Source organism: Streptomyces sp. NPDC060002 (assembly GCF_042737245.1).
In the GTDB taxonomy this organism is placed as follows: Bacteria; Actinomycetota; Actinomycetes; order Streptomycetales; family Streptomycetaceae; genus Streptomyces.
Window position 1 is genome coordinate 55,764 of record NZ_JBHWUW010000027.1, and the last position, 53,339, is coordinate 109,102.

The 53,339-nt window shown below is 70.9% G+C and carries 42 protein-coding genes, 1 tRNA gene and 1 riboswitch (1 of these 44 only partly in view); of the genes, 17 read left to right on the forward strand and 26 right to left on the reverse strand.

The genetic code is table 11. The annotated features are described in order from the left end of the window. A protein-coding gene (locus ACFWBD_RS23490; RefSeq protein WP_385669954.1) for an ABC transporter permease crosses the window boundary here: on the forward strand, positions 1-265 show its 3' end. Its footprint begins 2,264 nt before the window's first position; the window shows 265 of its 2,529 coding nt (coding positions 2,265-2,529); its start codon lies off the left edge, out of view; the stop codon is at positions 263-265. Positions 266-342: 77 nt separating this feature from the next. Here the strand turns inward: ACFWBD_RS23490 and ACFWBD_RS23495 are convergent, their stop codons facing one another. The 13 genes from ACFWBD_RS23495 to ACFWBD_RS23555 form a co-directional block, all read right to left on the reverse strand. Further along, positions 343-1,632, reverse strand: a complete 1,290-nt coding sequence (locus tag ACFWBD_RS23495; RefSeq protein ID WP_385669957.1) for a class I SAM-dependent methyltransferase — start codon at positions 1,630-1,632, stop codon at positions 343-345. A 239-nt stretch (positions 1,633-1,871) separates the two neighbouring features. Continuing rightward, a complete protein-coding gene (locus ACFWBD_RS23500; RefSeq protein WP_385669962.1) occupies positions 1,872-3,266 on the reverse strand; it encodes an NAD(P)/FAD-dependent oxidoreductase in 1,395 nt (464 codons plus the stop codon). 453 nt (positions 3,267-3,719) lie between these two features. Next, complete coding sequence (locus ACFWBD_RS23505; protein ID WP_385669964.1) at positions 3,720-4,661, reverse strand: exopolyphosphatase; 942 nt, start codon at positions 4,659-4,661, stop codon at positions 3,720-3,722. Next, positions 4,661-5,263, reverse strand: a complete 603-nt coding sequence (locus tag ACFWBD_RS23510; protein ID WP_385669967.1) for a DUF501 domain-containing protein — start codon at positions 5,261-5,263, stop codon at positions 4,661-4,663. The genes ACFWBD_RS23505 and ACFWBD_RS23510 overlap by 1 nt, the downstream gene beginning before the upstream one ends. A 22-nt stretch (positions 5,264-5,285) precedes the next feature. Further along, positions 5,286-5,762 carry a septum formation initiator family protein gene (locus ACFWBD_RS23515; protein ID WP_385669970.1) on the reverse strand — a complete coding sequence of 159 codons (477 nt, stop codon included), beginning with the start codon at positions 5,760-5,762 and terminating at the stop codon, positions 5,286-5,288. 118 nt (positions 5,763-5,880) lie between these two features. Continuing rightward, a complete protein-coding gene (gene eno, locus ACFWBD_RS23520) occupies positions 5,881-7,167 on the reverse strand; it encodes a phosphopyruvate hydratase (protein WP_385669973.1) in 1,287 nt (428 codons plus the stop codon). A gap of 445 nt (positions 7,168-7,612) precedes the next feature. After that, the gene (locus ACFWBD_RS23525) at positions 7,613-8,329 is read right to left on the reverse strand and encodes a transglycosylase family protein (protein WP_385669976.1); all 717 of its coding nucleotides are present in this window, start codon (positions 8,327-8,329) and stop codon (positions 7,613-7,615) included. A 3-nt stretch (positions 8,330-8,332) separates the two neighbouring features. Next, positions 8,333-8,519: riboswitch (cyclic di-AMP (ydaO/yuaA leader) on the reverse strand. A gap of 207 nt (positions 8,520-8,726) precedes the next feature. Next, on the reverse strand, positions 8,727-9,740 hold the full coding sequence (locus ACFWBD_RS23530; protein WP_385669979.1) for a transglycosylase family protein: 1,014 nt from the start codon (positions 9,738-9,740) through the stop codon (positions 8,727-8,729). A 205-nt stretch (positions 9,741-9,945) separates the two neighbouring features. Further along, positions 9,946-11,241: a cytochrome P450 gene (locus ACFWBD_RS23535; RefSeq protein ID WP_385669982.1), complete on the reverse strand. Its 1,296-nt coding sequence runs from the start codon at positions 11,239-11,241 to the stop codon at positions 9,946-9,948. Beyond that, positions 11,238-13,577, reverse strand: a complete 2,340-nt coding sequence (locus ACFWBD_RS23540; RefSeq protein WP_385669985.1) for a hypothetical protein — start codon at positions 13,575-13,577, stop codon at positions 11,238-11,240. The genes ACFWBD_RS23535 and ACFWBD_RS23540 overlap by 4 nt, the downstream gene beginning before the upstream one ends. A gap of 43 nt (positions 13,578-13,620) precedes the next feature. Beyond that, the gene (locus ACFWBD_RS23545) at positions 13,621-14,616 is read right to left on the reverse strand and encodes a nucleoside triphosphate pyrophosphohydrolase (RefSeq protein WP_385669988.1); all 996 of its coding nucleotides are present in this window, start codon (positions 14,614-14,616) and stop codon (positions 13,621-13,623) included. Between the two features lie 79 nt (positions 14,617-14,695). Next, positions 14,696-15,340 (reverse strand): SurA N-terminal domain-containing protein, encoded by a 645-nt coding sequence (locus tag ACFWBD_RS23550; protein WP_385669991.1) that lies wholly within the window; start codon positions 15,338-15,340, stop codon positions 14,696-14,698. A gap of 200 nt (positions 15,341-15,540) precedes the next feature. Further along, positions 15,541-16,371 carry a glycoside hydrolase domain-containing protein gene (locus tag ACFWBD_RS23555; RefSeq protein ID WP_385669994.1) on the reverse strand — a complete coding sequence of 277 codons (831 nt, stop codon included), beginning with the start codon at positions 16,369-16,371 and terminating at the stop codon, positions 15,541-15,543. Positions 16,372-16,636: 265 nt separating this feature from the next. Between ACFWBD_RS23555 and ACFWBD_RS23560 the strand changes: the two genes are divergently transcribed. After that, positions 16,637-17,041: a hypothetical protein gene (locus ACFWBD_RS23560; protein ID WP_385669997.1), complete on the forward strand. Its 405-nt coding sequence runs from the start codon at positions 16,637-16,639 to the stop codon at positions 17,039-17,041. A 76-nt stretch (positions 17,042-17,117) separates the two neighbouring features. On the opposite strand, the gene ACFWBD_RS23565 is transcribed toward ACFWBD_RS23560, so the two are convergent. The 4 genes from ACFWBD_RS23565 to ltrA all read right to left on the reverse strand — a co-directional run bounded on the left by ACFWBD_RS23565 (position 17,118) and on the right by ltrA (position 22,044). After that, on the reverse strand, positions 17,118-17,861 hold the full coding sequence (locus ACFWBD_RS23565; protein ID WP_385670000.1) for an N-acetyltransferase: 744 nt from the start codon (positions 17,859-17,861) through the stop codon (positions 17,118-17,120). A gap of 222 nt (positions 17,862-18,083) precedes the next feature. Beyond that, positions 18,084-18,848 carry an HNH endonuclease family protein gene (locus ACFWBD_RS23570; protein ID WP_385670003.1) on the reverse strand — a complete coding sequence of 255 codons (765 nt, stop codon included), beginning with the start codon at positions 18,846-18,848 and terminating at the stop codon, positions 18,084-18,086. Between the two features lie 133 nt (positions 18,849-18,981). Beyond that, the gene (locus tag ACFWBD_RS23575; RefSeq protein WP_385670006.1) at positions 18,982-20,181 is read right to left on the reverse strand and encodes an RNA-guided endonuclease InsQ/TnpB family protein; all 1,200 of its coding nucleotides are present in this window, start codon (positions 20,179-20,181) and stop codon (positions 18,982-18,984) included. Between the two features lie 102 nt (positions 20,182-20,283). Next, on the reverse strand, positions 20,284-22,044 hold the full coding sequence (ltrA, locus tag ACFWBD_RS23580; RefSeq protein ID WP_385670009.1) for a group II intron reverse transcriptase/maturase: 1,761 nt from the start codon (positions 22,042-22,044) through the stop codon (positions 20,284-20,286). Positions 22,045-22,992: 948 nt separating this feature from the next. Between ltrA and ACFWBD_RS23585 the strand changes: the two genes are divergently transcribed. Further along, the gene (locus tag ACFWBD_RS23585; protein WP_384117002.1) at positions 22,993-23,178 is read left to right on the forward strand and encodes an antitoxin; all 186 of its coding nucleotides are present in this window, start codon (positions 22,993-22,995) and stop codon (positions 23,176-23,178) included. 387 nt (positions 23,179-23,565) lie between these two features. On the opposite strand, the gene ACFWBD_RS23590 is transcribed toward ACFWBD_RS23585, so the two are convergent. Next, positions 23,566-24,516: a hypothetical protein gene (locus ACFWBD_RS23590; protein ID WP_385670012.1), complete on the reverse strand. Its 951-nt coding sequence runs from the start codon at positions 24,514-24,516 to the stop codon at positions 23,566-23,568. A 108-nt stretch (positions 24,517-24,624) separates the two neighbouring features. On the opposite strand from ACFWBD_RS23590, the gene ACFWBD_RS23595 reads away from it, so the two are divergent. Further along, positions 24,625-25,197, forward strand: a complete 573-nt coding sequence (locus ACFWBD_RS23595) for a TetR/AcrR family transcriptional regulator (RefSeq protein WP_385670015.1) — start codon at positions 24,625-24,627, stop codon at positions 25,195-25,197. A gap of 96 nt (positions 25,198-25,293) precedes the next feature. On the opposite strand, the gene mfd is transcribed toward ACFWBD_RS23595, so the two are convergent. The 3 genes from mfd to ACFWBD_RS23610 all read right to left on the reverse strand — a co-directional run bounded on the left by mfd (position 25,294) and on the right by ACFWBD_RS23610 (position 32,580). Continuing rightward, positions 25,294-28,851: a transcription-repair coupling factor gene (mfd, locus tag ACFWBD_RS23600; protein WP_385670018.1), complete on the reverse strand. Its 3,558-nt coding sequence runs from the start codon at positions 28,849-28,851 to the stop codon at positions 25,294-25,296. A 364-nt stretch (positions 28,852-29,215) separates the two neighbouring features. Next, a complete protein-coding gene (locus tag ACFWBD_RS23605; protein ID WP_385670020.1) occupies positions 29,216-31,795 on the reverse strand; it encodes an ABC transporter permease in 2,580 nt (859 codons plus the stop codon). Continuing rightward, the gene (locus ACFWBD_RS23610; RefSeq protein ID WP_142264694.1) at positions 31,792-32,580 is read right to left on the reverse strand and encodes an ABC transporter ATP-binding protein; all 789 of its coding nucleotides are present in this window, start codon (positions 32,578-32,580) and stop codon (positions 31,792-31,794) included. Before ACFWBD_RS23610 ends, ACFWBD_RS23605 begins: the two co-directional genes overlap by 4 nt. 430 nt (positions 32,581-33,010) lie before the next feature. On the opposite strand from ACFWBD_RS23610, the gene ACFWBD_RS23615 reads away from it, so the two are divergent. From ACFWBD_RS23615 to ACFWBD_RS23625, 3 genes are all read left to right on the forward strand, one after another. After that, positions 33,011-34,576 carry an MFS transporter gene (locus ACFWBD_RS23615; RefSeq protein ID WP_385670022.1) on the forward strand — a complete coding sequence of 522 codons (1,566 nt, stop codon included), beginning with the start codon at positions 33,011-33,013 and terminating at the stop codon, positions 34,574-34,576. Positions 34,577-34,976: 400 nt separating this feature from the next. Then, positions 34,977-35,405: a DUF485 domain-containing protein gene (locus tag ACFWBD_RS23620; protein ID WP_385670024.1), complete on the forward strand. Its 429-nt coding sequence runs from the start codon at positions 34,977-34,979 to the stop codon at positions 35,403-35,405. Continuing rightward, positions 35,402-37,012 carry a cation acetate symporter gene (locus ACFWBD_RS23625; protein ID WP_385670026.1) on the forward strand — a complete coding sequence of 537 codons (1,611 nt, stop codon included), beginning with the start codon at positions 35,402-35,404 and terminating at the stop codon, positions 37,010-37,012. The genes ACFWBD_RS23620 and ACFWBD_RS23625 overlap by 4 nt, the downstream gene beginning before the upstream one ends. Positions 37,013-37,045: 33 nt before the next feature. Here ACFWBD_RS23625 and ACFWBD_RS23630 read toward each other — a convergent pair whose 3' ends face one another. Further along, positions 37,046-37,636: a TetR/AcrR family transcriptional regulator gene (locus ACFWBD_RS23630; protein ID WP_385670028.1), complete on the reverse strand. Its 591-nt coding sequence runs from the start codon at positions 37,634-37,636 to the stop codon at positions 37,046-37,048. Positions 37,637-37,889: 253 nt separating this feature from the next. Here ACFWBD_RS23630 and ACFWBD_RS23635 point away from each other — a divergent pair, with 253 nt between their 5' ends. Together ACFWBD_RS23635 and ACFWBD_RS23640 are read left to right on the forward strand one after the other, a co-directional pair. Next, the gene (locus ACFWBD_RS23635; protein WP_385670030.1) at positions 37,890-38,909 is read left to right on the forward strand and encodes an aldo/keto reductase; all 1,020 of its coding nucleotides are present in this window, start codon (positions 37,890-37,892) and stop codon (positions 38,907-38,909) included. Positions 38,910-38,952: 43 nt separating this feature from the next. Next, a complete protein-coding gene (locus ACFWBD_RS23640) occupies positions 38,953-39,828 on the forward strand; it encodes an LLM class flavin-dependent oxidoreductase (protein WP_385670033.1) in 876 nt (291 codons plus the stop codon). A gap of 178 nt (positions 39,829-40,006) precedes the next feature. On the opposite strand, the gene ACFWBD_RS23645 is transcribed toward ACFWBD_RS23640, so the two are convergent. The 3 genes from ACFWBD_RS23645 to ACFWBD_RS23655 all read right to left on the reverse strand — a co-directional run bounded on the left by ACFWBD_RS23645 (position 40,007) and on the right by ACFWBD_RS23655 (position 45,284). Continuing rightward, a complete protein-coding gene (locus ACFWBD_RS23645; RefSeq protein ID WP_385670036.1) occupies positions 40,007-40,891 on the reverse strand; it encodes a cellulose-binding protein in 885 nt (294 codons plus the stop codon). A 287-nt stretch (positions 40,892-41,178) separates the two neighbouring features. Then, entirely contained in the window at positions 41,179-44,280 is a 3,102-nt protein-coding gene (locus tag ACFWBD_RS23650; protein ID WP_385670072.1) for an SUKH-4 family immunity protein, read from the reverse strand. Between the two features lie 8 nt (positions 44,281-44,288). Continuing rightward, positions 44,289-45,284, reverse strand: coding sequence for an SMI1/KNR4 family protein (locus ACFWBD_RS23655; protein WP_385670038.1), 996 nt, complete (start codon positions 45,282-45,284; stop codon positions 44,289-44,291). Positions 45,285-45,591: 307 nt separating this feature from the next. On the opposite strand from ACFWBD_RS23655, the gene ACFWBD_RS23660 reads away from it, so the two are divergent. Then, the gene (locus ACFWBD_RS23660; RefSeq protein WP_385670041.1) at positions 45,592-46,191 is read left to right on the forward strand and encodes a YwqJ-related putative deaminase; all 600 of its coding nucleotides are present in this window, start codon (positions 45,592-45,594) and stop codon (positions 46,189-46,191) included. 85 nt (positions 46,192-46,276) lie between these two features. Continuing rightward, complete coding sequence (locus tag ACFWBD_RS23665) at positions 46,277-46,771, forward strand: SUKH-3 domain-containing protein (protein ID WP_385670044.1); 495 nt, start codon at positions 46,277-46,279, stop codon at positions 46,769-46,771. Positions 46,772-46,801: 30 nt separating this feature from the next. Here ACFWBD_RS23665 and ACFWBD_RS23670 read toward each other — a convergent pair whose 3' ends face one another. Continuing rightward, positions 46,802-48,088: a sensor histidine kinase gene (locus ACFWBD_RS23670; RefSeq protein ID WP_385670047.1), complete on the reverse strand. Its 1,287-nt coding sequence runs from the start codon at positions 48,086-48,088 to the stop codon at positions 46,802-46,804. 331 nt (positions 48,089-48,419) lie between these two features. On the opposite strand from ACFWBD_RS23670, the gene ACFWBD_RS23675 reads away from it, so the two are divergent. The 6 genes from ACFWBD_RS23675 to ACFWBD_RS23700 all read left to right on the forward strand — a co-directional run bounded on the left by ACFWBD_RS23675 (position 48,420) and on the right by ACFWBD_RS23700 (position 53,271). Then, positions 48,420-48,491, forward strand: a tRNA-Gln gene (locus tag ACFWBD_RS23675). A 115-nt stretch (positions 48,492-48,606) separates the two neighbouring features. Next, on the forward strand, positions 48,607-50,055 hold the full coding sequence (gene glmU, locus ACFWBD_RS23680; protein WP_385670050.1) for a bifunctional UDP-N-acetylglucosamine diphosphorylase/glucosamine-1-phosphate N-acetyltransferase GlmU: 1,449 nt from the start codon (positions 48,607-48,609) through the stop codon (positions 50,053-50,055). A gap of 135 nt (positions 50,056-50,190) precedes the next feature. Beyond that, positions 50,191-51,165: a ribose-phosphate diphosphokinase gene (locus ACFWBD_RS23685; protein WP_384116962.1), complete on the forward strand. Its 975-nt coding sequence runs from the start codon at positions 50,191-50,193 to the stop codon at positions 51,163-51,165. Positions 51,166-51,343: 178 nt separating this feature from the next. Continuing rightward, on the forward strand, positions 51,344-51,928 hold the full coding sequence (locus tag ACFWBD_RS23690) for a 50S ribosomal protein L25/general stress protein Ctc (RefSeq protein ID WP_385670053.1): 585 nt from the start codon (positions 51,344-51,346) through the stop codon (positions 51,926-51,928). 71 nt (positions 51,929-51,999) lie between these two features. Beyond that, entirely contained in the window at positions 52,000-52,602 is a 603-nt protein-coding gene (gene pth, locus ACFWBD_RS23695) for an aminoacyl-tRNA hydrolase (RefSeq protein WP_385670055.1), read from the forward strand. A gap of 54 nt (positions 52,603-52,656) precedes the next feature. Next, on the forward strand, positions 52,657-53,271 hold the full coding sequence (locus ACFWBD_RS23700) for a hypothetical protein (RefSeq protein ID WP_385670058.1): 615 nt from the start codon (positions 52,657-52,659) through the stop codon (positions 53,269-53,271). Positions 53,272-53,339: the final 68 nt, after the last annotated feature.

Here is a 53,339-nt window from a genome sequence, read left to right on the forward strand (position 1 = left end):
GCGCTCGGTCAAGCGGATGGTCCGGCTGGAGTCCCTGGTGATCTCGCTCTTCGGCGGGGTGCTCGGCATCGGCCTGGGCGTGTTCTTCGGCTGGGCGGCCGGCGAACTGCTCGGCACCAGCATGCCGACGTACGAACTGGTCGTGCCGTGGGCCCGGATGGCCGTCTTCCTGCTGCTGGCCGCCGGGGTGGGCATCCTGGCCGCGCTGTGGCCGGCCCGGCGGGCGTCGCGCCTGAACATGCTGGCCGCGATCAAGTCCGAGTAGGGCAGGCCCGAGAAGGGCAGGCCCGGTCGGGGCCCCGTCGCGCGATGCGGCGGGGCCCCTCCTGCGTCGAGCGGCCGTCAGTTCCAGGTGCGGGCGCGCAGCGGCATCCCGGAGTCGCCCGACCCGGGGGTCCGGACGGCCAGGACCTGGTTGACGCCGATCTGGTTGCGTTCGAAGGCGACGGCGGAGGCGGCCATGTAGAGCCGCCAGACCCGGGCCCGACCGGGGCTGGTGAGGTGGACGGCCCGCTCCCAGTCGGCCTCCAGGCGGGCGACCCAGCGGCGCAGGGTGAGGGAGTAGTGCTCGCGGATCGACTCGACGTCACGCACCTCGAAGCCCGCGCGTTCGAGCTGGGTGACCGTGGTGCCGACGGGGGCGAGTTCGCCGTCCGGGAAGACATAGGCGTCGATGAACGCGTCCACGCCGTAGGCCGACTCGTCGCGGTGCGGGCGGCGGGCGATCTGGTGGTTGAGCAGCCGGCCGCCGGGCCGCAGCAGCGCGAACAGGACGTGCGCGTACTCCAGGTACTTCTCGGAGCCGACGTGTTCCGCCATGCCGATGGAGGAGACCGCGTCGAACGGGCCGTCGGTGACGTCCCGGTAGTCCTGGACGCGGATCTCGACCTTGTCGGTGAGCCCGGCGTCGGCGACGCGCTTGCGGGCGAACGCCGCCTGCTCCTGGGACAGGGTGATCCCGACGACGGTCGCACCGTGCTCGCGGGCCGCGTGGACGGCGAGGGAGCCCCAGCCGCAGCCGACGTCCAGCAGCCGCGACCCCGGTCTCAGCTCCAGCTTGCGGCAGACGAGTTCGAGCTTGTCGTGCTGGGCGAGTTCGAGGGTGCTGTCCCCGGACTCCCAGTAGGCGCACGAGTAGACCATGGACGGGCCGAGGACGAGCGCGTAGAAGTCGTTGCCGACGTCGTAGTGGTGGCTGATGGCGCGTCGGTCGGTGCCGCGGGTGTGGAGGTGGCCGGTCCGGCGGACCTCTTCACGCGGCGGGGCGGGCGGCAACGGCGGTCCGGCGAGTTTCAGCAGTCCGCGCGCCGCCGAACGGAACGCGGGGTCGCGCAGCGCCTGACCGAGCGTACGGGCGTCCTCGCCACGCTCCCAGACCAGGCCGGAGAGCAGGTCGAGAGCGGTGTACAGGTCCCCCCCGATCCCCAGGTCGCCGGCCACCCAGGCGCGGGCGAGGCCGAGTTCGCCGGGCTTGAAGAGGAGCCGGCGCAGGGCCCGGCGATTGCGTACGACCAGGGTCGGCGCATCGGGCGGGCCCGCCTGCGAACCGTCCCAGGCGCGGACGCGCACCGGGAAGGGGGCTCCCAGCAACTGTTCGACGAGGGCATGGAGCCGCGGCGCGGCGTCAGCCATGATGCACACCTCCGTGACGGGTGATCCCGCATGATCCCGCAATGTCCTGACACCACGTAAACACGGAAGAGCGCGCGGTCCAGTCCCGCGCGGCCGTCACGACCCGGCAAAATACATGCACACGGCATGCGTCTCGGTCGGCGGTGAGGCCGGCCGGCGCGGACCGGGCGGACGCCGAAGGGGCCGCCCGCACCACGGATGGCGGACGGCCCCTTCGGGGGTGTTTCGGTGACCGGAGGTCAGGAGGCCTTGGCCTTCTCGTTCTCGGTCTTCTCGGCGGCCGGCTTCGCGGCGACCGGCGCCGGCTTCGCGGCCTCGTAGAACTCCTCGCGCGGGGACTCCAGCGCACCCAGCGCCACGACCTCGCGCTTGAGGAACATGCCGAGCGTCCAGTCGGCGAAGACGCGGATCTTACGGTTCCACGTCGGCATCGCCAGGCCGTGGTAGCCGCGGTGCATGTACCAGGCGAGACGGCCCTTGACCTTGATCTTCACCTTGCCCATGACGATCATCGCGACGCCCTTGTGGAGGCCGAGGCCCGCCACCGCACCCTTGTTGGCGTGCGCGTACTCCTTCTGCGGGAAGCCCCGCATACCGGAGATCACGTTGTCGCCGAGGACCTTGGCCTGCCGCAGCGCGTGCTGCGCGTTCGGCGGGCACCAGGCGTTCTCGACGCCGGCCTTGCGGGCGGCGACGTCCGGGACCTGAGCGTTGTCGCCGGCGGCCCAGATGTAGTCGGTGCCCTGGACCTGGAGGGTCGGGGCGGTGTCGACGTGACCGCGGGGGCCCAGCGGCAGGCCGTAGCGGGCCAGCACCGGGTTGGGCTTGACGCCCGCCGTCCACACGATGGTGCTGGAGTCGACCTCGAGGCCGTTCTTCAGCACCACGTGGCCGTCGACGCAGGAGTCCATGGAGGTGGAGAGGTAGATCTCCACACCGCGGCCCTCGAGGTGCTCCTTGCCGTACTGGCCCAGCTTGGGGCCGACCTCGGGAAGGATCTTGTCGGCGGCGTCGACGAGGATGAAGCGCATGTCCTCGCGGGACACCGTCTTGTAGTACTTGGCCGCGTCCCGGGCCAGGTCCTCGACCTCACCGATGGTCTCCGCGCCGGCGAAACCGCCGCCGATGAAGACGAAGGTGAGCGCCTTGCGGCGGATCTCCTCGTCGGTCGTGGAGTCGGCCTTGTCGAGCTGCTCGAGGACGTGGTTGCGCAGGCCGATGGCCTCCTCGACACCCTTCATACCGATGCCCTGTTCGGCGAGGCCGGGGATCGGGAAGGTGCGGGAGACCGCGCCGAGCGCGATCACCAGGTAGTCGAAGGGCAGCTCGTACGCCTCGCCGACCAGCGGGGCGATCGTGGCGACCTTGCGGTCCTGGTCGATGGTGGTGACCCGGCCGGTGAGGACCTCCGCCTTGGGCAGCACGCGTCGCAGCGGGACGACGACGTGGCGCGGGGAGATGTTGCCGGCGGCGGTTTCGGGGAGGAAGGGCTGGTAGGTCATGTACGACCGGGGGTCGACGACCGTGACGGTCGCCTCGCCGTAGCGCATCTTCTTCATGATGCGCCGAGCTGCGTACAGGCCTACGTACCCACCGCCTACTACGAGGATCCTGGGACGCTCCGTGGTGCTCATGCCATCGAGTATCCACCCGCTCGAGGGGGGTCGCTCGTGCGCCCCTTCACAAGCTTCCCGGGGGTGTGTGCTATCCTCCGCGGCCCGCGTGATCCACGTCATGGCGCGGAGGGGGAACCAGCGTGTAGGGCATGACGTTGTCAATGCCGCGTGAGCTGCCTCTCCGGGCCCGGAAGGGCTCCGTGAGGACCGCGCGAGGCACCCTCGCGGGACCTCCGCGATACGTCCGCGCGCGCCTCTTTTGAACACGTTCACACGGGTGTTGGGCCCCCGGAAGGGTCAACGGGGACGCCTCTGTCCTCCAACAGGGCCGAATTCCTTGTGAAGAACTTCACGAACTTTCCCGAGGGGGTGCCTCCGGAACGCGTCCGAGGGGCCGCGAAGGGCCCCTCGGGACTGCTCATACGGGCATCCTGCCTGCTCAGCAGAGTGCAGGTAGCGGGCCGGCCAAGATCACGCGATCGACCAGGCGATTCCGTCGAGGATGTCGTGCTCGCTCACGACGACCTCCTCCGCGCCGATCCGCTCCATGATCGCCAGCAGGACGAGCGCGCCCGCCGCGATCACGTCCACCCGGCCCGGGTGCATCGCCGGATGAGCCGCGCGCTGTGCGTGGGTCGCCTCGAGAAGGTCGTCGCTGATGCTCCTGACCCGGTCGACACCGATCCGCGCGTGGTGGATCTTCGTGGAGTCGTACGCCTCCAGTCCCAGGGCGATCGCCGCGACCGTCGTCACCGAACCGGCAAGGCCGACCAGGGTGTGCGCCTCGCGCAGCGGGACCGTCCGCTCGGCGAGGTCGAGAGCGGCCTCGATGTCGGCGCGCATCGCCGCGATCTGCCCGGCGGTGGGCGGGTCGGTGACCTTCCCGTCCACGACCAGGTGCCGCTCCGTCATCCGTACGCAGCCCACGTCGACGGAGCGCGCGGCGCGGACCCGGTCGTCGCCGACCACGAACTCGGTCGAGCCGCCGCCGATGTCCACCACCAGGAAGGGCTTGGCCAGGTCGGCGCGCCCGACGAGTTCCTTCGTGGCGCCGGTGAAGGAGAACTCGGCCTCCTGGTCGCCGGTGATGACCTCGGGCTCTACGCCGAGGATGTCCAGCACCCCGCGCACGAACTCGTCCCGGTTCTCCGCGTCCCGGGAGGCGGAGGTGGCGACGAAGCGCAGCCGCTGCGCGCCGTACTCCTTGATGGCGGCCGCGTACTCCCGGCAGGCCGCGAAGGTCCGCTCCAGCGCCTCGGGGGCGAGCCGTCCGGTGCGGTCGACGCCCTGGCCGAGGCGGACGATCGTCATCCGGCGGTCCAGGTCGACCAGCTCACCGGTCTCCGGGTCGGCGTCGGCGACGAGGAGGCGGATCGAGTTCGTACCGCAGTCGACGGCGGCGACGCGGGTCATCAGGCGTCTCCCTCGACCGGTTTGAAGGCGAAGTGGCCCGACCCGTCCTCGGACGTGTCCACCTGCCGGCCCTCACCGGACGGCGGCTGGACCGGCACCACGCACGTGCCCTTGCGCCACCACTGCGGGAGCATCTCCAGGGCCTCGTCGCCGAGCGGGTTCACGCCCGGGCCGGCGGCCAGGGAGTGCGCGACGAGCACGTGCAGGCACTTCACGCGGTCCGGCATGCCGCCCGCGCTGGGGAAGTTCTTCAGCTCCTCGATCTCGTCCCGGCGCCGGATGTAGTCCTCGTGCGCGGCACGGTAGGAGGCGGCCAGCTCCGGGTCGGCCTGCAGCCGCTCCGTCATCTCCTTCATCACGCCGTTCGCCTCGAGCGTGCCGATGGCCGAGTTGGCCTTCGGGCACGTCAGGTAGTACAGCGTCGGGAAGGGAGTGCCGTCGGGCAGGCGGGGGGCCGTCTCCACGACGTCCGGCTGGCCGCACGGGCAGCGGTGCGCGATCGCGCGCAGACCGCGCGGCGGCCGTCCGAGCTGCTGCTTGAAGGCCTCGACGTCCGCGTCGGTGGGCTCGGTGCGCGGGGTGGTCGGCGGGGGCGATTCCATGCCTGTCTTTCTATCGGTCGGTTCACTGGTCAAAGGCGTCGGACTTGTCGACGCCGTCCCAGACGTTCGAGTACCAGGGGCGGTCGGTCGCCCCGAGGTCGGCGCGGGACTGCCTGGCCGCGTCCGGGTCGATCACGACGAACCCGGTCTCCCCCGGCAGCACGTAGTGCAGCCGCTGCCGGATCTGCTGCTCGGCGTAGGCGTCGTCCTGCCAGCGCGCCTTGAGGTCGCGCAGCTGCTCGACGCGTTCGGCGGCCTGCTGCTTCTCGCGCTCCAGATCGGCGATGTCGGCACGCTGGGAGACGTACTGGCGCATCGGATAGGCCAGGGCCACGATCAGCGTGCACAGGACCAGCGCGAGGAGCGCGGCGCGGCCGGTGAGCCGGGAGCGGCGGGCCTGGCGCTTGGTCTGGGAGCGGTAGACCCGGGCCGCGGTCTGCTCGCCGAGCAGCTTGATCCTGGTCGCGGTGGAGAAACGGTCCCGGTCCTTCACGGCCACTGCTTCCCGCCTCCCGTCTCACACGTGCGTACGTCCCCGCACACGGTACGGGACCGGGTACGGGGACGTACGTACGACTGGCTAGGGCTTGGCCCGGTATGGGTCAACCCACCACGGGTCAGCCCTTGAAGCGGGGGAACGCCGAGCGGCCGGCGTACACCGCGGCGTCGTCGAGGATCTCCTCGATGCGCAGCAGCTGGTTGTACTTGGCGACGCGGTCCGAGCGGGCCGGGGCGCCGGTCTTGATCTGACCGCAGTTCACCGCGACCGCGAGGTCGGCGATGGTGACGTCCTCGGTCTCGCCGGAGCGGTGGGACATCATGCACTTGAAGCCGTTGCGCTGGGCCATCTCGACGGCGTCCAGGGTCTCGGTCAGCGAACCGATCTGGTTGACCTTGACGAGCAGGGCGTTGGCGGAGCCCTCCTCGATGCCGCGGGCCAGACGCTCGGGGTTGGTGACGAAGAGGTCGTCGCCGACGATCTGGACCTTGTCGCCCAGCTTGTCGGTGATGACCTTCCAGCCGGCCCAGTCGTCCTCGTACAGCGGGTCCTCGATGGAGACGAGCGGGTACGCGGAGACGAGCTCCTCGTAGTACTCGGTCATCTCGGCGGCCGAGCGCGACTTGCCCTCGAACTCGTACTTGCCGTCCTTGTAGAACTCGGACGCGGCGACGTCGAGCGCGAGCGCGATCTGCTCGCCGGGCACGTAACCGGCCTGCTTGATGGCCTCGAGGATGAGGTCGAGCGCGGCGCGGTTGGACTCCAGGTTCGGGGCGAAGCCGCCCTCGTCGCCGAGGCCGGTGGACAGGCCCTTGGTCTTCAGCACCTTCTTGAGGGTGTGGTAGACCTCGGCGCCCCAGCGCAGGGCCTCGGAGAAGGTCTCCGCGCCGATCGGGGCGATCATGAACTCCTGGATGTCCACGTTGGAGTCGGCGTGCGAGCCGCCGTTCAGGATGTTCATCATCGGCACCGGCAGCAGGTGCGCGTTGGGGCCGCCCAGGTAGCGGAACAGCGGCAGGTCGCTGGCCTCGGAGGCGGCGTGGGCGACGGCGAGCGAGACGCCGAGGATGGCGTTGGCGCCGAGCGAGCCCTTGTTGTCGGTGGCGTCCAGGTCGAACATGGCCTGGTCGATCAGGCGCTGCTCGGTGGCGTCGTAGCCGACGAGCTCCGGGCCGATCTGCTCGATGACGGCGAGGACGGCCTTCTCGACACCCTTGCCGAGGTAGCGGTTGGGGTCACCGTCGCGGAGCTCGATGGCCTCGAAGGCACCGGTGGAGGCGCCGGACGGAACGGCGGCACGACCCGTGCTGCCGTCGTCGAGGCCGACCTCGACCTCGACCGTGGGGTTGCCTCGGGAGTCCAGGATTTCCCGGGCTACGACGACGTCGATGGACGGCACGAGCATCTCCTTCTTGGGATGTGACGCTGGTTGTGCGGGGCCCAGGGACCGTGACGATCCCTTGCTGAGCCTTGCGACTAGAGCCTAACCGCCCCGGAGCCGTCGGCAGCCGACCGACCGTCCCGTGGACAGGGAGACCGTACCTATTGTTTCCGCCCGGAACAAAGGGGGTGGCCGAGAAAGGCCGACAGGAAGTGACGAACGGGCAAAGAGAAACCCCGCTCCGGTGCGTACGGGGGAACACGCACCGGAGCGGGGAGCCCGTGGGGACGGGGGGTGACCCTCACGAGGTCTTCAGTGTGCCGACCTCGGATGTGAGGGCGCTGTGGCTTCTCTTGGGGCCAGGTGTCACTTCACGTGCCATGACACTTCAGGCCCAGTGTCACGGCATGTGAAGTTGTCACTTCAGGCGCAGTGTCACTTCAGGCGCAGTGTCACTTCAGGCGCAGTGTCACTTCAGGTGCAGCTGCTGGCCCGGGTAGATGAGGTCCGCTTCGACGACGATGTCCTTGTTCAGCTCGAACAGCTTCGCCCAGCCGCCCTTGACCTTGTGCTTCTCGGCGATGGAGCTGAGGGTGTCGCCCTTGACGACCTTGTACTCGCCGTCGCCCTTCTTGACCTTCTCGCCGGTCGGGGTGGTGACCGTCTTGGAGGCGGCCGGGCGGTCGGTCGAGCGGGAGGCGCTCTGCTCCTCGGTCGAGCGGCTGCTGGTGCCGCCGCTGTTCGACGAGCTGGAGGAACCGGAGGAGCCGGCCGAGCCGGAGCTCGAGGAGCCGGCGCTGCCGCCGTTGTAGGCGGCGCCGGACAGGCCGGTGCCGCAGACCGGCCAGGCACCCTTGCCCTGGCCCGCGAGGACCTTCTCGCCGATGGCTATCTGCTGGGACTTGGAGGCCTGGTCGGCGGTGGAGGCGTAGGCGGTGCCGCCGTACGCGGCCCAGGTGGACGCCGAGAACTGGAGGCCGCCGTAGTAGCCGTTGCCGGTGTTGATGGACCAGTTGCCGCCGGCCTCGCACTGGGCGACCGCGTCCCACTCGGAGGCGGTGGCGGCGGAGGCGCTGCCGGCCGCCATCAGCGGGGCGGCGATGGCGACACCGGTGACGCCGGCGAGCGCGGCGACGCGGGTCGCCTTGGACGGGCGGCGGTGCTTGCCCTTGGCGGAAAACAGCATGGTGGATCCCCTCACCGACGCCTGCGAGGTGAGCTGTCGGGTTCGGGCCGTGTGAGTTGCCCGGCCACGTCCTCGTCCGCCGGAGCGCTGCTCCGTGGGAGGTGTGGCTTCACCCCGAGCCGTTCCGGTCGACCGACCGGCGCGGCACTTACCTTGGGTCCCCCGCTCCTGCCTGCGGCGCTTACGCGACGACTGTTCCCGGGTCGTCGCTGGCAGGATTCGGCGTTGCGACGGCCGGGGCTCGGGTTGCCGAGCGGCCTCGACCGTAGACACGCGATCGGCGGAATTTCAAAGACGATCAGGGCTTCTGAGACTCATCCCACACTTTCACCAAAACGGACATTCGGCGCGAAGCGTGACGTGAACTCCCGCTGTTTTTCTTGGGCTTTGCGCCCTATTACACCCCTGTGTCGAGGGTCTGACCGGCGGCGATGTTGCTCGGGTCGACGCCGATGAGGTCCCTGTTCTCGGCGTAGAGGGCGCGCCATCCGCCGTCGAGGCCAAGGGAGTCGGCGATGGACGCGAGGGAGTCGCCCTCCTGGACGACATAGGTGGCCGCGGCATGCCGGCCGGCGGAGGCGGTGGTGGTGCCGTCCACGCCGGTGTCGGTCGCGCTCTTGGTCGCCGCCTCGTCGGCGGTGGCGCCACGGTGGCGGCCGGAGCCGAGGGAGCTGGTGTCGACGAGGCTCCAAGAGCCCTCATCCTGGCCGGAATTGTCCGAGTCGCCCGTTTCCGGGGTCGCCGTGGGGGAACCGTCGCCCGTCGACCCGTCACCCCGGCCGCCGGAACCGCCGGACGTGCCGGAGTCATCCGTGGCGGCGGAGGAAGAGGACGAAGGGGAGGAAGTGGACGCCGAGGGCGAACCGGAGGAATCGGCGGACGAGTCGGACGATCCCGTCGAGGAGTCACCGCTCGTCGAGGAGCCCGAGGATCCGGACAACCCCCTGGACAGGTCGGACAATCCGGAAGACCCTGATGAGTCGGACGAGTCGGACGAGTCGTCCGCCACGCCGGTGTCCACGTTCAGTGCGCCGTTCTCCTGGGTGAGCCCGGAGGTCAGCCCGCAGGTGCCCCATGCCCCGATGCCGTCGGCCGCGAGCACCTTCTGCGCCACGGCGATCTGCTGGCTGCGGCTGGCCAGGTCCGGGCTCGTCGCGTAGTCGAGGCCGCCGTACGTCTCCCAGTCCTTCTGGGTGAGGCTCAGGCCGCCGTACTCGCCGTCGCCGTCGTCGGCGCTCCACGAGGCGCCGGTCTCGCACTGCGCCACCTTGTCCCACACCGTGCCGTCGGCCGCGCTCGCGCCGGAGGCGGCGAGCAGCGGGATGGCGATGGCGGAGCCCGTCACTCCGGCCGCGACAAGGAGGGCCGGGGCCTGGCGGGGGCGACGGTGACGACCGTTCCCGGAGAGCATGCGAGGGGCCTTTCTCTGGACAGCACTGACCGGCGCGGCGGGTGAGACCGATGTTCCGCGCTGACGAGTGAACGTATCGGCAGACGATCACTTGTCACAAGTTAATGCCGCGCAGATCACGTGAAGATCACAGACTTGAGTGTTGGTCACCTTTGCTCCGCCGAACGGTCACACTCCGGCTGACATCCGGTCAGACATGGACCGCTTATGAGCCGGATTGCACCGGAGTGAACTCGACCGGCAAAGTCCGCAATCCGCGCATGATGAGCCCACCGCGCCACCTCAACTCGGCCGGATCCACGGCCAGTCGGAGGTCGGGCAGCCGGGTCAGGAGGGTGGCCAGCGCGGTCTGGCCCTCCAGCCGGGCCAGCGGGGCGCCCAGGCAGTAGTGGATGCCATGGCCGTAGCCGAGGTGCTGGTTGTCGCGGCGGGACAGGTCGAGGGTGTCGGGGTCCGAGAAGCGCGCCGGGTCACGGTCGGCCGCCGCCAGTACGACGAGGACGGGGTCGCCCGGCGCGATGTCCTGCCCGCCGACGCTCAGCGGCTCGGTCGCGAACCGCCAGGTGGCGAGCTCCACGGGGCCGTCGTAGCGCAGGAGTTCCTCGACGCCGGTTTCGAGGAGGCCGCGGTCGCCGTCGTCCTCGGTGAGCGACCGCTGGAGGCGTTCGCGCTGCTCGGGGTGGGTGAGGAGGGCGTAGGTGCCGTTGCCGATGAGATTGACGGTCGTCTCGAAGCCGGCGAACAGCAGGATGAAGGCCATGGCGGCGGCCTCGTTCTCGGTGAGGTGCTCGCCATGGTCCGAGGCGCGGATCAGACCGGAGAGGAGGTCCTCGCCGGGAGCCGGGTCGGCGGGGAGCTCCGCGCGCTTGCGGTGGATGAGCTCCAGCAGGTACCCGCGCATCTTCTTCACCGACCGCGCGACCCCGCCCCTCGGGCCCCCGCCGTGCCGGATCATCATCCCCGCCCAGTCGCGGAAGTCGTCCTGGTCCTCGCGGGGGACGCCCAGGAGGTCGCAGATCGCGTAGATGGGGAGAGGAAAGGCGAAGTCGTGGATGAGGTCGGCACCGCCCTCGGCGGCGAACCGGTCGATGAGCTGATCCGTCAGCTCCTGGACGCGCGGCGCGAACTCGGCGACCCGGCGGGGCGTGAAGGCCTTGCTGACGAGCCGTCGCAGCCGGGTGTGGTCCGGCGGGTCGATGTTGAGCAGATGCGTCATCAGCTCGGCCTTGCGCTCACCGGGGATGCCGGTCTTGCCCTTGGCGTGCGCCGGTTCGTCATGATGCGCCGGGTTCTTGGAGAGCCGCTGGTCGGCGAGGGCCTGTTTCGCGTCGCCGTACCGGGTGACCAGCCAGGCCTCGACACCACTGGGCAACACGGTGCGGTGCACGGGCGCGTGCTCGCGCAGCCAGGCGTAGGCGGGGTAGGGGTCGGTCGCGAACTCCCAGGTGAAGAGTTCGGGAGCGGTGCTGTCCGGGTTGTCTGTGTCGGGCTGCTCGGTCACTCCTTGACCGTAGCGGTGTCCTCGACGTGTTCCGCGAGGGCCTTCCGCGCGCCGGGGTGCCCCATGTCGGCGGCCTTGCGGTACCAGAGGGTGGCCTCGCTGAAGTTGCTCTGTTTGTCGAGGAGGAGGGCGAGGCGATAGGCGGCGTAGGCGTCGCCGTCGGCGCAGCCCTGTTCGTAGTCCGTGCGGGCCTGCTCCAGGAGCCCCATCTTCTCCAGTACGGCACCGTGGTGGGCCGCGTCCAGGGGGTGGCCGGCGTTGAAGTACTCCGCGGCGTCGTCCAGGCTCTGGCGCGGCTCCTGGGCGTCACTCAGCAGACGTGCGGCCTTCCCGTCTCCGGAGGCGGCGGCACGGGTGAGCAGTACCTCGGCCAGTTCGGCCTCGAAGCGCAGCAGGAAGTACACGGCAGCGCTCCGGGCGACCGGGGCGTACCCGCCCGCCTCGGCCTCCGTGTAGTGGCGCGACGCCCTGCTCAACTCACCCTGCCCGAGCAACAGGTCCCCCAGTCGGTGTGCCGCCGCCATGTCACCGCCGTGCGCCGCCCTGCTCAGCGCTTGCTCTGCCAGGGCGAGGTGGGCCTCCCCGACCAGTCTCGTCTCGTGACCGTCCGGATTCCGCTCCGCCGCGCTCCGCAGATACGGCAGTGCCTCCTCCGCCTCCCCCTGTCCGAGGAGCCGCTCGCCGACCTGCCCCGCCAGCTCCGTCTTCCCCGCGTCCACGGCCTTGCGCAGCCAGTCCAGCGCCGTTGCCTCGTTCTCGGAGAGCAGGCTCAGCATGTGCATCGCCCCGGCGTCGCCGTCCCGCGCCCTTGCCGAGAAGACGACGTGGGCGGTGGCACGGACGTTGAAGTGCACCCCGGTGTCGTACTTCGTCCCCTCCAGCGCGCAGCGCCAGACGGCGTCCGGAACCGCCCTCTCGGTCTCCTGCTCCGCGTCGACGACCAGTGAGCCGTACGGCCGCCAGGTGTCCTCGCTCTCCCCCACCCGGCGCGGCACTCCCGGCACCAGCATCCCGGTGACCCCGTGCAGCGGTTGGACGGCCCAGTCGAGGGCCTCCTGGAACGACTCCCTCTCCAGCCGCCACTGCGCCTGCCCCGTCCCACGGCTCTGGCACGTCTCCTCCAACAGCTGCCTCGGGATGTCCCCGGTGACCCCACAGCGGGCGAGGTCCGTCGCGGCCCGGATCAGCAGGTGACCGTACGGGTGGCGGCTGTTGGAGAACCCGGCACGGTGCCACTGGGCCCGCAGCTCCGGGCCGATGGCCAGGTACTGGGTGACGCTGGTGGCTCCGCACCGGTCGCGTGCCTCGTCGAGCCGGGGGTCGTGCAGGGCGGTCAGTCTGCCGAGCTCCTGGTCGCTCCAGCGTGTCCTCACCCGCTCCGACCGCGCCAGCGTCAGCACCCGGGACGCCGGTCCGCCGCCGAAGCGGTGCTCGTCGTACGAGTCGTCGCCCATCGTGGCCACGACCGGGACGCCCAGTGCGGTCAGCTCGGTGATCAGCCCCAGGGTCGGCCCGTGCTCTACGAGGTGTCCCTCCAACTCGTCCAGCCACAGCACATACGTCCCGTCCCGGTCGTGCAACAGCGCGGGCAGTCCCCGCAGGTCCGTGCCGGGGGCAGGCGCGTACACGCGGGTGTGGGGGTCCGTCTCGTGGAGTACGGCGGCCCAGGCCGTCCTCGACTTGCCGGTGAGCGGTCCGCCGGTGATCACCAGCAGGCCGCCCTGCGCGGCCCAGCCCCGCAGGCCCTCGTCGACGTCACGCCGGACGTAGGGCGGAAGTCCGCCGTGCTCGCCGCTCCGCCCGGTGGGCCGCACGCCGACCCTGACCGGGTCGGTCTCCTGCACCGTGGGCCATCTGTCGGGGTCGGTCGGCACCACGCCCGGAAGGGCGTAGGTGTGGTAGGTCTGCTTGCCCACGACGGTTCCGTTGAAGAGACCGTTGTTGAACTCGATGCGGTCGCCCTGCGGTGGGGCGGGACCGGCAGCGGGGGTGCGGACGCGGTCAGCCGGGGGCGAGGTCGGGGCCGGGTGCGAGGTCGGGGGCGAGGTCGGGGCCGGGTGCGGTTCGAAGAGGTCGATCAGTCCCCACAGACCAGAGACCGCCCCCTCCATGCGGGACGTGAGCCCGGCCTCGAAGTGCCGGCCCTCGAACTCGATGAGCGTCTCTTCCGGGCCGTCGGACGGATGGGTGATCTGCACCGGGACCGCCCCGGCTGCCCCGTAGCGCACGAACCACTCGAGGAACGCCCGCCGGATCTCCTCCCGGTTCTCCGACAGCAACCCCCTGTTGAGCACCTCCGCGGCCCAGGTCGCCAGCTCCTCCGACTCCCGTTCCATACAAGCCCCCGCACCCCACGAACCGGATCAGGAGCTCACCGTACTAACCATCCACCCCCTCGACACCCCGGATCGCGTCCCGGTACGCCCTGGCCGCCGCGCGCAGGGCCGCCTCCGGGTCGACGCCCTCCGATTCGGCTCGTGCCGCCAGGGCGAGCAGTTCGTAGCCGATGCCCTCGGCCGTCGGCAGTGGTACCTCCAGCCGTGCCGTGCGGGCCCGGGACACCAGCTTCGCGGCGAGGGCCAGTCCGGGCTGGTGGAGGGGGACGCCGTCCGTCACCGACTCCCGCCGCTTCTCCGCCGCCTTCGTGCGGAGCCAGTGCTCCTTCACTTCCTCCGGGGTGGTGGCGGTGGCGTCGCCGAAGACATGGGGGTGGCGGTGGATGAGCTTGGCGACGATCGTGCCCGCGACGTCGTCGACGGAGAACGGGGACTCCTCGTCCTCCTCGGCGATGCGGGCGTGGAAGACGACCTGGAGCAGCACGTCGCCCAGTTCCTCGCGGAGTTCGTCGTGGTCTCCGTCCTCGATCGCCTCGACCAGTTCGTACGACTCCTCGACCGCGTACTTCGCCAGGCCCTTGTGGGTCTGCCGGGAGGACCACGGGCATTCGGCCCGGATGCGGTCCATGACCTGGACGAGGTCGAGGAGCCGGGCGCCCGGGAGGTCGTAGGAGGCGGGGAGCAGTTCCAGCTCGGGCATGGACACACGGCCGGAGCCGGCCAGGCGGGCCAGGCCGTCGGTGAGGGCCGGTTCGCCTTCGCCGGTGGCCACGACCAGGACCGTGCGGCCGCCGGCGCAGGCGGCGAGCAGCTCCTCGGCCGTCGGGGAGGTCTCCTCGACGGTGACGCCCGCGTCCCGCAGATAGGGCAGCTGCGGATGCGCGCCGTCCGCGCACAGCACCCGGTCCGCCGTGCGCAGTGCCTGCCAGGCGGGCCAGGACAGCAGACCGGGGGCGACCCGGTGGCTGGTGGTGAGCAGGACGACGCGGCCGGGGGCCTCGACCTCGGTGTGGGCAGCGGCGGAGCTGATTGCGTTCACACCCCGAACGTAACCCACACCCGGCAGCGCCCTCGCGAGTTATCCACAGGCAGGACCAGCCGGTCCTACGATCACATGGTCACGTCGTCTGCTGCGTCCCCGCCGCCGAGATCTCCCGTACCCAGGGCGTCTTCGCGTCGACGCGGGCGACCTTCTGCGCGTCCCAGTTGCCGTAGCGCGGGTTGAGGTCCACGTCGAGTGCCTTGGACGCCTTGGACAGCGCGTTCCAGAAGGCGGGCTGGCTGGTGTTCGTGCCGAGCTCGGTGGCGAGTTTCTGGGCCTCCAGCTGGAGGCGGAGGTTCTCGTCCAGGCGCTGCGGCGGAATACCGTACTGCTGGAGCCACGCCGCCTCCAGGCCCTGCGCGCCGCCCGCCTGCTGCTCCAGGCCGGCCCGCATCTCCTGGACCTCCCGGCGGCTGACGGTGACGCCCGCGTCCTCCGCGGCGCGGTGCAGCACCTTGTCGAGGACCATGCCGTGCAGGGTGTCGCGGGCGAGGGAACCGGTCTGGGCGACGGCCTGCGCGTACTGGGCGTCGTCGGTGACCGCGGCCCGCTGGGCCGTGCGCACCTCGTTCACCCGGCTCTCCAGCTGTGCGACGGTGATCCGCTGGTCGCCGACCACGGCCGCCGCGCCGGGATGCGCGTCGTTCCCACAGGCGGCGAGGAGCGGGGCCGACACGATCGCGGCGGACAGCAGGAGCGCGGTACGACGACGGCGGTGCAAGGAAACCTCCCGAGGAGATTGTGCGACGGTGCACAAAGTCTTGCGGTGATCGATGGTAGGCAGTGGGGCGGCTGGGGCCAACCCATTCGACCAACGATTCACCAGGACTTCGGGCACCGCCGCGCGCGCTCGTCGCCCGCTCTTCGGTGCGAGGGCTCAGCCCCACGCGCGCGGGGCGCCCCTCACGAGGCCGTTCCGGTTCAGCCGACGATGGCGACCGGGGCGTCCCACGCGTCGCGGTCCACGGTGATCGTGTAGCCGCCGCGGGTCTCCTTGCTGTTGACCAGGTACTGGTGGCCGCGGCTGTGGCCGGTGTACTGGGTGGCGCCCCACGGCCAGTCGGTGGTCGTGGTGTCCTTCTTGTCCCACAGCGCGTACCAGAGGTTGCCCGGCAGGTCCGTCTTGTTCGTCGCGGTGGCGACGGCCTTGGCGCTGGAACTGCTGAAGCCGTAGTAGCCGGCCCGGTAGACCTTGGCGCGCAGCGTCTTGGTGAAGGAGCGCACATACGTCAACACGGCGTCGTTGCACGCCTTGTTGGTGATGTCGTAGGGCTCCATGTCGAGGTAGATCGGGCTGCCGGCCTTCATGCCGAGCGCCGAGGCCTTGGCGACCGCGTCCGCGCCGTCGGTCGCGCCGAGGGAGGCGGCCGTGGCGGCGGTGAGCTTCTCGGGGCTGGAGCCGGTCTGGCAGGACGGCTGGGCGCCCACGTAGATCGGGATCAGTTTCCAGCCGGCCGTGTTGACCGACTTCACCCAGGAGGCGGTCAGGTTGGGCTGCGCGCAGCCGCGGTTCTTGCCGCCGACGTAGACGGCGGCGCCCCCGTAGTAGCCGTCGGCCTTCCACGCCTTCATCGCGGCCGACGAGGGCGCGGTGCAGGCGTCGAAGGCACGGCCGGTGTACGTCTTCTGGGCGGGCCAGGTGGTGGCCGCCATCGAGGTCTGCGCCGCTATCCCCGCCCCCGCGAGGACGGCCGCGCCGGCCACGCCCCACGTGATGTATCTGCGCTTTCTGGACTGCCGGTGCTCGGCCATCCCCACCCCATCGTTCGTCTTCGCGTACGGCGCTGTCGCCGCGTACGGTCATGTCTGGCTGAAGTCCCCTGATTCGGTGCGACGATACGGCCTCGGCTCGACGTCCAGCACCGGAACGGATCGCACGGTAACCCGCGGCCTCCCACCGATCGGGAAACACGGGACCCTCATAGCCACAAGATTCGCTCATGTCACAGTAAAGAAGCGATGACCTGAAGCGGCCTGTCCGTGTCCTACCCTTGCCCCAGGTGACTTGGGGGGCGACATGACAATGCCGACGACGACGACCGGGGCGGGCGCGGAGAGACGGCTGACGGCCGGCTGGTTCCAGCGGCTCGCCTGGGTGGTCCTGGTCTGGTGCTCGCTGGGCTTCCTGGTCTGGGTGCCCTTCCTGTACGTGGCGACCCGCCGCGGCCTCTCCTCGGACTGGGTGGCCTTCGGCTCGTTCGCGCTGTACGAGTGCGTGATCCTGCCGTGGGCGGTGATCACGCCCGACGGCGACGGGGACGCCTTCTTCGGCATCGCCATCCTGGTGACCCTGCTGACGGCGACGGTGCTGCTGCTGTCCGCGGTGTTCGACAAGAAGATCCCGGCCGCCCAGCCCGCGTACGGGGCGGCCATGGCCCCGCAGGGCCAGCCGTATCAGCAGGGGTACCCGTACGGGCGGTAGGGCCTGCGAGCGAAGGACCTCAGGCGCGGCGTGGGGGAACGCCGTGGGCATCACCGTCGGCGGCACCGCGCCCTTCTCAAAGACGGTGCCGCATCCACACGTTGGGCTCGACGTACACCGCGTGGTCCCGCTCCGGCTCGCACCGCACGGGGACCAGCGCGCCGGGCACCTCGATGTCGCCCTGCGTGCCGAAGGGCAGCCCGGTCCAGCGTCGCCACTGCGCCAGCGAGCCCGCCACCGTCATCGACGCCGGCGCGACCCGCTCGATGCTCGCGCCCGCCCGCACGTGCACCCGCAGCCACGGGTCGTACGGCAGCCCGTCCTCCCGCACCCGGTGCGCGTACTCCTCGATCGGAGTGCGCGGTTCGAGATGCTTGGCGTTCGGCCGGACCGGGGCCACGACCTCGGTGAAGCCCTTCGCCCGGGCACTGTCCCGCATCGCCGCGAGCATCCGCCCGGAGAGGCCGAGGCCCTGCGCGTGCGGGGCGACGACGATCGAGATCGCGCTCACCGTGTCGGGACGCGCCCCGCTCCGCTGATCGGCGAAGGCCCAGACGAGCACCTGGTCCCAGCCCCGCGCGGGCAACCCGCCCCGACCGTCGGCGTGCAGGGCGAACGGCACGCTGTAGGCATGGGCGACGACCTGCCCCCGCTCGTCCTGCGCGAACAGCACGTACTCCGGGAACTCGACGGGGATCCGGCCGTAGTGCGCGTTGCCCACCAGGTCCTGTGTCGCGAACTCCGGCCAGGTATCGGGCATGTCCTGGACCGGGCCGAGCATGTCGGGACGGTCGGCGAGGCTGGACACCTTCAGTTCCATACGGTCACGGTAGGCGAGGAGACGAACGGCCGGCACCGGATTTCGGCGGCCCCGGCTGCTCCGGCGGTCTCGACGGCTTCGACGACCCCGGCCGCCCGGGTCTCCCCGCCGCCCCGGTCGCTTCGGTCGCTTCGGCGAGCTCGGCGGCTTCGGCAGCCGCCGTGGGCCATTGTGGGGCCGCAGCAGGGCCGCAGCAGGGCAGCCACCGTTCTACCTGTCCGCTCACCCCGCGTGGAAACGCTCCGGTGCCTTCGTGGGGTTGCCCCCGGTGGGGAGTTTCTGGGCGGGGCAGGTCTCCAGGACCTTCTCCATCGCGGACTTCTCCGCCGCGGTGACCCACAGTTCGTACTTCTTCTTCACGGCGACCTGCGCCGCGACGTAGGTGCACCGGTAGGCCTTGTTGGGCGGCAGCCAGGTCGCCGTGTCGCCGTCCCCCTTGGAACGGTTGGTGCTCGCGTCGACGGCCAGGAGGTTGAGCGGATCGTTGGCGAGAGCTATCCGCTTGCCGGCGTCCCAGTACTTGGCGCCCTTCTGCCAGGCGTCGGAGAGGGCGACCACATGGTCGATGTCGACCTTGCTGCTGCCACGCCGGTACGTCACGTCCTTCCCGGAGTACGGGTCCGACTCCAGCACGCCGTAGGACACCTTGCACACGCCGCCGGTGAACTTCACCTCCTCCAGATCGCGCTTGAGGATGTCGTCACGGGTGTCGCAACTGTTCGAGTCGGTGTCCGCCCAGGCCGAGCCGAACTCCTCCCGGTCGTAACCGGTCTTGGGTGCCCGCCCTTTCACGGTCAGCGACTCGGCCGCCGCGAGAGCCGCTCCACCGCTCCCCGCTCCACCGCCCGCCGTCGCTCCCGCACCACCGGAAGTCGAACCCGCTCCGGAACCGGAGTCCGAGCCGGTCACCTGCTCCTTGCATCCGGCCACCGAAACGGCACACATCAGCACAGCGGCAACCGCCGCCCCACCCCTCAGACGCCTCACGCGCCCCTCCCCTGCCTGCCCGACGCCACCCCGCACAGGGGGCGCTTTCCCCTGACGGGGACTGGCACACACGTTGACTTGCACCTCGGGCTGAAGCCCGAGGATTCCGGCCTTCTCGATCGTTGCTGTGCCGCTACGCGGCACAGGGTTCGGTCGGGAATCCGTGGCTTCCTGTTTCTTCGCGCCGTGCCGGGATTGCTCCTGGTCTTACCGGCGCTCCGTAGGCCGATACCGCCAGTCCGGCGGCCGTCTTCACGTTGATCGCAGCGTTGGTGTCCCGGTCGTGGACGGTACCGCAGGCGGTACAGGTCCATTCCCGGACGTTCAGGGGTTTGGGTCCGTCTTTGACTCCGCAGGTGGAGCAGGTCTGGGAGGTCGGCTCGAACCGGCCGATCTTGACCAGGGTGCGGCCGTACCGTTCTGCCTTGTACTCCAGCATGGCCACGAACGCCGACCAACCGGCATCGTGGACAGACTTGGCCAGTCTGGTGCGGGCCAGTCCCGCCACCGACAGGTCCTCCACGGCGATCCCTTGGTTCTCGGAGATCAGCTTCGTGGAGAGTTGGTGGTGGAACTCGCGGCGTGCGTCGGTGACCTTGGCGTGGCCCCGGGCGACCTTGAGGCGGGCCTTGGCGCGGTTCTTGCTTCCCTTCTGCTTGCGGGACAGCTCCTGTTGGGCCTTCTTCAGCTTCTTCTCCGCGCGCCGAAGGAAGCGCGGGGAGTCGATCTTCGCGCCGTCGGAGAGGACCGCGAAGTGGGCGAGGCCGAGATCGATCCCGATGGTGCGGTCGGTTTCGGGCATCCGTGTCGCGTCGGCGGTGGGGTCGGTGCCGATGACAAAGGAGGCGAAGTACCGCCCGGCCGCGTCCTTGATGACAGTGACGGAGGTGGGAGTGGTGGGCAGCGTGCGGGACCACCGCACCTTCACCGCGCCGATCTTCGGCATATTCAGACGGCCGCTGTCGGTGATGTTCCAGCGGGCGTTGGCGGTGAACCGGATCGACTGCCGGGCGTCCTTGCGGGACTTGAAGCGGGGCGGGCCTGTCCTGGGACCCTTGCGGGTGCCCTTGAGGGAGGCGAAGAAGTTGCGGTACGCGGTCTCGGCGTCGCGCAGGGACTGCTGGAGCACCACCGCGGAGACCTCGCCCAGCCAGGACCGCTCGGCTGTCCGCTTGGCCTCGGTGATCAGGCGCGTGGACAGCTCCCCGGCCTTCGGGAACGGCTGCTCGGCCTTCCGGGCGTCTTCACGGGCGCGGACCGCGTCGTTGAACACGACACGGGCGCACCCGAATGCCCTGGCCAGCGCGGCCTGCTGAGTGGCGTCGGGATACAAGTCGGGTAGCCGGGATGCATTACTGCATCCCGGCCCCCTCAGAACCGTGCGTGCACCTTTCAATGCACACGGCTCAAGCTCGCCCCATGGGCCAGCGCAGTTTCACTTGGCCTGCACGCCATCTTGAGCGTGTAGCTGTCGATGGCATGCGGAGTGCACGAGACGGAGGTTGGTTCGATCGTCGGAGCCGCCATCTCTCCGGTAAACGAAGTGATGCTTGTGCAGCATCTTCTTCGAGGCCGCGAACCAGTTGATCCACTCCCGTGGACTGTCCGGTTCGTATTCGGCCCCGGCGATGAGCGCCTGATTGCAGAGTGGGCAGAGCCCCTTCTGCTTGTACGCCAAGGACAGGCTCGCTTTGTCCATCGGCGGTGGCGCCTTCTTACGACGGCGTCCTTGCCAGTACTCGGCCAGAGCAGGGTCGTCGGGAGACGCCGCGCCCTTCACCTGCACGTGGCGGACAATCTTGGTCCAGCCGAACTTGGGGAGATAGGCACCGCTGATACGGTCCCCGAACACCCACTTGTCGTTTCTGGACTCGTTGAACCTGCCGAAGTATCTGTTGGCTACCCAGACCCTCGACTTCCTCGGATGGCTCCTTTTCGCCCACTCCCAGAGCAGCCCCCACACATAGTTGTCGAGGCTTGAGAATGTTCGGGAGGAAACCGCATTCCGGTAGTACGCCGACCATCCACGAATGATCGGCGTCAGCGCCCTCAGCATTCCCGCCGCGTTGGAGCCGTACAGGCCCTTCACTTTGGTGCGTAGGGTTTCCCGGAGTCTCTTGACAGCGTCAGCGCTTGGTTTGATGAGTAGCTTTCCGTCGTAGCGGCGGATGTTGAAGCCAAGGAAGTCGAACCCGTCCTCCATATGGCGGATCCGGGTCTTTCCTTCGTTGAACCGCAGTCCTCTCGGCTCCAGCCACTCTGCCAACCGTTCCTTGATCTCTTCTGCTTCGGACTTGCTGTGGCACATGACCACAAAGTCATCCGCGTAACGGATCAGGATCGGGGTCCTGGGGGCAGCCTTCGGCTCGTATGTCTTCGCCTTGGCTCCCCAGTACCGGCACCCTGCTGCCTCTTCCATCCCGTGCAGTGCCACGTTCATCAGCAGCGGGCTGATCACACCGCCCTGCGGAGTCCCCTCCTCGGTTGGTGTGAAGCGGCCCTCTTCGACCACACCGGCCCTCAGCCACACACGGATGAGACTCCGGCCGGGGAATCCCCCGACGGCGTCGATCAGGCGAGGATGGTCGATGCGGTCGAATGCCGCCGACAGATCGGCATCGAGAACCCAGAGGCGTTTGGCGTTCTTGCGTGCCGTTGCCCCGAAAATAGCCTCGATAGCGTCGTGGCAGCCTCTCCCCGGACGGAAACCGTACGACCGGGGTTCGAAACGGGCCTCCCACTCGGGTTCCAGCGCATTCTTGACACGGGCCTGCATGGCCCGGTCCCGAATCGTCGGAATCCCGAGCGGGCGTTGCTTCCCGTTACTCTTCGGGATGTACACCCGCCTGACCGGCATGGCTCGCCAGGGCTTCTCGACCCGATGGACCTCTGACGTGAGATTCCACCGGGCCTTGGGCGTTACCGCCTTCTCCCTGTCGACGCCGGCCGTCTTGCGGCCAGTACTCAGCTGGGACACTCGCCTCACGCTCACCAGCGTGTTGGAGTAGCTCCGCAGCATGAGCTTTTGCAGATTCCTGACCTTGGGCCAGTCCTCTTCCTGCGCTGCCTCGAAGATCCGCTGTCTCAGTCGCCGCACTTCCCCCTCGCATCGGCTCCAGTCGATCTGGTGCCACAGCATGGAGGCGTCCTCAGGTCCGTTCACCGGGCTGAGCGGCAGAGCAGACATGTCCACCATCCTCCCGGCGCCTAACTTGTCCCTCGGTTCGGGCTTCTTCTCAGTTCATTTCAAAGGCTCACCTGGTTCACGTCTGCTCCCTTTCGGGCCGGGGAAAACCCCGTATCCGGCAGGTTATACGGGCACATTCACCCGACTTCCCTTTCCCTTTCGGGACCGGCGTTTGCTTCTTGAACCATCCTGTCCGGCTGAGGAATTCCGCTTTCCTTGCGGTCGGCCTACCAGATCTCTCTGGACCTCAACCGGGTTTCCACGTTCCGCACCGTCAAGATGCGTCCGGGGAGGGTGCCCCTATTGCCCCGTGGCCAGCGGTGTTCACGAGCCTCGGGTCAGAACCCTCGGCTCCGCTCGACGCTTTCCAACGTCCAGGCCATGACCGCCGCTACTGCTCGACATCGGGCGGGTAACGCTGACGAGGCTTTGACAGGGGTTCACTTTCGTTCACCCTTCCGGACTGTCCCTCGGCCTGTGACATCAGATGCCTTGACGTTCTTGGGCCTTGAGCGCTCAGCTTCACACCCCGCCGTTGCCAGCGACGCATGTGAGCGTGGGACCAGACCTCAGAACACTGGTCTGGGACAACCCCGTTGAAGCGGAGTTGTCCACTTGAGCGGTGCGACATCGTGTCGCACCCTGAAGGCGTACCGGAGCTGCATGACGATCACACTAGGCACGTCGAACCCACGTCGTCACCGGGAACATGCGAGCGACCCGTCACCGTCACGAAGCGGGGTCCGGCCCCACCGGAACGCCACCGCGACGCTCCGCGTCGCGACCACCGGATTCGCTTCACCCCCGGCCTGAAGGCCGGAGCACTGCGAATAGTTCCCGGTAGCGAGGGGGCGCTCGGGGGCAGTCGGAAGGTCCAGACCACAACCGGCCCAAGTGGGCATCTCGCACTTGTCGGGAATATCGTCGATGGAGAGTCACCTCCGGAAGGAGCTCTGGATGGGCATCCTCGACAGGTTCAAGAGCAACAAGGCGGCACAGGACAAGGCCAGGAACATGTCCGACACCGCGGAGCAGAAGGCGAACGAGAAGACGGGCAACAAGTACGAGTCCCAGGTCGACTCCGGGCAGCAGAAGCTGCACGAGCGGCTCGGCATGGACGAGGAACGGCCCGACCAGCCCTAATAGGGCCTCTCTTTCGGATCTTGCCGTCGCTCGCGGGGTCTGGCACGCACATCTGCGGCGTTGTCGTCGGTCGCCAACTCCCCCACGCTCGACTGCGCTCGCGCGGGGGGACCCCCATCGCGTCGACTCCCTCCTCCGCCTTGCAGCTGCACGCACCAGACCCCACTCGGGTCGCGAACAAGGCACCGCCGCTCCAAGCCGACCTGATCCGAAAGAAAGGCCCCAGCCCGCGGAATCGACCCGGACCCCGGCCGCAGTTTCGGCCGTAGCCCGGCCCGAAGACTCTTGGGGGCCGAGCCACCGACATCACCCGGCACAGGAGGCCGTCCGCGCAGGGCTACACCGTCGCGGACGGCTTCGCCCTGCCGCCCGCGACGACGGCGACGCTCACACCCTCCCGATGCCGAGCGTCGACTCCGAGGGCAGCAGGCCGGATCCCAGCACCGCGACCCAGTAGTCGCCGAGGAGCGCGGCCAGGCGTTCCGTGGACTGCGGGCCGAGGTTCTGCCAGGGGCCGAGGGCCAGCCGGTCGGTGTCCTGCTCGACGCGGCGGCGCAGGTCACGGCCAGCATCCGTCGCCGTGCCGTCCGTCTCCAGCAGGCCTCTGGCCGTCAGCCGTTCGCTCGCCGCCGTCCACTCCTCGTGGGTCCAGCCGCGGCTTTCGAAGCGCTCGACGGACGCGGCGCCTATCGCGGCGAAGGACACCAGCGCCTCGGTCGGGTCGAGACCGGCGAGGAGCAGGGCGGCGAGGTGACCGTCCCCGCGGTGCTCACGCAGGACGGTCGCCGCCTGCCAGAGCTGGAGGTGGGGCTCGCTCGGCCACTCCAGCGCGGCGTTGGCCGCGGCGAGCGGGCGCCCCGCCGTGTCGGCCGCCTCGGCGGCGCGGCGGGCGAGGGCGGCGGCCTCGGCCAGCTCGGGACTGTCCACCAGGTCACCGAACAGCTTGCGGTACAGCCGGTCGATGCCTCTCAGCCTCGCCGCCAGAGCGGCTTCGGGGGCAGCGACCTTCCAGGCGCCCTCGACGTGCCGGGCGACCATGCCGGGCCGGAAGCTGTAGAAGGCGGAGGCCACGACGCCGGCGCTCACCGGTCCCAACGGGGCGGCACGGAACGGGAAGTAGCTCCCCCAGCGGTCCTCGGTCGGGTAGCCGAGCGCGCCGGCCTCCTCGAAGACCTCCGGCGCGTAGTACAGCACCGCGTGCAGCGGCTCCAGCAGATGCCAGAGCCTGCGGGCCTGGCCCGGCGCGACCTGTTCGCCCGGCTCAAGCTGATCGCCCCGCTCGATCCGCTCGCCTCGCCCGGTCTGTTCGGCCACCTGGTTCTCGCGATTCTCGGACATGACGTCTCCCCCTCGTCGCGTACGGACATCGGCCACAACTTGACAATGACAAGATTGCCCGAACCTCGCGAACTTGTCAATGACTAGATACCGCGTACGCTGCTGCCCATGAACGACCGCCCCTACCACCACGGCGACCTGCGGCGGGCCATCCTGACCGCCGCCCTCGAAGTCATCGCCACCGACGGCCCCACCGGGCTGAGCCTGCGCGACCTGGCCCGCCGCGCCGGTGTCTCGCACGCGGCGCCGGCCCACCACTTCCGGGACCGCACGGGTCTGCTGACGGCGATCGCGGCGGAGGGACACGGGCTGCTGGCCGCCGTGCTTGCGGAGACGACGGATCTACGGGAGGCGGGCGCGCGCTACGTCCGCTTCGCGCGCGAGCACCCGGCGCACTTCCGGGTGATGTTCTCGCCCGAGCTGCTGAGCGCCGACGACCTGGAGCTGACCACGGCCCGCGCGCTGTCCGCCGCCGCCCTCACCAACGCCATCGCCACCGCACCCGCGCCCGCGCCCGGCGGGGACGGCTCGGACGCCCGGTCGGCCCGTATCGCCGTCTGGTCCCTGGCCCACGGCTTCGCCACCCTTCTGCTCGGCCACAACCTCGACGGACTCCTGGGCGACGAGGACCCCGAGGAGGTGTTCCGCGCGCTGCCGATGACGCTGTTCCCCCCGGCCTGAGCCCGGAGCCCGGTGGGCAGCCCGGCGGGCAGCCCGCGGGCAGCCGGCGGGCAGCCGGCGGACGGATCCGACCGGTGGCCCGAGGACGACCGCGACCTACGACCCCAGCACCGTCGCCAGCAGCTCGCCCACCCAGCCCAGCAGTTCCCGTCCGACCAGCGGCTTGCCGCCGACCTTCGCGGTCTTCGGGCGGGGCACCAGGATCTGGTGCGCGGCCGGCTTGATGACGGTCCCGGGGTAGAGCCGCTGGAGGCGCAGCTCCTGGGACTCGCGCAACTCCACCGGCGCGAAGCGGATGTTGGCGCCCTGAAGCACGATCTCGCCGACGCCGCACGCGCGTGCCAGCATCCGCAGCCCCGCCACCAGCAGCAGGTTCTCCACCGGCTCCGGCAACTTGCCGTAGCGGTCGACGAGTTCCTCGCGGACCGCCTTGACGTCCTCCTCCGAGTTGGCGGAGGCGATGGACCGGTAGGCCTGGAGGCGCAGCCGCTCGCCCGGCGCGTAGTCGTGCGGGACATGCGCGTCGACGGGCAGCTCGACCTTGACCTCGAGCGGCGGCTCCTCCTCGACCCCGCCGGACTCCAGCTGGCGCCGATAGTCCGCGACGGCCTCGCCGACCATCCGGACGTACAGGTCGAAGCCGACACCCGCGATATGGCCGGACTGTTCGCCGCCGAGCAGGTTTCCGGCGCCCCGGATCTCCAGGTCCTTCATCGCCACGTACATGCCCGCGCCCATCTCGGTGTGCTGGGCGATCGTGGCGAGACGCTCGTGGGCGGTCTCCGTGAGGGGCTTCTCCGGGGGGTAGAGGAAGTACGAGTAACCCCGCTCGCGCCCTCGTCCGACCCGGCCGCGCAGCTGGTGCAGCTGGGACAGGCCGAAGGTGTCCCCGCGCTCCACGATCAGCGTGTTCGCGTTGGAGATGTCGATGCCGGACTCGACGATCGTCGTCGAGACGAGCACATCGAACTTCTTCTCCCAGAAGTCGACGACGACCTGCTCCAGTGCCGTCTCCGACATCTGGCCGTGGGCGGTGGCGATGCGCGCCTCGGGCACGATCTCGCGCAGTTTCGCCGCCGCGCGGTCGATCGACTCGACCCGGTTGTGGATGTAGAAGACCTGGCCCTCGCGCAGCAGTTCGCGGCGGATGGCGGCGCCGATCTGCTTCTGCTCGTAGGGGCCGACGAAGGTGAGCACCGGGTGGCGCTCCTCCGGGGGCGTGGTGATCGTCGACATCTCGCGGATGCCCGTGACCGCCATCTCCAGGGTCCTGGGGATCGGGGTCGCCGACATCGTCAGGACGTCCACGTTCGCGCGCAGCTTCTTCAGCTGCTCCTTGTGCTCGACGCCGAAGCGCTGCTCCTCGTCGACGATGACCAGGCCGAGGTCCTTGAACTTCGTCTCGGAGGAGAACAGGCGGTGGGTGCCGATGACGATGTCCACCGCGCCCTCGCGCAGCCCCTCCAGGGTGGCCTTCGCCTCCGTGTCCGTCTGGAAGCGGGACAGCGCCCTGACGTTCACCGGGAACTGCGCGTACCGCTCGCTGAACGTGCCGAAGTGCTGCTGCACGAGGAGGGTGGTGGGCACGAGGACGGCGACCTGCTTGCCGTCCTGGACGGCCTTGAAGGCGGCCCGGACGGCGATCTCCGTCTTGCCGTAGCCGACGTCGCCGCAGATCAGGCGGTCCATCGGGACCGTCTTCTCCATGTCGTCCTTGACCTCGGCGATGGTGGTCAGCTGGTCGGGCGTCTCCACGTAGGGGAAGGCGTCCTCCAGCTCGCGCTGCCAGGGGGTGTCCGCGCCGAAGGCGTGACCGGGGGCCGCCATCCGCGCGCTGTACAGCTTGATCAGGTCGGCGGCGATCTCCTTGACGGCCTTCTTCGCGCGCGCCTTGGTCTTCGTCCAGTCGGCGCCGCCGAGCCGGTGCAGCGTGGGGGCCTCGCCGCCGACGTACTTGGTGATCTGCTCCAGCTGGTCGGTCGGGATGTAGAGACGGTCGCCGGGCTGGCCGCGCTTGGCGGGCGCGTACTCCACGACCAGGTACTCGCGCGTGGCGGCCTGGACCGTGCGCTGCACCATCTCGATGTAGCGGCCCACGCCGTGCTGCTCGTGGACGATGTAGTCGCCCGCCTCCAGGGTGAGCGGGTCGATGGTCTTCCTGCGGCGCGCGGGCATCCGGGCGCCGTCCTTGCCGGCCGCCTTCTGGCCGGTCAGGTCGGTCTCCGTGAGGACTGCGAGGCGGAGCGCCGGGTCGACGAAGCCGTAGTCGATCGAGCCGCAGGAGACGTGCACCACGGACGGGCCGAACTCGGCCAGGTCGGCGTCCAGGCGGGCCGCGACGCCCTCGCCGCCGAGCACCTCGACGGTGCGGGCCGCCGGGCCGTGCGCCTCGGTGACGAAGGCGACGCTCCAGCCGTCGGCCAGCCAGCCCTTGGTGTCGGCCAGCGCCTTGGCGGTGTCTCCGCGGTAGGTCTCGGGGGCGTGCATGCCGAGCTTCAGCGTGTCGGCGGACCCCGCCGCGTCAGCGGCATATGTGAACGACTCGTCGGCCGCGAACGGCGACACCGACCACCACATCATGTCCAGCTCGCGCGCGTGGTCACGGACGTCCGCGATGGACCACAGGGAGGCCGGGCCGACGTCGATGGGTGCCTCGCCGCCGCCGGCGGTGGCCGCCCAGGACGCCTGGAGGAACTCCTGGGACGTCGCCACGAGGTCGGTGGCACGCGTGCGTACCCGCTCCGGGTCGCAGACGACGGCCATCGCGCCCTCGGGCAGGACGTCGATCAGCAGCTCCATGTCGTCGACCAGCACCGGGGCCAGGGACTCCATGCCCTCGACGGCGATGCCCTCGGCGATCCTGCCGAGCAGTTCGCCGAGCTCGGGGTGCTCCTCGGCGAGGGCACGCGCACGCGTGCGCACGTCTTGCGTCAACAGGAGTTCACGGCACGGCGGGGCCCACAGGCCGTGTTCGGCGACCTCCAGTGAACGCTGGTCGGCGACCTTGAAGTAGCGGATCTCCTCCACGTCGTCGCCCCAGAACTCGACGCGCAGGGGGTGCTCCTCGGTGGGCGGGAACACGTCCAGGATGCCGCCCCGTACGGCGAACTCGCCGCGCTTCTCGACGAGCTCCACGCGCGCGTAGGCGGCTGCGGCGAGGGCTTCGACGATCTCGTTCAGGTCGGCCGTCCGGCCGGTGCGCAGGGCCACCGGTTCCAGGTCGCCGAGGCCCTTGACCTGCGGCTGGAGCACCGAGCGGACCGGCGCCACGACGACCGAGACCGGGCCGGTCTCCGGGTCGTCGGGGCGCGGGTGGGCCAGGCGGCGCAGCACGGCGATGCGGCGGCCGACGGTGTCGCTGCGCGGGCTGAGGCGCTCGTGCGGGAGCGTCTCCCAGGACGGGTACTCCACCACGCCGTCCGACGGGAGCAGCGAGCGCAGGGCGGCGGCCAGGTCCTCGGCCTCGCGCCCGGTGGCCGTCACCGCGAGGACCGTGCGGCCGGTCTCACGGGCGAGGGCGGCGATGGCGAAGGGGCGGGCCGCCGGGGGGCCGACGAGGTCGATGTGCATGCGGTTGCCGTCGGCGGCCGCGGGGATCGCTTCCGCGAGGGCGCTGTCCTTGACGACGGCGTCGAGCAGACCGTGCAGGCTCATGGGGGGCTTTCCGTCCGAGGGGCCCGGGTACGCGGCGTTCTTCGGGGGATGCGGGCGTACCGGGGTCCGGGGTGGGCAACGCGAAGGGCCCGACGCGTGTCACGGGCCGGGGGTGTCCAGGGTACGTCGGGGTGGGGTTGTTCGTCGGGGGCTGTGGACAACCCGGGGGGCGGTGGGGGCTGCGCGCGAGTTTCCTCGCCCCCGCCGCCCCTTCCCTTCCAGGCCCTGGGGGGTGCCACCCCGCGGCCCCCGCCTCCGGCCCGAACGGCCTCGTCCTGGTGCGCCGGACCGGTTGGAGGACGCGAATGAGCCCGGCGCCGAGAAGACCCCCGTTCTTCTCGGCGCCGGGCTGGTTCGGGAGGGGCTAGTCCGTCGCGATCGCGTTCAGGACGTTCATGCGGCCCGCGCGGAACGCCGGGATCAGTGCGGCGAACAGGCCCACGAAGGCCGAGCCGATGAACACGCCGATGATCGTCGGCCACGGGATCTCGAGGACGTCGAGGCCCTGGAGCGCGAGGAGCTGCTGGGCGGTGGCTCCCCAGCCCATGCCCAGGCCGAGGCCGAGCAGGGCGCCGAAGAGGGCGATGACGACCGACTCCATGCGGATCATGCGGCGCAGCTGACGACGGGAGAGACCGATCGCCCGCATCAGGCCGATCTCCCTCGTGCGCTCCACCACCGACAGGGCGAGGGTGTTCACCACGCCCAGGACGGCGACGATGATCGCGAGGGCGAGCAGGCCGTAGATCAGGTTCAGCAGCTGCCCGATCTGGTCCTTGAGCTCCTGCTTGTAGTCGGTCTGGTCGCGGACGGTGTACTGCGGGTAGTCGTGCAGCGCCGCCTTCAGGGACGTGTACGCGGCGTCCTGCTGCCCGTCCTTCGCCGTGGCGAAGACCAGGTCGTCGAGCGGCAGCTTGTCGGCCGGGACGTACTTCTTGAGGGTGGCGATGGAGGTGTACATCGCGCCCTGGTCGATGACGACGTCGCTGCTGGTGATCGCGCGGACCGTCAGTCGGGCCGTGGATCCGTTCTTGAAGGCCACGGAGATCTTGGAGCCGAGGGTGATCTTGTGGTCCTTGGCGAACTTCTCGTGGACGGACATCGAGTCGGGACGGTAGGCGTCGGTGAGGTCACCGGTGACGGTCTCGACGCGCAGGTCGGTCGCGTAGGTCGGGTCGGCCGCCGTGATCGCCGTCTTGTCGAGCTTCTTGCCGTCGGGTGTGGTGAAGTCGGCCTGGGTCCACTTGTACTCGGTGACCCGCTCCAGGCCCGGCGTCGACTTCACGGCCTGCACCGCCTGCGGGGTCATCAGCTGACCGCCGTCGCTCTGGATGATGAAGTCCGTGCCGACGCTCTTGTCGAGCTCCTCCGTGGCGGAGGCGACCATGGAGGAGCCGACCACCGACAGACAGGCGACCAGCGCGAGGCCGATCATCAGGGCCGCGCCCGTGGCGCCGGTGCGGCGCGGGTTGCGCAGCGCGTTGCGCTCCGCCATCCGTCCGACCGGACCGAAGGCCCGCAGCACGACCGCGCCCAGCACCCGGACCACCGCGCCCGCCAGCAGCGGGCCGATCACCACGAAGCCGATCAGACTCAGCACCACGCCCAGGCCCAGCCAGAGGGAGCCCTCGGCGGCCTTGTCGGCGACGGAGGCGAGGTAGAGGCCGATGCCGCCGGCGCCGGTGAGGACCAGGCCGATGAGAGCCCGTACGGCGCCCGCCTTGGCGTCGGCGGGGGCGCCGGCGTCACGCAGCGCGGCCATCGGGGAGACCTTGCCGGCCCGGCGGGCCGGGAGGTAGGCCGCCAGCACCGTGACGACGACGCCGAGGACCATGCCGACCACCGGGGTCGTCCAGGCGACCGTCAGGTCGTCCGTGGACAGGTTCATGCCGGTCATGCCCATGAGCTTCATCAGGCCGATCGCGATGCCGACGCCCGCGCCGACGCCGAGGAGCGAGCCGACCACGCCCAGCAGCAGGGCCTCCGCGAGCACGGACCGGTTGACCTGCTTGCGGCTGGAGCCGATGGCCCGCATCAGGCCGATCTCGCGGGTGCGCTGCGCGACCAGCATGGAGAAGGTGTTGATGATCAGGAAGATGCCGACGAGGAAGGCGATCCCGGCGAAGCCGAGCATCGCGTACTTCATCACGTCCAGGAAGCCCCCGACGCTGTCGCGGTTGGCGTCGGCGGTCTCCTTGGCGGTCTGCACCTTGTAGCCGGCGCCGATCGCGGCGGCCACGTTCTTCTTCAGCTGCGCGTCACTCACCCCGGACGCGGCCGTCACATTGACGTTCGTGTAGACGTTCGACTCGCCGACCAGGGCCTCCTGGGCGGTCTTCGTGTCCAGGTAGAAGATCGCCGCGCCGGGGTTGGTGACCTGGAAGGCGGCGATGCCGGAGACCTTCGCGGTGTGCGTGCCGACCGCGGTGATCACGCCGATCTCGTCGCCGAGCTTCAGGTGGTGCTTGTCGGCGGTGTCCGCGTCCACCATCACCTGGTCGGAACCCTTGGGCGCCGCGCCGTCGGTGATCTCCATGGTGCGGGCGTCGTTGCCGTTCCAGTTGCCGACGATGGTGGGCGCGCCGCTGGAGGGCGACAGGCTGTCCTTGTCGGCGTCGACGACGGTCGCGGAGGTCGAGAACACCGTCCCCTCCGCCGACTTCACCCCGTCCGCCTTGCGGACGTCACCGAGCACGGAGGCCGGCATGACCGGCGGCTTGCCGTTGTCGGAGGTCGTCTCACCGGTGTCCGAGGCGCTCTTCGCGCTCACCGTCACGTCGGAGGAGGTGCTGGCGAAGAGCTTGTCGAAGGTGGTGTTCATCGTGTCGGTGAAGACGAGCGTCCCGCAGACGAACGCCACCGACAGCAGGACCGCCACGGCCGACAGGGCCATGCGTCCCTTGTGCGCGTAGAAGTTGCGCATCGAGGTCTTCATGACGGTCATGACGTACGCCCCCGCGCGTCGAAGTCCTTCATCCGGTCCAGGACGGTCTCGGCGGTCGGCTTGAACATCTCGTCGACGATCCGGCCGTCCGCGAGGTACAGCACCCGGTCCGCGTACGAGGCCGCCACCGGGTCGTGCGTGACCATCACGATGGTCTGGCCCAGGTCGTCCACCGAGCGGCGCAGGAAGCCCAGGACCTCGGCGCCCGCGCGCGAGTCGAGGTTTCCGGTCGGCTCGTCCCCGAAGATGATCTCCGGGCGGGCGGCGAGGGCGCGGGCCACGGCGACGCGCTGCTGCTGACCGCCGGAGAGCTGGGTGGGCCGGTGCCTGAGACGGTCGGCGAGCCCGACGGTCTCCACGACCTGGCTCAGCCACGCCTTGTCCGGCTTGCGGCCGGCGATGTCCATCGGCAGCGTGATGTTCTCTATCGCGTTGAGCGTGGGCAGCAGGTTGAACGCCTGGAAGATGAACCCGATCCGGTCCCGGCGCAGCTTGGTGAGCTTCTTGTCCTTGAGCCCGGTGATCTCGGTCTCGTCCAGGTAGATCTGCCCGGACGAGACGGTGTCGAGACCGGCGAGGCAGTGCATCAGGGTGGACTTGCCGGACCCCGAGGGGCCCATGATCGCGGTGAACTGACCGCGGGCGATGTCCACGTCGACGTGGTCCAGGGCGACGACACGGGTCTCACCGGACCCGTACGCCTTGACGACCTGCCGCGCTCGCGCGGCTACGGCCGTACGCCCTCCAGTGCCCCCGTGCCTGGGAATGGTCACAGCCGAAGTCACGGTAAGTCTCCTATGTCAGATGTCAGATGTCAGAAGCGGATGAGCGGCGCATCGGACGATCAAGGGATGGTGCGAGGCGCTACGTCGAAGAGTCTGTCGGCGGGAGGGGTCCCTCGCGCTGGTGCTCGGGCCCGTCTTTCCGGGGGGTTAACCCCACCCCCCGGAAGTGGTGCCGGCCGCCCCCCGGCGGCGTAAAGCCAGGTTAAGGACGGGACCCCGCCCATCTCCTCCTCCGGCAGTACGAACCCTCCCCGAGCCGTAGTACGGAGGTACCCCTAGGGGCCGTCCACCGCGGGGTGGAGATCCTTCGGGGTTGTCTCCACCCTCCGACCCGGTCAGGCTCCACCCTGCCGCTACGCGAGGGTCAAGTGGGAAGCTGAGCCCCGGCAGTTGGATGCAAGGGGCACGGGAGACACGGGGAGGGCATCAGGTGGGGGACATCCGACCGGCGACACGCGAGGCCTCGCGGCCGACCGCACCGCACCGGCGGGGAGCGGTCGTCGCCGCTCTCATGCTCTCCATGGCGCTGGCCGCCCTCGACTCCACCGTGGTCTCCACGGCCGTCCCGCAGATCGTCGGCGACCTGGGCGGGTTCTCCGTCTTCTCCTGGCTGTTCTCCGGCTATCTGCTCGCCGTGACGGTCACCCTGCCCGTCTACGGCAAGCTGTCCGACACCTTCGGCCGCAAGCCGGTGCTGGTCGCCGGGGCGGCCCTCTTCCTGCTCGGCTCGCTGCTGTGCGCCCTGGCCTGGAACATGGGGGCGCTGATCGCGTTCCGCATCGTGCAGGGTCTGGGCGGCGGGGCGTTGCAGGGCACGGTGCAGACGCTCGCCGCCGACCTGTATCCGCTGAAGGACCGGCCGAAGATCCAGTCGAAACTGTCCACGGTGTGGGCGGTCTCGGCGGTCGCGGGGCCCGGCATCGGCGGGCTCCTGGCCGCCTACGCGGACTGGCGCTGGATCTTCCTCGTCAACCTGCCGATCGGGGCGGTGGCGCTGTGGCTGATCGTCCGTCATCTGCACGAGCCGCAACGGCAGTCGTCGCCGTCCGGGCGGAAGCCGCCGCCACGCGCGCGTGGCGGGTCGCGGGTACGCGCGACGGGTGGCGCGTCGCGTGCACGCGCGCGTGTCGACTGGGCGGGCGCTCTGACGGTGTTCGCGTGCGGCGGGGTGCTGTTGACCGCGCTGGTGCAGGGCGGGGTGGCGTGGCCGTGGCTGTCGGGGCCGTCATTCGCCCTGTTCGGTACCGGGCTGGCGCTGGCCGGGCTCGTCGTCGTCATCGAACGCCGGGCGGCGGAACCGATCATCCCGGGCTGGGTGTGGCGCCGCCGCACGATCGCGGCGGTCAACCTCGCGCTGGGCGCGCTGGGCCTGCTGATGGTGGCCCCGACGGTGTTCCTGCCGACGTACGCCCAGGCGGTGCTGGGCCTGGAGCCGGTGGCCGCCGGGTTCGTCCTCTCCGTCTGGACCCTGAGCTGGCCACTCTCCGCCGCCCTCAGCCAGCACGTCTACCGGCGCATCGGCTTTCGCGACACGGCGCTGCTGGGCATCGGCGCGGCGACGCTGATCCTGTTCGCGTTCCCGTTCCTGCCGTATCCCGGCGAGGCCTGGCAGCCGGCCCTGCTGATGCTGCTGCTCGGCGCCGCGCTGGGCCTCTTCCAGCTCCCGCTCCTGGTCGGTGTGCAGTCGACGGTGGGCTGGTCGGAACGCGGCACCACGACCGCGTCCGTGCTGTTCTGCCGCCAGACCGGGCAGACGATCGGCGCGTCGGTGTTCGGCGCGGTCGCCAACGGGGTGCTGGCGGCCCGGCTGGGCGGCGCGGGCGACCTGGACTCCGTCACCCGCGCCCTGGCCGCCGACACGGCGCCCGAGCCCGTCCGGGACGCCGTCGCGAGCGCCGTGCACGCCGTCTATCTGGGCGCGGCCTGCGCGGCGGCACTCGCCTTCCTGGTGCTGCTGTGCGTGGCCCCACGAAGGTTCCCCGTACTGGCGGACTGACGGACCGACGGACCGACGGACCGACCGGCTGACCGGACTGGCCGGCCCTGGCCGGCCCTGGCCGACGAACTTGCCGGCCCTGGCCGACGAACTTACCGGCCGACGGACCGACCGGTGACGGACCGACCGGTGACGGGCCGACGGACCGACGGGCCGATGGCCTCCCCACGCTTCTGTGAAGATGATCGCCACAACGCCCACAGGAGTCACACGGCCGTGGGGGTTAACGCGGGTAACACCCCAGGTCAGGCGGCATTTCGTGCAGTAAGCGCCTACCGACCACTCAGTTTGGTGAAAACCCTTCGCAGCCGCCGTACTCCCGAGTAACGTGCGTCCCTCGCACCACCCCCCACTCCCTGCGGTCCGCCGCCACGGACCCGAGCCACGCAAGGAGCACGGGATGCCACACGACCCGTCACACCCCGGCCCGACCTACCCATGGCAGCCGCCACCCCGGCCGCCGGAGCCGCCTCGGCGCCGGACGGCCGGCCACGGCCCGCTGGGCCGCCACAGCGACCTGCGGGTCCTGCGCGGCGCCTACCGCCGCCAGCGGCGGGTGGCCACACTCACCGCGCTCGGCTACTTCGTCGTCTTCCTGCTCCTGTCGGCGTTCGCGCCGTCCCTGATGACCGGCAGGGTCGCCACCGGCCTCCCCGCGGGTCTGCTGCTCGCCCTGCTCCAACTCCCGGTCACCTGCCTGGCGGTCGCCCTGTACGAGCGGACCGCCCGCCGCCATGTGGACCCGCTCGCGGACCGCATCCGCAAACTCTCCGAGATCGACGCGAAGCGGGACGCGCGCGGAACCCGCACCAAGGAGGCCGGACGATGACGGAGTTCAGCGACGACGCGCAGACGATGTCCCTCGTCGCGTTCACCGCGATCGCCACGATCACGCTGCTGCTGTGCGTGATGACCGGCCCCGACCGCGACGACCTCGCCGAGTTCTACACCGGCTACCGCTCCCTCTCCCCGCTGCGCAACGGCCTGGCCATCGCGGGGGACTACATCTCGGCGGCCACCGTCCTGGGCACCGGCGGGGTGATCGCGCTGTGCGGCTACGACGGTGTCGTCCTCGCCCTCAGCACCGCCCTCTCCCTGATGCTGCTGATGTTCCTGCTGGCCGAACCGCTGCGCAACGCGGGCCGGTTCACCATGGGCGACGCGCTGGCCCGCCGTATGCCGGGGCGGGCGGTGCGCATCACGGCGTGCGCGGTGACGCTCACCGCGCTGCTGCCGATGATGCTCGTGCAGCTGGCCGGCACCGGCCAGCTGCTCGCCTTCATCCTGGGGTTCTCCGGCGCCTCGGTGAAGACGGGCTGTGTCGTCTGCATGGGCGTGCTGATGATCAGCTACGCGGCGATCGGCGGCATGAAGGGCACCGCCCTCATCCAGATGCTGAAGATCGTGATGCTGCTCGGCTCCGGCACGGTCGTCGCCTTGCTCGTCCTCTACCGCTTCGACTGGAACCCGGGCGCCCTCTTCGACGCGGCGGCCGAGGGCAGCGGGGTCGGCGACGCCTTCCTGCACTCGGGACTGGAGTTCGCCGACGGCCCCTTCCCCCGCGTCGACATGATCACCGCTCAGTTGTCGGTCGTGCTGGGCGGCGCCTGTCTGCCGCACATCACCATGCGCATGTACACCGCCTCCAGCGCCCGTCAGGTACGCCGGTCGATGTCCTGGGCGGTCTCCGGCGTCGCGCTCTTCGTGCTGGTCATGACCGTCGTCGGCTTCGGAGCGACGGCGATCGTCGGCCGCGCGGTGATCGCGCAGGCGGACCCGCAGGGCAACACCGCCTACCTGCTGGGTTCCCGGGCCGCCTTCGGCAGCGAGGTGTCCACGGCCGAGACCCTGCTCTTCACGGCGGTCACGACGGCCATCTTCCTCACCGTGCTCGCCTCGGTCGCCGGCATGATCCTCGCCTGCGCCAACTCCCTCGCCCACGACGTCTTCGCGGCACGCGACCCGCACATGTCGGCGAGCCGCGAAATGCTCCTGGCCCGGCTGTCCGCGCTGGCCGTCGGCGTCCCGACGATCCTGCTCGCCGCCCAGATCCAGCACCGCAGCCTGCAGCCCCTGGTCACCCTCTCCTTCTGCCTCGGCGCCTCGGCGCTCGCCCCCGCCCTCGTCTACAGCCTCTTCTGGCGCCGCTACACCCGGACGGGCCTCCTGGCCACCCTGATCGGCGGCACCCTGTCCGTGCTGCTCCTCATGCCGGGCACCAACCTGGTCTCGGGGTCGCCCGTCTCCGCCTTCCCCGAGGCCGACTTCAACTGGTTCCCCTTCACCACCACGGGCATCGTCACCGTCCCCCTGGGCTTCGCCTTCGGCTGGCTGGGCTCGGTGGTCTCGGGCCGTCACAAGGCGGAGGAGCAGCGCCGCCAGTACGAGGCGGTGGAAGGCTGGATCCTGGCGGGCGCGGTACGCCGGGAGGGGTGAGCGGGGCGGCCCGCGCGGGCCGCCCGACGGCGGTCAGTGCGGCCGGCGCAGTCCCGCGACGAGGAGTTCGACCAGTCGGCGCGGGTCGTAGCGGGGATCGTTGTCCGCGCCGATGCACAGGTTGCCGACGCCGCGCATGACCTCGTAGGCCTGGAGGCCGGGCCGGATCTCACCGGAGGCGGCCGCGGCGTCGAGCAGGCGGCCGCACACGGGCACGAGGCGGTCGAGGAAGTACGTGTGCAGCGTCTCGAAGCCCGCGTTGTCGGGCTGGAGCACGGCGGCGAGTCCGTGCTTGGTGACCAGGAAGTCGACGAAGAGGTCGATCCACCGCCCCAGCGCGGCGTGCGGGGTCGGGCCTTCCGCAAGCAGGGCCGGACCCGCCTCGGCGCAGGCGTCGACCTGGTGCCGGTAGACGGCGATGATGAGGTCCGCCCGCGTCGGGAAGTGGCGGTAGATCGTGGCCGTCCCGACGCCGGCCCTGGCCGCGATGTCGCGCACCGGCGCCTCCACCCCCGCCGTGACGAAGATCGCGGCGGCCGCGTCGAGCAGGGTCTCTTTATTGCGCCGGGCGTCCGCCCGCTGGGGCCGGGCCGCATGCCCCGCGCCCCCGTCGCCGTCGTTCACCGCGCCGCCCTCTCCGCTTCCGCTGCCTGTGCCTGCCGGCCCACTGCCCGGCTCGCTCTCCGCCGTCCGGCATGCCATCAACCGGGTTGCCGCCAACCGGCATGCCATCAATCGGGTTGCTAAACGGAACAGCGTTCCGTATGTTCAAACGGGACATGGTTCCGTTTGCTCATCATGCCAGAGCGGCGGGCCCGTGACCAAGTCACGCACGCGTACCGCCACACGCTTCATCCGCACGGAGGAGACAACGGTCATGCAGTACCGCACCTTGGGCCGCACCGGTGTGCAGGTCAGCTCCCTCGCGCTCGGCGCGATGAACTTCGGCAGGATCGGGCGCACCACCCAGGAAGAGGCCACCGCCCTCGTCGACGCCGCCCTCGAGGCCGGCATCAACCTCATCGACACCGCCGACATGTACAGCGACGGCGAGTCGGAGGAGATGGTCGGCAAGGCCATCGCCGGCCGGCGAGACGACATCGTGCTGGCCACGAAGGCCGGCATGCCCATGGGCGACGAGCGCAACCGGCGGGGCAGCTCGCGCCGCTGGCTCGTCACCGAGCTGGACGAGAGCCTGCGCCGGCTCGGCGTCGACCACGTCGACCTCTACCAGATCCACCGATGGGACCCGAGCACCGGCGACGAGGAGACTCTCTCGGCGCTGACCGATCTCCAGCGCGCCGGGAAGATCCGCCACTTCGGCTCCTCGACCTTCCCGGCCTACCGCATCGTGCAGGCCCAGTGGGCCGCCCGCGAGCACCACCTGAGCCGCTACGTGACCGAACAGCCCAGCTACTCGATCCTCCAGCGCGGCATCGAGACCCACGTCCTGCCCGTGACCGAGGAGTACGGGCTCGGCGTCCTGGTGTGGAGCCCGCTGGCCTCGGGATGGCTGACGGGCGCGATCCGCGAGGGCCGGCCCGTCACCACCAGCCGGTCGACCTTCATGCCGCAGCGCTTCGACACCGCCGCCCCCGCCAACCGGGCCCGGCTCGACGCCGTCGAGCAGCTGGCCGCGATCGCCGACGAGGCCGGGCTGACCATGATCCAGCTCGCGCTCGGCTTCGTGACCGCGCATCCCGCCGTGACGAGCGCGCTCATCGGTCCTCGCACACCGGACCACCTGCGCGCGCAGCTCGCCGCCGCGGACACCGTGCTCCCCGCCGACGTGCTCGACGCGATCGACGCCGTCGTCGCCCCGGGCACCGACCTCGCCGCACACGAGAAGTTCGACACCCCGCCCGCGCTGCTCGACCCGTCACTGCGGCGCCGCTGACCACCCCGAACGGCCTACTCCCACAGAAGGAGGCGACCACCACATGTCACCCACACCCCGGCCCCGTTTCGGGATCATGACCGCCCCCATGCAGGTCGACTACCGCGACGTCCTACGGGTCTGGCGCGAGGCGGACGCGATCCCGGAGATAGAGCACGCCTGGCTGTTCGACCACCTCATGCCGATCGGCGGCGACCCCGACGGACCCACATACGAGGGCTGGACCCTGCTCTCGGCGCTCGCCGCGCGGACCCGGCGGCTGCGGATCGGCGTCATGGTGACCAGCAACCGCTTCCGGCCGCCCGCGATGCTGGCCAAGATCGCCACGACCGTCGACATCGTCTCCGGCGGACGGCTCGACTTCGGCATCGGCGTCGGCTCGCGCCCCGACCATCCGCTGGCCCGGCGCGAGTGCGCGGCGCACGGCCTGCCCTTCCACGACACCGCGCACGCCGTGGGCAGCCTCGCCGAAGCCTGCACGGTGATCCGGCGGTTGTGGACCGAGGAGAAGCCGTTCGACTTCGACGGCGCCTACCACCGGCTCACCGGGGCGTTCGGCAACCCCAAGCCCGTCCAGCGCCCCCACCCGCCGATCCTCGTCGGCGGCCGCTCGTCCGCGACCCTGCGCGTGGCCGCCGAGCACGCCGACCTGTGGAACATCCCGGGCGGCGACCCCGACGACGTCGTCCGCCGCAGCGCGCTCCTGGACCGCTACTGCGCCGAGATCGGCCGCGACCCCGCCTCGATCACCCGCTCGATCCACCTGCCCGTCTCCTACGACCGGCCCGGCGTCACCCGGAACGCGATCGGCGCCGCGATCGACGCCGGCTTCCGGCACCTCGTCCTCGGACTGCCGACGCCCTACCCCGCCGACACCGCACGCTGGGTCGCCGACGAGCTCGTCAACCCGTCGTCATAGACCCGGGCCGCACGGGTCCAAGACGACCCGTGGCGACGACCGGTGTACGACGACCGGTGTACGACAACGGGTGTACGACGACCGGTGTACGACAACGGGTGTACGACGACCGGTCTATGACGACGGGTTTATGACGACGCGCGTGCGGCCGGTGAGTGCGGTCGGGTCCCGTCGGGTCCTAGTCGGCCGTTCGGCCGGTGAGTGCGCTCAGGCTGTTGCGTACGTGGTCCATGTGCGCCTGTACGTCGTCCCGGCGTTCGCCGTGCTCCCGCAGCACCCGCTCCGTCTCGTGGACGGCACGCTCCTCCCGGGCGCGCGCCTCGGTGAGAAGCTCGGCGGCACGCGCGTGTGCCTCCTCCTGACGGAGGCGGGCCGACTCCTCGGCCTCCGCCAACGCCTGCCCGGCCTCGGCGAGCGCCGCCTCGGCGCGGGCCACCGACCGGGCATGCCCCGCGTCGAGGGCGGCGGCCCGCTCGGCCGCCTCGCGCTCCGCCGCGGTCCACCGCTCGACGTGCTCCTTCTCCTGTTCGGCGAGCATGCCGGCGGTGCGCTGCCGCACCTCGCGCAGGGCGGCCAGCGCCTCGCCCCGGTACTCCTTGACCTCGCGCCGGGTGCCGATGCGGAGCTCGTCGGCCTCGGCACGGGCCGCGAGCAACCGCTGGCGGGCGCGTTCCTCGGCCTCCGCGCGCAGGGCGTCCGCCTCCTCCTGCGCCGTGCGGCGCACATCGAGGGCGCATGTCTCGGCGTACGCGAGGTGCTCTCGCGCTTCGCTCCGCGCGTTGTCGCGGACGTCCGCCGCCTCTTCCAGCACGAGCTGGAGAATGCGCCGTGCGCGCTCCCCGAGGGAGTCGTACGTCTGCGGCGCGAGCCGTGTCACCACCTCGCGCAACTGCTCTGCCTCGGCCTCCATCTCCCTGGCGAGCACCGTGAGCCGGGCGGCCCGTTCCCACGCGGCGTCCCGGTCGGCGCAGAGGGCCGCGGTGTACGCCTCGACCTGTTCCGGCCGGTAGCCGCGGCCGCGAACGGTCACGAACCCCGGCGGTGACACCGATGCGCTGCTCATCCTGGAACCCCTCGCCACCCGACGGACACGACATGATGATTTCGCGCATATCTTGATGGATCGGGCGCAAGTGTTCATAACGCGACACTCCGCGCACAGGGCACGGCCAACCCCGAACGCGAGGGGGCCGGGCCCGATCATCCGACCGGGCCCGGCCCCTTTCCGTCTTCCGTCCTGCTCGCGCGTACTCGCACCCCTACGCGTACGCGCACCCGCACCCGCACCCGCACCCGCACCCGCACCCGCACGAGGGTCTTCGCGTTGTTACGAGGCGCGGTGACCGTTCGTCACAGCAGTCCGTCCCACATCTGTTCCAGCAGCACCGACCACCAGCTCTCGGGCGAACCGAGCGCCGCCGGGTCCAGCGAGGCCAACTGGGCCTGGAAGTCGACGGTCCAGCGACCCGCCTGCTCCTGGTTCAGACCGAACCGCAGCCGCCACATCCGCCCGAGCAGCGCCAGGCAGCGCGCGAACTCCGGCAGCCCGGTGTTCACGAACTGCGGCGGTACGGGCGCACCGCCCGGCCCCGCCTCCACCGGCACGGCGACGATGTTCGCCGTGCCGTACTGCACACAGATCGCCTTGCCGAAGTCAGTGCCCATGACGAGGTACGAGCCCGCGTCCGACGACGGCTGCACACCCCGTTCGGCAGCCAGCTCCGCCAGCGTCGGCACCGGCCGGCCCGGCTGGGCCTGCGCCCAGAAGAACGGCCCCATGTCCGCCGGCAGACCCGCCACCACCAGGGTGTGCGCCACGACCGGCGGCACGCCCTGCCGGGACACCGCGGCCTGCTCGAAGCGGAACACCGCCGGCCCGAACACGGCCGTCAGCTCCTGCCCGATCGCCTCCGGCGGAACCGGCGGCGAGGCCTGCACCGGCGGCAACGGCGCACGAACGGGCGCCGGACGCGCCGGTCCGTCCGCCACCTGGTGCAACTCGCCCTGGTGCGCCAGCAACTGCTGCATGCCCTGCTGCCGGCTCGCGTGGTCCGTACCGTACGGCGCGATGCTCGTGATCCGGGCCTGCGGCCACTGCTCCCGCATCATCCGCGCGCAGTACGCGCCCGGCAGCTCGCACGACTCCAGCTCCGTGTGCAGCTCCAGCACCTGGTCCGGCGGCACGTTCATCGCCCGCAGCTCGTGGAAGATCTGCCACTCCGGGTGCGGGGTCCCCGGCGCCGAACGCCGGATCAGCTGCTGCTCCGAGCCGTCCTGCGCGCGAAAGCGCAGCACGGCCTGATAGCCCGGGCCGACCGTCGGCAGCCCCTGCTGCTGCGGATACCCGTACGCGGGCGGCTGCCCCGGCGCCGGACCGCCCGGCGGCATCGGAGGCTGAGGGGCGCCGGGAGCCATGCCCGGAGCACCCGGGAACCCGGGAACCGCGGGTGCGACGGGAGCGCCCGGGAACGCGGGGCCGCCGGGAGCCTGCGGCGGCGGAGGCATGCCGGGGCCACCCGCGTGGGGCCCGGCCAGCATGGTCTGCGCATGGTGAACACCGCCGGGCGCACCGGGCGCACCGGGCGGGCCAGGGTTGCCCGGGGCTCCCGGGAAGCCAGGAGCACCTGGCGCCTGCGGTGCACCGGGGGCGCCTGGAGCGGCCTGCGCGCCGGGGGCGCCAGGCATACCGGAAGCACCGGGCGCGCCAGGCACATGGGGGACACCCGGGCCGCCGAGGGCACCCGGCGGCTGCGGCGCGCCCGGTCCCATCCGGCCGGGGTCGGCAAGCATCGTCGCGGCATGGTGAACACCACCGGGAGGCGTGCCCCCGGGCGGATTCGGCCCACCGGGCCCACCGGGCGCACCGGGCGCGCCCGGAGGCCGTGGCGCACCCCCCGCACCCGGGGCCCCCGGACCGGCCGGACCCGAAGGCCCGTCCGGGCCCAGGGCCGACACAAGCTGCGTGGGCACATAGCCGCCGGCCGGGGTACCGGGCGCACCCGGGCCGGAAGGCGGAGGCGGAGGCGTGTTCCCCGGTCGCGCACCCGGCGTGCCCGGCGCACTCGGCGGAGGCGGCGGCTGCGCCCCTCCACCCCGGTGACGACGCGGAGGCGGCGCCGCCTTGCTGGTCGCGGCGTCCGCGATGTCACCGGCGTTCGGCGCGAGCGACCGCGCGGGCGTACCCGGACCGGCCGGAGGCGGCGGAGCGCCCGCACCCTGCGGATAGCCGTAGGAAGACCCGCCGGGCGGAGGCGGCGTGCCCGGCCCACCCGCCGAGGACGGGGACGAAGACGAAGACGAAGAAGGAGAAGGAGCCCCCGGACCACCCGGATTACCCGGATTACCCGGCGCGCCCGCGCCCGGCCCCTGCGGATAGCCGTACGAGGAACCGGCCGGACCGGACGGCGGAGCCGGCGGAGCCGGCGGAGCCGGCGTGTTCGGCGGGGCCGGCGGAGCCGGCGGAGCCGGCGGAGCCGGCGTGTTCGGCGGGGCCGGCGGAGTCGGAGAGCCCGGTGCGTTCCCGGCCGCCCCCGCACCGCCGGGGCCCGCGCCACCCGTCCCCGGGGCGTCGAGCGCGGGCGCGACCGCCGTCCGCGGCAGCCGGCTGCCGCCCGCGATCAGCGCCGTCTTGGCGTCCGGCGCGGACGCCGGCGGCACCGCCTCGTCGTCGGAGCCGCTCAGCGGCGGCGCGAACACGGTCGCGGGCAGGGACACGGAACGGTCGTCACCGGCGTCTGCGTTGGTGTCCGTCCCCGCCCACGGCGTCGCCCCGACGGGAGCGGCGGGCGCCGAGCGTCCACCGGGGCCCGAACCCGTGGGCACGCCCGCCTGCGTCTCGGGCAGCGCGCTCCCCGGCGCCCCGCCCTGGGTCCGGGGAAGCGAGGGATCGCCGCCCCCGGGCGTCCCAGGCGCCCCGACCGGGACAGCCCCGGCCGAACCGCCCGAACCGGACCCCGCACCCGCACCCGCACCCGAAGGCGACGCGGACCCCGTCGCCGAAGAGGCCCCGCCGTTCCCGGAACCAGCCCCGGAAGCAGCCCCGGAACCGGCTCCGGAGCCGGCCTCCCGTCGATCCGCGATGCCCAGCCTGTCCGCCGCCTCCTGCAACCACTCCGGCGGCGACAACAGGAACGACGTCTGATTCAGGTCCACCCGCGCCGCCGGCGCCGGCACCGCATCGGCGGGGGCGTCCGTGCGGCCGTACTCCTCCTCGTACCGGCGGATCACCTCGCCCACCGGCGCCGCGGGCCACAGCGTGGCCTCCCCGCTGTCCCGGGCGATCACCAGCCGCTGCGCGCCGCCGTCCGAACGCGGCCCCTCCGCGCGGTCCTCGGCCCACACCACGAACCCGAGCTCGAATTCCCGCACCCGCACCTCACGGTGCTGATACGCCGGCACATCCCCGTTGATCCACTCTTCGGCGCGCTCCTGCGCCCGCGCGAACGTCACCATCGTCCAGCTCACTCCCCCACCGAAGACGCAGCCGCCGGCACCGCACGCGCGAACCCGCCGTCCACCATCAGATTGGCCACCGTCTCCAACTCCGGCGGATTGCCGGCCAGCCTCGACAGGAAGACGTCGAAGTCCTCACCGCACGGCAGCAGCAGCCGCTCCATGCGCTCCGCCGGCGACCACGCCGGATCCACGTCCCGGACATCGTCGTACGCGCAGAACCACACCGAACCGGCCCGCTCGCCCCGCACCTTCACGGCGAGCAACCCGCCCTGCACGAAACCGACGCCCAGGTAGTCCTTCGTCAGATGGTCACGCAGACACTTGTTCACGTACACGAGGTCGTTGACGGCGGCCTCGTCGCGCACCGTGAAGAACGGCTGGTCCACCAGGAGCCCCAGCTCCGCGTCCAGCGCCGCGCCCACCGGCGCGCAACCGCCCGCCGCCTTCACGAACGACCGGTACGGCCCCGGCAGCCGGTACCCGAGGTCCTCCTCGACGCCCTGGACCTGCTGCTCCGTCACCGCCACACCGGACTTCGGCAGCCCGAAGTGCGCCGGACGCGTCTCCTGCAACGGCCGCGTGCCCCGCTTCGCCTGGTCCACCACCGCCGACGAGACCCCGCCGTGATGCCGCAGCAGCGCCTTCACCTCGACCGGGACCAACTCCAGCCGCCGCGAACCCACGACGTGGTGCCACGTCCAGCCGTGCGGCGTAGCCACACTCGACACCGTGTCCCAGAGCTCGTGTCCCGACGCCGAGAGCACCGCGTTCGCCGACACGTAGTCCGTCAGCCGCAACTCGTCCACGCCGAAGCCCTCCGGCGGATCCGCGATCTCCGCCGCCGCCCGCGCATACGGCGAGAAGTCGGGGTAGCCCCGCTCGTCCATCCGCACGCCCCTCGGGTGTCGTGCCGCCCGGACCGGATCCGGGAAATGCACGACCTGCCCGGCATAGGCCGCGTTCGGCGGCGCGGCTTGTTGCCCGAGCCGACCTGTCGTCATGGCGGTTGCCCCCTGCGGCACTCTGTACGGCCCGCAGCGGCCGGTTCCGCTTCCGGATCCACCCACCACGCCCCGTATCGACTGTCTCCAACAATCTCCAACGCGCGTCAACCACGCGCCGACGGTGCCGACAGCCTATGCGGTACGACGACAGCGGTCACCGGCCCTCCGCTTCCGTGACCAGCCGTCACCCCGCCGTGACAGCCCGCCCGAACCCGGGCGTGTCGAACCGCCCCAGCTTCCGCACCCGCCACGCCATTTGGCACTCTGTGACGTCCGGGGGGATGCACGGGAGGGTAAAACGATCATGAACGCGACGCAGACAGGGTCACACACCGGCAGGTCGGACAACCTGTTCACCGGCAACACGGCCGCTCACGACACCGGCCGGACCGGCGACCCGCACACCGGTCCGCACACCGGTGCGTCCGGCGACCCCCGCATCGGCTGGTCCGCCACCGAGACCCCGCACGCGCCCGTCCTGCGCCACCGCCGGGACGGCATACTCCCCACCGTCGCCGCCGCCCTCTCCGTCCGCGGCGCCACGCTCACCAGCACCGCCGCCCGCGCCGACCAGCCCCCGTCCCTGCACCCCCTCGTCCAGGACTTCCTCGACACCCTCGCCAGCACCCAGCGCGACCGCTTCACCGGGCGTTGTGCCGAGGCGCTCCTCATCTCGCGGCACATCACCGCCGCCGACGCCGCCCGCAGCAGACGCGCCGCCCGCCGCCCCATGACCAACGGCGAAGCCCGCAGAACGCTCAAGCAAGCCAAACTCACCACCCGCCGCATCCGCGAGGACGGCGACCCCCTGCACGGCAGCTTCGCGGCCCCCTGCCGCGCCTGCACCGCGCTCAGCGCCCACTTCGGCGTCCGCATCGTCGACCCGTCGACCACAGGCGACTGAACCGCGTCCCACCGCCACCCCCCGCACAGGACGACACACCGGCCCCACCGGGCCACGCACCACCAGCTCGACGAACGAAGGGCCGATGCACCCCGACCGCACCTCCACCACCCGCTTCCCCGTCCCCGTCGACGCCGCCCTGCGCGCCGCCGGCTGGCAACCCGGACGCTGGGACATCAAGCAGGCCGAGATCTGGGCCGACACCCTCCGCGAACACACCTCACCCGCCGGCCACCGGCACGCCGTCTTCCCCGCCGCCGTCGAGGCCTGGGCCGAATTCGGCGGCCTGACCATCGCGCCCACCGGCCCCGGCCGCCAGGTCGCGCCCACCACCGTCCACCTGGACCCCCTGCACGGCCTCCACCTCGCCCGCACCCTGGTCGACCTGGGCCGCGCCCTCGACACCGAGGTGGCGCCCCTGGGCGCCGAGGCCGACACCCAGGGCATCCTCGCCATCGACGCCGAAGGCCGCGTCTACGCCCTCGACCACACCGGCGACTGGTACCTCGGCCTCGACATCGACCGAGCCCTCGGCGCCCTCGCCTCCGGCATCGAACCCGTCCGCCTCACCGCCGGCTGACCGGCCGGCACGGCCCCCGTCCCCCGGGGGCTACGACGCCGGTATCACCGCCGACACCCGGAAACCCCCCGCCTCCGTCGGCCCCGACACGAACACCCCGCCCAGCGCCACCACCCGCTCCTTCATCCCCACCAACCCGTTGCCCCCCGACGGGAACCCCGCCGACAACGCCGACGCCTCCGGCGGCGACCCGTTCTCCACCTGCATCGCGATCTCCCCCTCCCGATGCGCCAACCGCACATGCGTCTTGGCGCCCGCCGCGTGCTTGTGGACGTTCGTCAGCGCCTCCTGCACCACCCGGTACGCCGTCTGCTCCACCTCCGCCGCATACGCCCGTACGTCCCCCTCCACCAGCAGCTCCACGACCATCCCCGCGGCCGCCGACTGCCCCACCAGCTCGTCGAGCTCGGACAGACACGGCCCCTCGCCCTCCTCCACCACCACCGCGGCGGCCACCCCCACCGCCACCACCGACACCGACGCCGCCCGCTCCGTCGGACCACCGCTGCGCAGCACCCCGAGCATCTCGCGCAACTCGGTCAACGCCTGCCGCCCCATGTCACCCACGAGCGCCGCGTTGCGCACCGCCTTCTCGGGGTCCTTCCGCGCCACGGCCTGCAACGCCGCGGCATGGACGACCATCAGACTCACCCGGTGCGCGACCACGTCGTGCATCTCCCGCGCGATCCGGGTGCGCTCCTCGCCACGCGCCCACTCCGCCCGCTCCTCGGCCCGCTCCGCGAGCAGCTGCAACTCCCGCTCAAGGCTGTCCGCCCGCTCCCGCAGGCTCTCCATGAGCCGCCGTCGGGCGCCGACGTACATCCCGAGCAGCAGCGGCGGGGCGGTGAGCCCCAGCGAGGTCGTGATGGCGGCGAACGGGATGAACCAGTCACCGATGGTCAGACGGCCCTGGTCCATGCTCTGCCGGACCCGCACGAACGTCACGATCAACGTCCCCACCAGCTGCATCCCCGCGAGCGAGGCGATGATCCGGCGCGGCAGCTCGGAGGCGGCGAGCGTGTACAGCCCCACGATGCCCATCAGATAGCCCATCTGGGCCGGTGTGATCGCGATCGACACCAGTACCACCGCGATGGGCCACTTCCGCCGCACCACCAGGACCGACCCGGCGAGCAGCCCGAACACCACCCCCACCGCCGACGGGATCCCCGCGTCCCGCGCGAACGGAACCCCCTCCACCGCGCACTCCACGGCGGACACGAGCCCCAGGCTCCAGTCGAACGCCGCACTCCGCCGTCTGGCCCACCACAGCGGCCCTCCCCGGGCCCCCGTGTCCGCTTCCCCCGTCATGGTCATGGCTCCAGCCTACGGTCGGGACCCCCGGCTTTTCCGGCGACTTTCCCCGACCGGCCCCCACCACGCCCCGTAACCGAACAGCATCGAAACCCACCGGTATCCCTCGAACTGCTGAACCACACCCGTTCGAGCCCGGAACCATGCATTCCGCCCGCACGGTATGCACATGGCACATTCCCCGCACCAATGTCGGGGCGGGCTACCACGGTTGCCTTCGAGTGGCCGTGCTCCAGGGCGCCGACCTACACCGTCGCATCGAGGGCTGGTGGTACGGCATAGTAGGAGGCGCCACTCGGCAGTCCGGCTGCATGTCCGGTTTGGTCGAGTTTATTCCCCCGTGGTGTAATTGGCAGCACTGTGGCTTTTGGTGCCATCTGTCCGGGTTCAAGTCCTGGCGGGGGAGCCTTACCAGAATCGGGCCCTGACAGCACTGTCAGGGCCCGCTCTCATGTCGTCAAAGAAACGCCCCGGTATCCTTCGGATGTCCCACCCCACTCCACAGCCGAAGGGCAACTTCCGTGAGCGCCATTCGCCCGGCAGCCGTCGTCGTTCTCGCAGCGGGTGAGGGCACCCGTATGAAGTCCGCCATACCGAAGGTCCTGCACGAGATCAGCGGCCGCTCCCTCGTGGGTCATGTGCTGGCCGCGGCCCGTGAGCTGGACCCCGAGAACCTGGTCGTCGTCGTCGGACACGCACGGGAGAAGGTCACGGCGCATCTCGCCGAGGTCGACGCCGGTGTACGCACCGCCGTGCAGGAAGAGCAGAACGGTACGGGGCACGCCGTCCGGATGGGGCTCGAGCAGCTCGGCGGCGGCGTCGACGGCACGGTGGTCGTCGTCTGCGGCGACACCCCGCTGCTCACCGGCGCGACCCTCGCCGAGCTCGCCGCCACCCACCACGCGGACGGGAACGCCGTCACCGTCCTCACCGCCGAGGTGCCGGACGCGACCGGCTACGGGCGGATCGTCCGGGACGGCGCCTCCGGTACCGTCACCGCGATCGTCGAGCACAAGGACGCGAACGACGCGGTGCGCGCGATCCGTGAGATCAACTCCGGGGTCTTCGCGTTCGACGGGCCCCTGCTGGCCGACGCGCTGAAGAAGGTCCGCACGGACAACAGCCAGGGCGAGGAGTACCTCACCGACGTCCTCGGGATCCTCCGGGAGGCCGGTCACCGGGTCGGCGCGTCCGTCGCAGCCGACCACCGTGAGATCGCCGGCATCAACAACCGGGTGCAGCTCAGCGAGGCCCGCCGGATTCTCAACGACCGGCTGCTGACCGCCGCGATGCTGTCCGGCGTGACCGTCATCGACCCGGCCACGACCTGGATCGACGTCACCGTCACCTTCGAGCAGGACGCCGTCGTCCACCCCGGTACGCAGCTGCACGGCAGCACGCACCTCGGGCAGGGCGCCGAGGTCGGCCCCAACAGCCGGCTGAGGAACACCGAGGTCGGTGCTGGGGCCCGGGTCGACAACACGGTGTCCGACAGCGCCCGCATCGGTCCGAACGCGACCGTGGGGCCGTACGCCTACCTCCGTCCCGGCACCCGCCTCGGCGCGAAGGGCAAGATCGGCACGTATGTCGAGACCAAGAACGCCTCCATCGGCGAGGGGACGAAGATTCCGCACCTGTCCTACGTCGGTGACGCGACGATCGGTGAGTACACCAACATCGGCGCGGCGAGCGTGTTCGTGAACTACGACGGACAGGACAAGCACCACACCACCGTCGGGTCGCACGTCCGTACGGGTTCGGACAACATGTTTGTGGCTCCCGTCACGGTCGGGGACGGCGCGTACACCGCCGCCGGGTCCGTGATCACGAAGGACGTGCCGCCCGGCTCGCTGGCCGTGGCCCGTGGTCAGCAGCGGAATATCGAGGGCTGGGTGGCCCGCAAGCGTCCGGGCAGCGCGGCGGCGAAGGCGGCCGAGACGGCCTCCCGCCAGGCGGAAAGCGAAAGCTGACCGGAAACAGGCACGTCGGACACGGCGTACCGTGATAGGTGCACACCCGCACCCCACCAGCTGAGACGGCCCCGTCGCGCCCAGCGGCGAGGTCTCTCGACACCCCAGCTGAGACACCTCTGAGGAGACAGTGCTGTGACCGGGATCAAGACGACCGGCGAGAAGAAGATGATGTTCTTCTCCGGCCGCGCCCACCCCGAGCTTGCCGAGGAGGTCGCCCACCAGCTGGGTGTCGGGGTCGTCCCGACGAAGGCCTTCGATTTCGCCAACGGCGAGATCTACGTCCGCTACCAGGAGTCGGCGCGAGGTGCGGACTGCTTCCTGATCCAGAGCCACACGGCTCCGATCAACAAGTGGATCATGGAGCAGCTGATCATGATCGACGCGCTGAAGCGCGCGTCGGCCCGTTCGATCACCGTGATCGTGCCGTTCTACGGCTATGCCCGTCAGGACAAGAAGCACCGCGGACGTGAGCCCATCTCGGCCCGTCTGATCGCGGACATGATGAAGACGGCGGGCGCGCACCGGATCCTGACGGTGGATCTCCACACGGACCAGATCCAGGGCTTCTTCGACGGCCCGGTGGACCACCTCTTCGCGCTGCCGCTGCTCGCCGACTACGTGGGCAGCAAGGTGGACCGCGACAAGCTGACCGTCGTGTCGCCGGACGCGGGCCGGGTGCGGGTGGCCGACCGCTGGTGCGACCGGCTGGGCGCGCCGCTGGCGATCGTGCACAAGCGGCGCGACAAGGACGTGGCGAACCGGGTGACCGTCCACGAGGTCGTGGGCGAGGTCAAGGGCCGGGTCTGTGTGCTCGTCGACGACATGATCGACACGGGTGGCACCATCTGCGCCGCCGCGGACGCGCTGTTCGCGCACGGTGCGGAGGACGTCATCGTGACGGCGACGCACGGTGTGCTGTCGGGTCCGGCGGCCGACCGCCTCAAGAACTCGAAGGTCAGCGAGTTCATCTTCACCAACACCCTGCCGACGCCGGGTGAGCTCGAGGTGGACAAGATCACGGTGCTGTCGATCGCGCCGACGATCGCGAACGCCGTCCGCGAGGTCTTCGAGGACGGTTCGGTGACGAGCCTCTTCGACGAGCAGTGACGGTTCTCGTCTAGATCGATTTCCTGTACGGCCTTCCCGCCGCGTAAACTGCCACAGTTGCTCGGCGAGGGAGGCCGTACACGTGTGTGTACGGCGGTCCGTTATCGACGCGCTCTTCGTAGCAGGCCGATGGTTTGGCCGGGTGACCACCTTTCCCCCCTTTCTACGAGGAGTGAACATGGCCGAGGTCAAGCTCGCAGCCGAGACCCGCACCGAGTTCGGCAAGGGCGCCGCCCGCCGCATCCGCCGTGACAGCAAGGTTCCCGCCGTGGTCTACGGCCACGGCGCCGACCCCGTGCACATCACGCTGCCGGGCCACGAGCTCCAGCTCGCGCTGCGCACCCCGAACGTCCTGCTCAGCCTGGAGATCGACGGCAAGACCCACCTGGCCATCCCGAAGGCCGTCCAGCGTGACGCGATCAAGGGCTTCCTGGACCACGTCGACCTGCTGCTGGTCCGCAGCGGCGAGAAGGTCAACGTCGAGGTCTACGTGCACACCGAGGGCGAGCTGGCCCCGGGTGCCTACCTGCTCGAGCACGTGCTGAGCACGCTGAACGTCGAGGCCGAGGCCACGCACATCCCCGAGTCGGTCACCGTCTCCATCGCGGGCCTGGAGGCCGGCGCCGCCATCCTCGCCAAGGACATCCCGCTGCCCAAGGGCACCACGCTGGCGACCGACGAGGACGCGGTCGTCCTCCAGGTCCTGGCCGCCCAGGCGGAGGAGGCCCCGGCGGACGCCGAGGCCGAGTCCACCGAGGCCTGATCTTCCCAGCACCTCATCCCGTCGGCCGCCGTTCCCTCCGGGGAGCGGCGGTCTGCGCGTATCAAGGAGACATGGACGTGACGACCGACGCCAATGCCCCCTGGCTGATCGTGGGTCTCGGCAATCCCGGCCCCGAGTACGCCATGAACCGGCACAACGTCGGTTTCATGGTGGCGGATCTGCTGGCCGAGCGGATCGGGGGGAGGTTCAAGCGGGCGGGCAAGGCGCAGGCGCAGGTCGTCGAGGGGCGGCTGGGCCCGCCGGGAACGGGGAGCCGGCGGGTGGTCCTGGCGAAGCCGATGTCGTTCATGAACGTGTCGGGCGGTCCGGTGAACGCGTTGCGGGACTTCTACAAGGTGCCGGTGGCGAACATCGTCGCGGTCCACGACGAGCTGGACATCGACTACGGCGTGCTGCGGCTGAAGCTCGGCGGTGGGGACAACGGGCACAACGGTCTGAAGTCGATGACGAAGGTGATGGGCTCGGACTACCACCGGGTGCGGTTCGGTATCGGACGGCCGCCGGGGCGGATGCAGGTGGCGGACTTCGTGCTGAAGGACTTCTCCTCGGGCGAGCGCAAGGAGCTCGGCTACTTCGTGGACCGTGCGGCGGACGCGGCGGAGGCCGTGGTGCTGGAGGGGCTGGAGCGGGCGCAAAGCACGTACAACTCCTGACTTGTCGCCCACGCAGGTTGACGGGCCGTTCAGGCATGGCCAATGATCCCGGCCATGCCTGCCACAGCAGCCTCGTCCCACCGCCGCCGGGGTCACGCCCGCAAGGGCTCGGCCAAGAGTTCGGCCAGAGGCGCGGCCCCGGCCAAGGGCGCCGGCCCGGCCGGGGGAGAAGGCTCGGAACCGGCCAAGGGCTCGGCCAAGGGCTCTGCTTCGGGGGCCGCGTTGCGGTTCGGGCGGGTCGTGGCGATGGGCGCGGTCGCCGTGCTGATCCTGTTGGCGGGGGTGTGGGGTTCCTGGGGGTCCGCGCAGCACGTGATGCTGACGAAGGGCCGGGAGCAGGGCACGGTCGAGGTGACGCGGTGCGGCGAGGACACGTGCGCGGGGCCGTACACGCCGCTGTCGGCCGGGTCGACGGCACGCGCGCGCGTGGAGATCGAGAAGTCGGTGGCGGTGCGCAGGGGCGGGATCTACACCGTGGTGATCAAGCCGGGCAGTGACGAGGTGGTCCGGTCGGGCCCGGCCGGGGTCCTGTACGCGTGGGTGCCGCTGGGTGGGGCCCTGCTGCTGGCGTCGATCGTGGTCGCGGGTGGGCTGGGGCGGGTGCGGGTGGGCTGGGTGCTGGCGGGGTCGGGCGTCGCGTTGCTGACGGCGGCGTTCCTCGCGGTGTGAGTGAGCGGAGTGCGTACCTGGTGTGCGTACGTGCACGAAGGGGCGCCCCGGTCCGTACGGACCGGGGC

Bases quoted from the DNA above. Each gene is read 5' to 3' on its own strand.
- ACFWBD_RS23495 (WP_385669957.1), bottom strand. From the start codon at position 1,632: ATGGCTGACGCCGCGCCGCGGCTCCATGCCCTCGTCGAACAGTTGCTG.
- ACFWBD_RS23500 (WP_385669962.1), bottom strand. From the start codon at position 3,266: ATGAGCACCACGGAGCGTCCCAGGATCCTCGTAGTAGGCGGTGGGTAC.
- ACFWBD_RS23505 (WP_385669964.1), bottom strand. From the start codon at position 4,661: ATGACCCGCGTCGCCGCCGTCGACTGCGGTACGAACTCGATCCGCCTC.
- ACFWBD_RS23510 (WP_385669967.1), bottom strand. From the start codon at position 5,263: ATGGAATCGCCCCCGCCGACCACCCCGCGCACCGAGCCCACCGACGCG.
- eno (WP_385669973.1), bottom strand. From the start codon at position 7,167: ATGCTCGTGCCGTCCATCGACGTCGTCGTAGCCCGGGAAATCCTGGAC.
- ACFWBD_RS23525 (WP_385669976.1), bottom strand. From the start codon at position 8,329: ATGCTGTTTTCCGCCAAGGGCAAGCACCGCCGCCCGTCCAAGGCGACC.
- ACFWBD_RS23530 (WP_385669979.1), bottom strand. From the start codon at position 9,740: ATGCTCTCCGGGAACGGTCGTCACCGTCGCCCCCGCCAGGCCCCGGCC.
- ACFWBD_RS23540 (WP_385669985.1), bottom strand. From the start codon at position 13,577: ATGGAACGGGAGTCGGAGGAGCTGGCGACCTGGGCCGCGGAGGTGCTC.
- ACFWBD_RS23555 (WP_385669994.1), bottom strand. From the start codon at position 16,371: ATGGCCGAGCACCGGCAGTCCAGAAAGCGCAGATACATCACGTGGGGC.
- ACFWBD_RS23560 (WP_385669997.1), top strand. From the start codon at position 16,637: ATGACAATGCCGACGACGACGACCGGGGCGGGCGCGGAGAGACGGCTG.
- ACFWBD_RS23565 (WP_385670000.1), bottom strand. From the start codon at position 17,861: ATGGAACTGAAGGTGTCCAGCCTCGCCGACCGTCCCGACATGCTCGGC.
- ltrA (WP_385670009.1), bottom strand. From the start codon at position 22,044: ATGGTGGACATGTCTGCTCTGCCGCTCAGCCCGGTGAACGGACCTGAG.
- ACFWBD_RS23585 (WP_384117002.1), top strand. From the start codon at position 22,993: ATGGGCATCCTCGACAGGTTCAAGAGCAACAAGGCGGCACAGGACAAG.
- ACFWBD_RS23590 (WP_385670012.1), bottom strand. From the start codon at position 24,516: ATGTCCGAGAATCGCGAGAACCAGGTGGCCGAACAGACCGGGCGAGGC.
- ACFWBD_RS23595 (WP_385670015.1), top strand. From the start codon at position 24,625: ATGAACGACCGCCCCTACCACCACGGCGACCTGCGGCGGGCCATCCTG.
- mfd (WP_385670018.1), bottom strand. From the start codon at position 28,851: ATGAGCCTGCACGGTCTGCTCGACGCCGTCGTCAAGGACAGCGCCCTC.
- ACFWBD_RS23605 (WP_385670020.1), bottom strand. From the start codon at position 31,795: ATGACCGTCATGAAGACCTCGATGCGCAACTTCTACGCGCACAAGGGA.
- ACFWBD_RS23620 (WP_385670024.1), top strand. From the start codon at position 34,977: ATGCCACACGACCCGTCACACCCCGGCCCGACCTACCCATGGCAGCCG.
- ACFWBD_RS23625 (WP_385670026.1), top strand. From the start codon at position 35,402: ATGACGGAGTTCAGCGACGACGCGCAGACGATGTCCCTCGTCGCGTTC.
- ACFWBD_RS23635 (WP_385670030.1), top strand. From the start codon at position 37,890: ATGCAGTACCGCACCTTGGGCCGCACCGGTGTGCAGGTCAGCTCCCTC.
- ACFWBD_RS23640 (WP_385670033.1), top strand. From the start codon at position 38,953: ATGTCACCCACACCCCGGCCCCGTTTCGGGATCATGACCGCCCCCATG.
- ACFWBD_RS23645 (WP_385670036.1), bottom strand. From the start codon at position 40,891: ATGAGCAGCGCATCGGTGTCACCGCCGGGGTTCGTGACCGTTCGCGGC.
- ACFWBD_RS23650 (WP_385670072.1), bottom strand. From the start codon at position 44,280: ATGGTGACGTTCGCGCGGGCGCAGGAGCGCGCCGAAGAGTGGATCAAC.
- ACFWBD_RS23655 (WP_385670038.1), bottom strand. From the start codon at position 45,284: ATGACGACAGGTCGGCTCGGGCAACAAGCCGCGCCGCCGAACGCGGCC.
- ACFWBD_RS23660 (WP_385670041.1), top strand. From the start codon at position 45,592: ATGAACGCGACGCAGACAGGGTCACACACCGGCAGGTCGGACAACCTG.
- ACFWBD_RS23665 (WP_385670044.1), top strand. From the start codon at position 46,277: ATGCACCCCGACCGCACCTCCACCACCCGCTTCCCCGTCCCCGTCGAC.
- ACFWBD_RS23670 (WP_385670047.1), bottom strand. From the start codon at position 48,088: ATGACCATGACGGGGGAAGCGGACACGGGGGCCCGGGGAGGGCCGCTG.
- ACFWBD_RS23690 (WP_385670053.1), top strand. From the start codon at position 51,344: ATGGCCGAGGTCAAGCTCGCAGCCGAGACCCGCACCGAGTTCGGCAAG.
- pth (WP_385670055.1), top strand. From the start codon at position 52,000: ATGGACGTGACGACCGACGCCAATGCCCCCTGGCTGATCGTGGGTCTC.
- ACFWBD_RS23700 (WP_385670058.1), top strand. From the start codon at position 52,657: ATGCCTGCCACAGCAGCCTCGTCCCACCGCCGCCGGGGTCACGCCCGC.